Genomic DNA, 54,565 nt, shown 5'->3' on the forward strand with positions numbered 1-54,565 from the left:
AAGTTCAATCGGGCAATATGCTTTCAGGAGATGCATCCGAAACGGATGCATCTCCTGTGATGGCGCGAAGGTCGCCTAAAAGGCGATCCAGGTAAAGACGCGCACGGTGTTGTTGTCCGAAGCATTGCTGCCGGCGCCGTCATAATCGTGCCGCGCACCCTCGAAGCGCGTATAGGCGGTATATTGGACGCCGACGCGCATGTTGAAGCGCGGGCCGAGCGGCGAGCCGCGATCCCCCCCGAACGGCGTGCCGTCGAGTTGCAGCAAGATGCCGGTCGTCCCGGGCCGCGCGGTTCGGCTGTCGGGGTAGATCGACGCATTGGCCTTTCCGCCAAGATCGAACGCCCCGATCGTCGCCCCGATCTTGTCGTGCCAATAGTAAGAGGCATCGGCGCGCCATTCGTGCAGCGAGGCGTCGGCGCACTCCCCGGCGGGCACCGGCGCGATCGATCCGTCGGCAATGCCCAGCGCGCAGGTCGCGCGCAGCGCGCGATGCTCATGCGTATAGCGCGCGTTGATCGACACCGTGTCCTTGCCGATCGTGCGCAGCCATGACGCATCGGCCCCGACATCGGCATAATCGTCGGTCAATCCGCTCGAGCGGTCGCGCCCGGGCCAGATCCTGGCCTTGAGCAGGAAGGCGCCGATCTGGAACGTCCCGCCGCCAAGCTGATCCTCGAACGCCACCCGCGCATAGGGCGCAAGGCCGCTGATGTCGCCGGGCGCCAGCGGGTCGGCGCCGAGCCAGCGCAAGGTGCCGGCGCGCGGCGTGCTGTAACCGCCGGCCTCGACATAGAATTTCGAATCGACCCAGGCATAGGCGGTGACGCCGATCACATTCTGCGCCAGCCCGCCGGCGATCAGCGGCGCGTTCGATGGGCCGGGCGCGAGGCCCGAGCTGGTATAGGGATAGCCCCAGGCGGGCAGCGTGTTCCACACATCCTGCACCGACGGGCTGTTGTTGAGGCTCAGGCCGTAGGTGACGTCCTTGCCGCCGATCTTGCCGGTATTGACCGCGCGCAGATCGAGATTGTCCCAGCTCCACGTCCGCCCGACGCCGTCATAGGTGCCCTGGACGAAGCCGCCGAAGTGCGATCCGATGCCCCCGGCGAGAAAAAGGCTGCCCTGGTCGAAGGCGACATTGTTGTTGGCGGCGAAGCCGTCTGCCGGCGGCGTCGCCGGGCGCTTCTTCGTGCTGGTATAGGAAGCGACGGCCATCGCCGAGATCGGCACGCTGGCGCTGCTGCGCAGCGTATAGCCGCCGAGCTTGAAAGCGCGCCCGAACGGGGTGAGCTGCGGCCCGAAGCCGCCGACATGGCACGAATGGCAGGGTTGGCCGGTTTGTTGCGCGAAGCTCGGCACGGCGCGCGCCGGAGCGCCGATCAGCGTGGCGCTGCCGAGTGCGAGCAACGCCGCACCGCTGAGCAACGCGATGGTCCGCCGGGTGGCGGGGCGGGTGGTGGTGATCATCGTCCGGCCCCCGTCACTTAGGCGCATAGATCGAACACCAGCCGCTCGGGCTGATGACGCCGTCGACCAGCTTGCACGCCGCCGGGGCCTGCCACTGGCGACAATTGTCGCACTGTGCCTTGCCCTTGGGGGTGGGCTGGTACTTGACTGCCTTCTGGGCGATCTTGCTGCCCGCGACGGCGGCTGCCGGCACGGTCGCGGCAACCAACACACCGCCCCCGGCGACGGCGAGGTGAAGTACAGCGCGGCGCGAAAGATCGGCGCTCATGAAAGTGCGGTCGGTGGTCATGGCATTGCTCCGGTCAGGCCCGCGCCGACGCCTCAGCATCGACGGGGCGGTCAAGAAAAGTTCGGCTGCGCTCGGTAAAATGAGGCGCGACTCCCGGGCCGCCGACGGTATCTGCCGGGTCACCGAGAGGCGCGATATCGGTAACTACCCGTAATCGTTTCGGGCCGCCGGCCGTTGCGCGACGCAGCGATGTCGGCCATGGTAAAATGGAACCATAATGAATTGAAAAATTATGGCATGACTCGTGTCGATGTGCACAACTCGCTGCGCCGATTCGCTGCGAAGCACATCACGGCCAACGCCTTTGTTGCGTGCGGACGACACCTAGCGGGAAGATACGGGGGCATATTGAAATCCGGCGGTAATCATGACGCGCTAAACCGGTGCCTGCCGGGGAATGCGACCCTGGCGACATGAACAATGCACCCCATTGCCCGCTTGCGCGGTCGGCTCGCCGACTTCGCGGCAAGAAACTCGATCGAGATCGGTATAGACGTGCCCGCTGACGAATTGCTTGTCCTGGTTGTCCGCGATGCGGCGTTGCGCGTGATGCTGGTCGGGCAGTTGTCGCTTGGTGGCGAGTCGATCGTCAGCTTCGACGGACCGATCGCGGATGCGGCGTTCGAACGCATCGCCCGGCCGCCCGCGATCCTGATCACCGACGATGAAGCGTTGGGCGCGTCGTTTGCGGCCATTGCGGAGGGTGAGCGCTGGCGCGGCCTCATCCACCTCGCCGATGACCGCGATGATCCCGTTCGCGGGGACAAGGTTGCGCGGGTCGATCGGCGCGAAGCCTTCGCGCAGGTCAGTGCGACAATCGCGTCGTGGCGAAGGGCACGGCACACCCGACGCGCCTTGGCCGATCTTACAACGTCGGAATGAGCCCCGCAGCAAAGGCGATCCGCAGTGCCTCGGGCAGGCTGCGCACGTCGAGCTTGGTCATCAGTTTCGCGCGATAGACCTCGACGGTGCGCGGGCTGATGTCGAGCTCATAGGCGATAACCTTGTTGGCCCGCCCCTCGATCAGCCCCATCAGGACATCGCGTTCGCGCGGCGACAGCGCGCCGATCCGCGCGCGGGCCTCGGCGGCATGTTCGTGCGTGACGCTTTCCTGCTCCTGGCGGGCAAAGGCACTGTCGAGCACCGCGAGCAACGTGTCGGTGTCATAGGGCTTTTCGATGAAATCGAGCGCGCCGGCCTTCATCGCCGCGACGGCGAGCGCGACATTGCCTTCGCCGGTGAGCATGATCGTGGCGAATTTACCGCCATCGGCCTTGCTCAGCGCGTTGAGCACGTCGAGGCCATTGGCGCCGGGCATATGGAAATCGAGCAGCACCACGCCGGGATCGAGCGTCGGTGCGTCGGCGAGGAACTGGTCGCCGCTGCGGAAGCTGCGCACGATCACGTCGCCGCGCAATGACAGCAAGGCGTGGAGCGATGCCCGGACGGCGTCGTCGTCATCGACCAGATGGATACTACGTGTCATTCGTCGACCTCCTCGAACAGGGGCAGCGTGAAGCGGAACGTCGCGCCGCCGCGCGCGCGGTTTTCGGCGACGAGCGTGCCGCCATGCGCTTCGATGATGCGCCGTGAGATCGACAGGCCGATGCCCATCGCCGTGCCCGATTTGCTCGTCGCGAAGCGGGCATGTATCTGCTCGCCAAAGGCCTCGGGCAAGCCCTGGCCGGTATCGCTCACCGCTATTTCGACCAGGCCCTCGTCGGCGGCGCGCGAGGTGATGACGATCTCGCGGGTCTTGAGCGGTTGTTGACGCAGCGCGTCCATCGCGTTGCGCACGAGATTGACGACGACCTGCTGGATCTGGATGCGGTCGGCAAGCACGCGATCGACCGCCGGGTCGAGCGCGTAGATCAACTCGATTTCATGTTGCGCGGAACCGAACAGGACGAGGCCGACGGACTCGCGCACGATTTCGTTGACCGATTCGACGCGCATCTCGGACTCGCGCTTCTGCAGGAAATCGCGCAGCCGGCGGATGATCGCGCCCGAGCGCAAGGTCTGCTCTTCGCCCAGGCGCAACAGGTCGCCGATCCGTGCGAGCTCGCCGCCTTGCGCGATCAGGATCCGCGCGGTGGCGAGAAAATTGACCGTCGCGCTGAGCGGCTGGTTAAGTTCGTGCGCCAGGTCGGCGGCAAGTTCGCTCATCGCGCTTTGCCGCGAGACATGCGCCAGTTCGGCGCCGAGTTCGGCGAACCGGCGTTCGGTGGCGATCTGCTCGGCGATGTCGCGACAGAACACAGTGACCAGTGTGCCCGCCGGCGTGTGGGCGTAACCATATTCCAGCTCGACGGCGAAGACACGACCGTCGCGCGCCACCGCCGAACCCGTCGACGGTGCGGGGCGCGGCGCGCCGCCTTCGACAGGCCCGGGATCGCGACTGATGACCTCGAGCCAGCGCTCATGGTCTTGCGGCGCGACCAGCGGCAATCCCGACCGACCGATCACATCGGCCGCGGCATAGCCCCAAATCCGCTCGGCTGCGGGGTTGAATTCGACGATCGTGCCGACACTGTCGACGACGACGATCGCTTCCGGCGCGGCATCGAGCACCGAGCGGAGCTGTGCCTCGCGCGCGGCCAGCGCTGCGTTGCGCTCGACACGGTCGGTGACATCGACGACCGCCCCTACGACGCTTTCAAGCTTGCCCTCGGTATCGTATAATGGGCTTGCCGCGCCCTCGATCCAGCGCGTGTCGCCCTTCGCGCCGCGCATGCGATAGCGGACCTCGAGCCGCTCTGCCTGCCGTGCGGCGGCGTCGGCGATGATTTCCATTGTCGCGCGGAGATCGTCAGGATCGATCAACGCCGCCCACGCCGCGAAGTCCGGGATGCTACCCTTGGGATATCCCAGCAGGCCTTCGGAATCGCCCGACCATTCGAGCCCGTCGCCGAGATCCCAGTGCGCCACCGCGATGCCGCGCGCCGCCATCGCGGTCGCCAGCCGCGCCTCGCTTTCGCGCAGGGCATTTTCCGCGCGGACGCGATCGGAAATGTCGATCATCACCAGGGCAACGTGCTGCTTGCCGTCGATCGGTGCCAGCAGCGAGCGGCGTTCGATCACGTCGATCGTCGTACCGTCCTTGCGTCGCTCGGTCAGTTCCCGCTCGAGCTCGTCGGGATCGAAGATCGGGCTCGCCGCGACGTCACGCAACCGGGAGCCCAGCAGGTCATATTTGTCGCGACCGATGACCTCGTCGGCACCCCAGCCGTAGAGCGCCTCGCAGCCGCGCGACCAGTGCGTGATCACGCCATCGCGCAGCGTCAGCGCAATGGACGTCGCGTCGAAGGCGGCATGCAATTCTTCGGGCGCGACGCGTGCCGGCGATGCGCGGCGACCGACCACCCAGCCGCCCACCGCGATCGCCATGGCGGCCGCTGCGGGCGCGATTAGCAGGCTGCTGCCGCGGCTGGCGGCATCGAAGCCGAGCGCGGCGAGGCCGACCGCTGCGGAAGACGCGACAAACGCCGGCCCGGACTGGCCGATCCTGATCGTCGTCGCTCCCCTAATCATGCCATCATTCGATACGTCACATACACGACAACGGTGTCATCGGCAGTCCTGTGCCCGCCCGCTCCCAGTGTCAACCGCACACAAAGTACCCTTCATCCTTTTGAAGTACGCAACTGAAGCTCAAGCTTTTCTTTTCGGAGCCGATCGCTCCCTCGACTCGCCACACCTGCGCGGCCGCCGGCGATCTAATCGAAGTTAACTTATAGATTCGCGGACGGTTATGCGTGATCGCAACGATCATCCGGCGAAAACGGTCGCGGATCAGTAGCGGGGCGATCAGACACGAAACATAGGCGCAGTCGCGAAGCCCCGAGATCCTGGATCGAAAGCGGCGCTGCCGTGCCGGCGCGACGATGCGGAACATCTCGTCCGGATCGACATCGTTCCAGGCGACGCGAAGTGTCCGCGGCACCGCGATCCAGCTACTGGAGGCGGGCTGGCTCGATTGCACCATGTCGTGGCGGCAGCGGCGACAGCGGCTGAACCGGAAGCCGCGGTTGGCCACTGTGTGTCCCACCGCGCGGTGACCGAGCAGGTGGCACGCAAACTTCATGGTCGGCTCCATCATCGAGAATCGGGTTGAGGTGAAGATTGGCGAGCTTGACGAGATCGTCGCTGCCCCATTCTAGCAGATAGGCGACGTCCCAGATCTCGAACAACGCGCCGGTCGCGACGAGCAGCACGCGATCCCTGATCCTGAGGCGCGCCCGCGCCACCGCCGGCAAGGTCAGTTGACCGTTGGGCTGCAGCTCGACCGGCGCGGCAAAGGCGAGCAGGCGGCGGCGCGCCGCATCGCGCACCAGCGGGCCCTGCGCCGCCTGTTCGGCGGCCTGTTCGGCGCGGCAATAAATCTGGTTGATATAGGCGCGATCGAACAGCCGCAGGCAGCCCGCTTGCTCGTCCATGTCGACGAACAGGCGAATGTCGGGCGTGGCCGAGCGGACCCGCGCCGTCTTGCGGAACGACGTCGGCAGCATCAGGTCGCCGCGGCGCGAAACCTTGCAGATCGCGCTGCCGATGAAAAGCTCGTCCATGCTGTCGACCCTTCCAATTTCCGTTCCGCAAACCGGTTAGCGTCGCCATGGTGAATCATTACATTTCGTGAATCTACGATACCGTACGACTACCTATGCCTTCCGGTCGCGTCGTCGCCCGGCTATGTAAGCGGAACGGTGTCGGCGCCGAAACGAGTTCTTGGCATCTGCCGGCATGGCAAGAGCATATATTTGATTATACTATGATATTGGCACCGATACTGTGAAAATACGGCATGGTACATATTGTTAATCATAATAGATTTGCGCACCCGCTCGAGTCCGGCGGGATGAGCAAGGGCAATGTGGCATGGTGCATGCGAAGGACGAGGACAGCGGGGTCACGATCATCGGGGTCGGCGGCGCGGGCGGCAACGCCGTCGCCGCGCTTTTCTGGCAGCGCCGCCACGGGCTCCGCTTGCTGTGCGCCAATACCGATCGGCAGGCGCTCGACGCGATCGATGCGCGGCACCGCCTGCAACTGGGCCGTCGGCTGACCGGTGGGCTCGGCGCCGGCGCGGACCCCGAGATCGGCCGCCGCGCCGCCGAGGAGGCGATGCCCGAGATCGTCGCGGCGCTGGCCGGCACGCGCCTTTGCATCATCGCCGCCGGGCTGGGCGGCGGCACCGGGACAGGGGCCGCGCCGGTCGTCGCGCGGGCCGCACATGCGATCGGCGCGGTGACGGTCGGCATCGCGATCAAGCCTTTTGCGTTCGAAGGCCGGCGCCGTGCGCGCGTCGCCGATGCCGGCGCAGCTGCGCTGGCGCATGCGTGCGATGCGGTGGTCACGGTGTGCAACGAGCATCTGTTCCGGATCGCGTCGTACGGCACGACGATGCGCGACGCGCTCGCGGCGTCGAACGCGGTCGTCTCCGAAAGCGCCGTCGGCTTTGCGCGGCTCGCCGCGGGCGATGCGCTCAAACGGGTCGGTGCGGCCGATCTCTGCGCGCTGCTCGCCGAGGGCGGCAGGACCGTGATCGGCCATGGCGAAGGCCGTCGCGGGGCCGATCGGGCGGTGCAGGCCGCCCGCGCGGCGCTGCGCAATCCCTTGCTCGAGTCGGTGCTGGGCAGCGCACAACGCCTGCTCGTCAGCGTCAGCGGCGGCAACGACCTCGGCCTGTTCGAGGTCGAGGAGGCGATCGCCTGGCTGCGTGACCAGGCAGAGCCCACGGCCGAGATCATGTGGAGCGCGACGACCGACGCCGCGCTCGACGGCTGCGTGCGGATCGGCATCGTCGCCACGCGGCTCGTCGCGTCGACCCGTGCCGCCACCGCGCCACCCGGCGCCTTGCGCGATCCCGTGCCCGCCTTGCCTCTGCCGGATGTCGTTGCGCCGTCGGCGGTGCCACCGGTGCCACCGGTGCCTTCGGTGCCACCGTGGCGCGCCGCGCCGCCGCGATCCGCCGGCGCGCCACGGACCATCGTCCACGACATCGCCCGGATCATACCGGCGCAGCGCCACGACGCGAGCGTCGCCGACATACTGGACCTCGACGCGACCCTGCGCCTGCCTGACCGCGCGCTCGTCGGAGCCGGGCATTTCCGGCCGTTCGACTGGGTTCGCCAGGCGATCCGGGAGGTGTCGCGCGGGACGCGCCGCAGCGGCGACGCGCAGGCCGCATAACCCGGCAGAGCGGCGCCGAAGCAGCCCCTTCTTCACGCCGTCGGCGGCGCAAAAAAGCAACCTTTCATTAGCAAATTTGCCGCAGGATGAGGTCGTGAAGGCCCTGCTCATCTCGATCGCCGTGCTGCTCAGCATCGATGCCGCGTTCAACCATGGCGACGTGACGAAGCAGACCGTGCGCGCCATCGGTCGCTCCTTCTCGGCGACCGACAAGAGCTTTACCGAGTCAATCTTCTCGAAGTAGCGCGGCCGCGGCGCCACGCCTGGTCGGGTGCCGGTTGTCCTTGGATGCGCCATGCCGGCCATGATCACGCGCCGGGTTACTTCAGCGGCGAAGAATTATCTCGCTGCATATTTTGGGCGCTTGAGTTCTGCTTGGCTTTGTTGGTTTGGTACTTGCCGTCGCGGCATGTGGCACGTAATGAATCCGCAAGATTTGGTGGGGGCCACAGACAGTTATGTCACTTTTTTCCGGCGCTGCATGTGGTGCTGCCGCACGCGCATCGCATCTGCCGGCCAAGGGCATATCTGCCGATATCATTGGCACCGGGACGTGGCGCACATCGTCGCATCGCTCGCTCCAGGCCATTGCGGGCCTGATCGCGGCGGCATTGTGGCTGCTGGCCGCCGTCGTACCTGCGGCGAGCGCCGCGGCGACGCTCTCGCCGGCCTGCACTGCGATCAACAATGGCGAAGCAATCGGGGCAGCAAATGCTCATCCGCCAGGCTTGACTGGTATCTATGCGATTGGCGCTCCCACTACGCCTGGCGAAAAACTGGCCAGTGCCAACTACAATAATTCCAATCTCAACTTTAATCCCGGCGAGATTATTTCTTATTCCTTCGAACAGGGCACGGGCAGCTCTTACCGGATGGCAATCCTGCAGAGCCGCAGTACGCATTTGACGCGGCCGGGCTCGCTGGAGAACGGGACTGGCTTGTTATCCGGCACCATTACCGTTGTTGCGCCGGACGATTTTCTGACCGTCGGCATCAGCAATTATACGACCAATACCAATGCCGGTACGACCGGCGCCGCCCACCCGGACCGCGCCAGTTCCTCGACCATGCTCAGGATGAGCTGTGCCGGCCCATCGTCATCGCCCGACGTCACGATGACCCACAGCGGCACGGCAACACAGGGCGGGACCTTGTCCTATACGATCAGCGTCAGCGGCGCCACGACGAACGACCCGCCGCTGACGGCCACGTTCTACCTGCCGGATCAGATGACCTATGTCGCCGCAAGCGGGACGAACTGGACGTGCAGCGTTGTTTCCAACCTGGGTCGTTGCACCACGACAGCGCCCTTTACTGCGGGCAACTGCCCGCCGATCACGCTCGCGGTAGCGATCGGCAACTATGCCGACAGCCCGCTCTTGCCGGTCGTCCAGCTTACCTACCCGGGTTCGTCGAACGGGCCCCATGCGACCGACCCGACCTTGCTTCCCTTGCCGACCGTTTCCGAGATTCACCTGTCCTCCGGCCCCGCGACGGGCGGGAAGATCGTCTGGATCATCGGCACCAATCTTGGTCGTACGACCGCAGTGATGTTTGGCGCGACGCGGTCGGGCGGATCGCAGGTCCACACTTCCACGGAGATCGTCGCGTCGTCGCCTCCGGGTGTCGGGACGGTCGATGTTCAGGTCGTCACCGGGGCGGGCACGAGCGTGACATCGGCAGCCGACCGATACACCTACGTCACCGCGCCGACCGTGACGTCGGTCAGCCCGGCTTCGGGTCCGGCAGCGGGCGGCAACAACGTGATAATCAGCGGCACCGGCTTCACCGGCGCCACCACCGTCTTTTTCGGCTCGGATACGTCCCGCTTTTTCTCGGTCACCAGCCCGACCTCGATCATCGCGCCTGCGCCTGCGTCTTGGCGTGCCGGCACGGTCGACGTGCAGGTGGTGGCGCCGGGCGGCACCAGCGCAATCTCGACGAATGACCAATATCGCTACATCGCGGTGCCGACCGTAACCGCGATCAGCCCGGCGACCGGCCCGGTGGCGGGCGGCACCAGCGTGACGATCACCGGCACCGGCTTCATCGGCGCCACCGCCGTAACCTTCGGCGCGACCCCTGCGACCGGTTTCACCGTCAACAGCCCGACACAGATCACCGCGACCGCGCCTGCGGGCACGGGCACGGTCGATGTTCGCGTGACGGCCGTCGACGGGACGAGCGCGACAAGCGCCGTCGACCGGTTCAGCTACGTCAGCACACCGATCGTGACCACGCTTTCGCCGGCCTCGGGACCCACGACGGGCGGTACCAGCGTGACGATCACCGGCACCGGCTTCACCGGCGCGACGGCTGTGAAATTCGGCGCGACCGCCGCTACCCGCTTCACCGTCGTCAGCGCGACACAGATCGTCGCGACCGCCCCGGCGGGTAGCGGCACGGTCGATGTGCAGGTAACCACGCCGGACGGCACCGGCACGACCAACGTTGCCGACCAGTACACGTACGCCGCGGCACCGAAGGTAACCTCATTGTCGCCGGCCACGGGTCCCGCAAGGGGCAGCACGAGCGTGACGATCACCGGCACCGGCTTCAGCGGTAGCACCGCCGTAACCTTCGGCACGACCGCCGCGAGGGGCTTTACCGTCGTCAGCGCGACCCAGATCATGGCGACCGCGCCTGCCGGCACGGGGGCGGTCGATGTCACGGTGGCCGCGCCGGGCGGCACCAGCGCCACCGCAGCGAGCGACCAGTTCACCTACATCGCCGCGCCGACCATTGCCTCGATCAGCCCGAATTCGGGGTCGGCAGCGGGTGGCACCAGCGTGACGATCAGCGGCATCGGCTTCACCGGCGCTACCGCCGTCAAGTTCGGGGCGACCTCGGGCACGGGCATCACCGTCGTCAGCGCGACGCAGATCACCGTGACCGCCCCGGCGGGGCGTGTCGGCACGGTCGATGTCACGGTGGCCGCGCCGGGCGGCACCAGCGCTACCTCGGCGAGTGACCGGTTCAGCTATGTCGCGGTGCCGGTGCTCCGCACCTGGGTGTCCGGCACGGGCAACGATGCCAATGCCTGCACGCGCAGCGCGCCGTGCCTGACCTTTGCCGGGGCCTTCGCCAACACGCTGGCCGGCGGTGAGATTAGCTGCGTCGACGGCGCCGATTATGGCGGGCTGACGATTACCCGTGCGGTCGCCATCGTCTGCGACGCGGCCGGCGCGCATGTACTGGTCGGCAATGGCGACGGGATCGTCGTCAATGCCGGGGCGAGCGACGCGGTGACACTGAGCGGCCTCGACATCTCCACCAACCCGGGAAACCCGTTCGTTACGCCGCTCAGCGGCATCAAGCTGCTCTCGGCGGGTTCGCTGACCATCGCCAACACGCAACTGCGCGGCTTTGCCGGTAGCTACGCCGTGGAGATCGTGCCGACCGCGCCGTTGGTGTCGGTGCTGCTCGATCGCGTGTCGGTCGCCCGCAGCCCGGGCAGCACCGGGGCCTCGATGCTGGTCAGCCCCGCTTCGGGCGGCACCGCCAGGGTCGCGATCCTGCATTCGCGCTTCGACGCCAGCCGCGCGCAGGGTGTGCACTTTGACAGCGTCGGCAAGACCGGGGTGACGATCTCCGCGCTGATCCAGGACTCACTGTTCGTGTCGAACGATGCCGGCCTGGTCGCCACCGCGCGGGTCGGCATGGGTACGATCTCGCTGACGGTGCTGGGCACGACCTTCTCGCGCAACACCAATGCGGCGATCATCATCGGCGCGGTGACGGCGCTGTTCGGCAATAGCACGATCTCGACCAACGGCACGGGGCTGGTCGTGCAGGACGGCGCGGTGGTGCGCAGTGCTGGCGACAACCGGCTCGGCGGCAACACCGTCGACGGGGCGTTCACGTCGCAGGCGCCGCGGCGCTGAAGGCAGGGGCTCGGCACGGCGCGGGGCGGTGGCAATTCCTTAACGTCGTCGCGCTAGCGTGGACGTCATGTTTCAGTGGACGCCCGATACGTTCCGCGCCGCGAAGGAGCAGGAAGCGCGCCGCCTTGCCGATATTTTCGAGCAGGACGGGCGCCGGGCCGCGGAGGCGGTCGAGCAGGAAGCCCGGCGTGCGGCGCGCAAGTCGGTGGCGATTCGCGCACAGCTGCGCCCGCCGGGCAGCGACCGGCTTGCGGTCGAGGTCAAGGATCTGTCGGAAACCGGCTTCCAGATCGAGACCGTCTATCGCCTGACCGTGGGGTCGACCGTCTGGCTTGCCATTCCCAGCCTGGCGCCGCTCGAGGCGGTCGTCGCCTGGCATCGCGACCGCCATTATGGCTGCCGCTTCCATCGCGCGCTCTATCCGGCGGTGTTCGATCATATCGTGAGCCTCGCCGGACGATAATTTTCCGCACCGTTACGGACCCGAAATCCTGCCGCGCGCGTTAGCCCTCCCATCGACAGGAAGAGGAGAGCGAGCATGAAATTCACCACCATCGCGATGGCACTGGCCTTCGTCGCCGGCACGGCCGGGCTGAGCGGCGCGGCCACGGCGCAGGATCGCGGCCCGCCCCCGTCCGAGCAGGGCATGCGGCATGACGGCGCGATGGCGCCAGGCCAGGTGCACAACGATCGGATGCGGCATGACGAGGTGCGTCGTGACGTCCGTGTCCATCGCGACGTGCGCCATGTCGAGCGTCGCGATCGCCGCAGCTGGGGCCATCAGCGCCGTTGCCGCACCGTCTGGCGCCATCATCGCCGCATCCGCCAGTGCTGGTAGGATAAACGCGTGGCGGCCGGTCGCGAGACCGGCCGCCGCCTCGTACGCGATTTTCAGTTGTTGAGGTCGAAATAGAGTTTTGCCGCGATCCACAGCATCGTGGCGACCGCCGCGAGGCTGATCAGCAATCCCCAGAAAAAGCCGGCGCCGCGCGGGTCGCCCATTCGGTTTTCCAGCGACATCTCACCCATTCCCCCAAGCGCAGCCGACGTATCGGCTGACGCCGTCGGCTTGGTAACCCGTTGCTCTCTTGCAGGAAAGCGGTGATCGACGCGCCGCCACCGGCCGACGCGCCAATCCCATTTTCCTTAGCGGCAGATCCGCACCATCACGCGCTCGCCGGCGTCGCGATCCCAGCGGGTCTCGACATGGCACCGGCCGTCGCGACGGTATTCGCCACGGCCATAGGCATCGCCATAGCCGTCGCCGCGATAGCCGCCGTCGCGGCGATATTGCCCGTCGCGATCGCCGCGTTGGTCGCGATAATAGCCGTCCCGCTCGCCATCGACGTCGTCATAATAGCCGTCGCTGCCATTATAGCGCGCCGCGTCGCGATCGTCGCGGCGATGGCTGGTGCTCGCGATGATGGCGGCGCCGATCGCCAGCCCGGCAATGCCCGCGATGATCGCGGTGCCGCCGCCGTCATGGCCGCGGTGCCCGCCGTAACGCTGCGCCTCGGCAGGCGCGGCAACCGTGAGCGCGGAGGCGCCGAGCGCGAGTGTCAGGGCCGTTTTGGTGAAGATGCTCGTCATGCGCTGCTCCCGTTTGCTTCACGGCCGGCGCCGGGTCGGCGCGCTCGTTTCGGCATGGAAAGAGCTATGGCGCGCGCCGGCTGTATGGGCCCGGAACGGACCTTGCAGCATCCGTTCATGCCGTGCTTTCGATGGGGATGGCCGCCGGCGCGCCGTACGGCAAAAAACCAGACCGACAGGATGCTGTCCGGCGCCGGCCTGGTTTCTACGCCGTCCAAAGGCGTGAAGCCCGGAGCCGGTTGGCGGGGATGAGACGCACGGTGGCGATTTTGGTTCCGGCCGGCGGCCGGTGTCTCAGCCTTTCGGCTAGCGTATTATTCCGGAAGCGCATCGTTGTCCGGCGTCACCTACTTGTTGGGGGCCGGCAGATCCGACTCGGTTCGCATCCGCCGCCACAGCACTCGGGGGCCCCCCTCCCGAGCGAGCCGACCGGGCGGCCAACGCCTCCGACCGCCCGGTCGTGCTCACGCATCCCCTTGCACATGTTCGACGACGTGCCTGTTCAGCCCGGGGCGGTCGTGCCATGTTCGCGCGATGCTCTTCGCGCTCCTCCTCGCCACTGCGGCCCAGGCCGCTGCCCCTGCCGAACCCGCCGCACTCGTGCCGACCGGCAAATGGCGCGTCGAATATGCCGACACCATGTGCATCCTGTCGCACGAGTACGACACGGGCGCAGGCAAGGTGACGCTGGCGCTGCGCCCCTTGCCGATGAGCACCGAGACCCAGGTTGCGCTGTTCACGCCGGGCACGGGCGCCACCATATTCGAGGGCAAGGCCGAGATCGCGCTGTCGCCCGGGGGGCCGCCGACGAGCGGGACGTACCAGCGCTTCACGCCGCCGAACCAGCCCGTGCGTGTCGCGACGATGTATTTCGACGGTACCGCGCTCGACGGCCTCGAAAAGGCAACGGCGATCAGCCTGCGCCTCGGCAAGGATGCCTATCGGCTTGCCGTTCCCGGCATAAGCGGCGGGATGGAGGTGCTCGCGAGCTGCCAGGCCGATCTGCTCAAGGGCTGGGCATCGAGATGCACGAACGCTCGACCTTGTCCAAGCCGGCCAGCGGCAATCCCGGCCGCTTCTTCGACTCCCATGCCTATCCCGCGGCGGCGGTAAGTGCGCACGAGCAGGGCAGGGTCGTCGCGGTCGCGTCGATCGCGGTCACCGGCAGGGTGGAAAAATGCACGATCGTCGCCACCAGCAAAAGCCCGTCGCTCGACGCCGCGACCTGCGCCATCCTGCGGACGCAGGGGCGCTTCTCGCCCGCGCTCGATCTGGCCGGCCACCCCGTCGCATCGCATCTGATCGTTCCGGTGCGCTGGGTCCTGCCGGAGTCGTGACGCGCCCGCGCGATCTGGTCGCGGCGTGACCTTCGGTCTGCGCCTGATCGCCCAGGCGCTGCTTCTGCTCACCAGCCTCGCAATGTACGCCGCGCTCGGCGCGCTGCGGATGCCCGGCGGCGTGCTGGCGAGCATCATCGTCGCCGCGTTGCTGACCTTCGTTGCGATCCTCGGCCACGAACTGGCGCATGCCGTCGTGGCGCATCTCGTCGGTGCGCGGATCCGCGCGATCGTCGCGCTGCCCTTTCGCCTCCGCCTGCACCCGCTGCGGCTCGACCTGAGCGGGCGCGGCGGGCGGGGCGATCTCGGCGGTTATGTCAGCTACACGCTCGACCGTGTCGACGCGCGACGCAAGCACGCGATCATCGCCGCGGCCGGGCCGCTCGCCAACCTCGTGCTGGCGTTGCTTGCGGGGATGATGGCGGCCGGTCTCGACCATCGGGCGACGACGCCGGCTGAACGCGATACGGCGACGGTCGCCGCGATCCACGCCGGCCGCCTGCCCAGCGACGAGGAGGTTCGCCAGTGGCTCGCCACGCGGCCCGTCCGCGACAGTGGCCCGTTCGTCTGGTCGACCCTGCTGGCCGCCTTCGCCATTTTGTCAGGGGGCCTCGGTCTCGCCAATCTGATCCCCTATGGCGGTAGCGATGGCGATCGCATCCTCGATTTGTGGCGCTGGCACAAACGGTTGCGCTAGTGCCGGCGCTGAAGTGCGGCGCGATCGTTACGCAACCGATACCTTGCCAAAACGCGCCATATCGTCGATCCTTCGCGGCGGGGAAACGGGGGAAAGCTGATGGGTCAGGATCTGAAATACCGTCTCGGCGGCGTGCTGGCGATCGCGGTGGCGGCCGGCTTTGGCTGGCTGTTCATCATCAAGCCGCTGCAGGCCGCCTATGCCCATGCGTCCGAGGTCAAATATGATGTGCGGATCTTCGTGCTCGTGCCGATGGCGCTGGTGTTCGGGATCTTCTTCGTCATCGGCGGCGCGAAATGGCCCTATCGCAACGCGGAGACCAAGTCCTTCACCCGCGCGGGCTGGATATTGATGGCGATCGTCGCCGTCGCCGGGGCGGCGGGCTATTACTGGTTCGACCAGCAATTCACCGCGCTGGGGTATCGCGTCGGGTAGCCGGACCTATAATCCGCTTCGGTCTCAGCCATGGGTGATAGGGGCGGCGGAGGCCGACCCAAAAATCGCTATCGGCGTGATGGAGCAATGCGCGAAAGTGGTCCCGAAATGGTGGTTCACTGAGCATAGCAAGATGGTAGTTGGCTGTATGACTATGCTCAGGAAAATCTCATTCGAACGTCGCGGAGACCTATCCTTTCCCGATTGCCAAATCAGCAATTTTCGGTTTGACGGAAGCGTTCTAAATTTTGTCAGCGACGGCATCTTCATCGAAGGCTCGGGCCTTACTCGAACAGCGATTGTCGTGGAATGCCTTGCCTCAGGGGAGGTCCGATCACGCCAATATGTCAATCGCGCGTGGATCGATGTGGACCCCGAGCGAGAGACCGGACTTCGTGAGATTTGTGAATGGTCGAGCGATCATGAAAATATAAGGTTGGCAGGATTCAATAGTGGCTCAGGGTTCTGGCAGGAATATGTTGTTCCCGTTAGTTGTGTCAGCATATCCGCAGAAATTGACATCTGAGAACCATTGGCTGGTCGGCCACGTGGCCGCCTCTGCAGGCTTCCAACGCGGTGCCCGCCGCTACCCGCTCACCGCCGTCGTCCACCCCAGCGCCGGCAGCGTGATCGAGCGCCGGCCCGACAGGTCGGTGCGCGTGACGAGGATGTCGCGCGCTTCCATATAACCCACCACGCGGCGCGCACGGCCGAGCGAGCTGGTGCCATAGGTGCGCGCGATCGCCGCGTCGTCGGGGCAGGGCAGCCCTTCGCGCGCGGCGCGGGCGATCAGCAGGAACACGCCGAGCAGGTCGTCGGGCAGCCCCTGCGCCGCGGCGAGCGCCGGGGCCCATTCCTCGTCGAGCCCGTCATAGATTCCGGCGCGTGCCGCCGCCAGCCGCCGGGCAAAGCCCGAGGTGTCGAGCGGCGGGCGCTTCACCCCGGCCATGCGGCAGCGCACCTGGAAATCCTGGAACAGCACCGCCGCGGCACGCGTCGCGCTGTCGCTGTCGGCGACGATGTCGCGCAGCACGTCGGCGATCTTGGCGTCGAGTTCGGCCGGGTCGACCTCCACTTCCTCGATCTCGGCGACCGGCGTCGCGGCGAGGTCGCGCAGCAATTGCGCGGCCGGCGGTGGGCGGTGGACCGGGGTGGGCGGCGGGGGCGGCAACGGCTCCTCCAGCCCGGCGAGCAGGAACTGCCGCATATCGCCGGCCGGCGCATCGGGCAGCGGAACGAGCGTCGGGCTCGAACTGCGCGCCGAGGTCTCGACGGGGCCGATCCGCACCGTCACCGGGCGCCGCGCGATCGCCGGGCCGAGCCCGAGAAAGGTGCCGCGCTGCAGGTCGCGGATCTGCTCGGCCTGGCGCCGTTCCATGCCGAGCAGGTCGGCGGCGCGCGCCATGTCGATGTCGAGAAAGGTGCGGCCCATCAGGAAGTTGCTCGCCTCGGCCGCGACATTCTTGCTCAGCTTGGCGAGCCGCTGCGTCGCGATGATCCCGGCGAGGCCGCGCTTGCGCCCGCGCGACATCAAATTGGTCATCGCTCCCAATGAGGCGCGGCGCACTTCCTCGCTGATTTCGGCGCCGGCGGCCGGCGCGAAGATCTGCGCCTCGTCGACCACCACCAGCGCGGGAAACCAATGCTCGCGCGGCGCGTCGAACAGGCCGGAGAGGAAGGAGGCTGCGCAGCGCATTTGCCCCTCCATTTCGAGCCCCTCGAGGCTCAGCACCACCGAGGTGCGATGCTCGCGGCAGCGCGCGGCGAAGCGCGCAATCTCGCCCGCGGCATAATCGACCGCCTCGATCGCGACATGGCCGTGCGGCCCGGCGAGCGTGACGAAGTCGCCCTCGGGATCGATGATGATCTGCTGCACCTGCGCGGCGCTGCGCTCGAGCAGCCGACGCAGCAGATGCGACTTGCCCGACCCCGAATTGCCCTGGACGAGCAACCGCGTGGCGAGCAGCTCCTCCAGATCGACGCACACCGCCTTGCCGGCGCCGTCGACACCCATATCCACCTGAAACGTCATATCGGATGCGCATGCGCGATGCGGGTAGGGTGGGGCAAGGGGGGAGTGGCGCTCGTTGACAAAGTGTCGCTGCCGGAACAACCTGCCGTCTGGCGCGTCCTTCACCCTGCGGCGCGCCCTGGGGCCATTTGAGGCACGCGTCCGCCGGAGGAGAATATCATGATCTGGACCATCGTCGTCGTGCTGCTGGTGCTGTGGGCACTCGGTTTCGCTGTTCATATCGGCGGCGGGCTCATCCACCTGCTGCTGGTGATCGCGCTGATCGTCGTCGTCGTGCGCCTGATTCAGGGTCGCCGCGTCGTCTAGCGCGGCGGTCGGCGGCGGGTTCGCCGCCGCCGCTATTTTGTCGGCGCACCCGCGATCGGTGTGAGGTCGTAGATGTCGAGCGAGTCGGGCGCGGTGCCTTTGATGACGAGGCGCCAGCGGAACGTCCCGATTCGCTCGATCACCCCGGCGAGATTGCGCGTCCGGTCGGTGCCATAGGCCAGTCCACCGCTCGCGCGGTGCTGTCGCGCGCCGAGAAAGACATAACGCGTCGTCACATCGTCGGGGTAGAGCCAGCCGCTCGGCATGTCGCTGCCCGGCTTGCTGAAACTGAGCTGATTGCCGGCATCGCCGCCAACGAAACATGTCGTGCCCGGAAAGCTGCGCATTCCCGCATGGCCCGCCGCCGATCCGATCCGCACCAGCCGGCAACGATAGGGGCCGGGGGTCGGTGCGGGATGGTCGAGCGCCGGCCCGGCGAGCAATGCGCCCTCGGCAGCAATGGCGCGTGCCGCGCGCGTCCCGGCGCTGGCGCGGGCCGCCGTCCAGCGCGCCGCCATCGCGTCGATCGCCACGGCATCGCCGACATCGACGGTCGTCCGCCAGGTGGCGGCCGATGGTTCGATGATGCCGGTCGGGCGCGGTCGATGCTGCGTTGCGGCACAGCCGGACAGCGCGCCGCCCAGGACGAGGGCGAGGGCGAGGCGGTACATGGCGTTCGTTCCGATTCCAGAGATTACCGAAAGGTTAACGCCCCAATCGTTAACAAAGGGTAAAGATCCGTCTTTCGCCCGCCAGGCGCCAGCTAGGGACTTTCCCTGATGGCGCGCGTGCGGCGCGCGGCGCAGATCGACCCTGTCCGGCGATTTTGCCGGGGTTGGGGAGTCCGTCGTCATGGTCAATGAGAGCCGTCTTGACCGCAGCCTGCGTATCGTCGTCGGTCTGGTGTTGCTGGCGCTGGTGTTTGTCGGCCCGCACACCCCTTGGGGCCTGATCGGCATCGTGCCGCTCGCCACCGGCCTGTCGGGCTATTGCCCGGCCTATCACTTGTTCGGCTTCCGCACCGGCGCATAGCATCGCGCGGCGCCCGGACATGCCTTGCGGTTGCGGCAAGGCGGAAAGGGCTTATCTTCGCGTCGTCGACGACGGGGGACGTGCCGGTGACGATTCTGATGCTGGTGGTGACGTTCACGCTGTTGTTCGCCCCCAACACGCCGACCGGCCGCTTTCTCCACCGTCATCTCGTCGTCGCGGTGGCGCGGCGCCTCGATCGCGTCACTGCGGGCCATGTCCTGCTGATGCTGACCTTGTGCGCTGTCGCCACGCTCGTCATCGCCCTGATGCGCGGCGATGGCCTTGCGCTGCTCGGCATGATGGCGCCCGAGGCAAGCAGCTGGCTCATCACCTTCGAGGTCAGCAGCTATCTCGACATCGCTGCCGCCGTCGCCCTTGCTGGCGCGACGGTGCGGATGCGCGGGCTGCGCGGTGCGTGGCGCGGCGCGCGACGGCGCCCGCTGCGTCGCGGCGCCGGGATGCGCCGCGCGCGCCGCTCGCCGCGGCCGGCACGACCCGTTGCGCGCAACGACGACGAAGGCGAGCGACGCGTAGCGGCCTGACCGTCGTTCCCGTTGCGGGTTACCTGTCGCGCCGGACCTGCTACAACGGTCGTGCGCCGGGGGGCGCGCAGCTTGGGGAAGCACGCCATGACACCACTGACCGCGCCGCTCCTGTCGGCGATCGTGACGATCCTGGCGGTGATGTTCTATCTCTACGCCGCCATGCGCGTCGGCAGCTATCGGACCCGCTTCCAGGTCGCCGCGCCGGCGACGGTCGGCCACCCGACCTTCGAGCGCGCGTTCCGCGTCCAGATGAACACGCTCGAACAGATGGCGGCATTCCTGCCGCTGCTATGGCTGACGGCGCTGTTCCCGATGCCCGGCATCTGGATCGCGCCGATGGTCGGGCTCGCCTGGGTTGCGGGCCGCATCCTCTATCTGCGCAGTTACATGCGCGATCCGAAGAGCCGGGCGATCGGCGCGATGATCAGCGGCCTTGCCATCGTCGCGCTGCTCGCGCTGGCGATCGGCGGGGTGATCCGCGCCGCGCTCGGCTGGGCCTGAGACGGCGACCTCCAGCGCTCAGCGCTTGCGTCGCTTCGGGGTCGGTTCGGTCGGGTCGATGGACAAGCGCAGCATCAGCGCGGTGAGATGATCGTCGAGCGGCTCCTCGGGGTCGGGAAAGCACGCTTGCAGTACCTCGCCGACGGCAGCCACCCGTTCGCGATCGGGCGGTGTTTCGGACGATGGCGTCGGTTCCGCTCCCGCCGGGACCGCACGCCGGCCCCGCGCTGTCGCGGCGAGCCACGCGGTGACCGAGCGTAGCCTCACGCGCAAGCCGCGCGCGCCGGCCCGCGGCGTGCAGCGCGTGCGAACATCCCTTTTCCTTCCCGGTTGTTACCTCATCAACGCGCGAGCATGCGCGCGGTTGCGAAGGCCGATCATTGGCAATTGTCGGGCGGGCTGCGCCATGTCAGTCTCGCCGCACATGACGCGACAAGGGGCAGGATGATGCGGGGCAGGACGATGCGGCGCTGGGCGATGACAAAATGGGGGGCAATGTTCGGCGCGCTGGCGCTGGCCGGCTGCTCGGCCGGCGAGGATGTGCCGCTGGCGAACAAGGCGATCGACCGCTTTCACGCCGCGCTCAACGCCGGACAGTTCGATCCGATCTATGCCGGCTCGGCGAAGGATATGAAGGAAACGACGCCGCAACCGCGCCTCGTCGCCTTGCTGGCGGCGGTTCACCGCAAGCTTGGTACACTTCCGCTCGGGCGCGTCGGTCGGCTGGAACGACAATATCAATCCCGCCGGCCATTTCATCACGATCAACTACCAGGCGAGCTATGAGCATGGCCCGGCGGCAGAAAATTTCGTCTACCGCATCGACGACGGACATGCCGTGCTGGCCGGCTATCATGTCAATGCCGACGCGTTGATTCTCGGCTGAGCGGTTCCCTCGCGCCGGTGGTCGCGTCCGAGACGGCGTTTGGGTCGCGCGCGCCGGCGTGCTAGCAGGTTGATCGTGTCGTGGTTCCGATGATCGACCGCGACGCAGTACAGCCGGATATGGCTTTCCCTATGGCGAGTCTCCTGCTGGGAAGGCTCCTGCCATGGCATCATCCACGATATCGTCGTCCACCGCCCCACCCGATCTCGGCACGGCGCTGATCCAGGCCGCGCGAACACCCTTGCTCGTCCTCGACGAGCAGACCCGCGTCGTGGCGGCCAGCCTGTCCTTCTGTCGCGCTTACGGGTTCGTGCCGGGCGAGATCATCGGCGAGAATCTGTACGCGATCGGCGGCGGCATATGGGATCTCGCGCCGTTGCGCGATCTGCTCGCCGCCGAACTCGCCGGCGATGACGGCGACGACGTCGCGCTCGACCTCATCCGCCCCGGTCACGACCCATGCCGCCTGATGGCGCATGCCCAGCGGCTCGACGTGACGCTGCCGGTGCGACTGATGCTGCAACTCACCGATGTCACCGCGATCAGCGAGGAGCGGCGCCGGCTCGAGGCTCTGGTGTGCGAGAAGGAAGTGCTTCACCAGGAGTTGCAGCACCGCGTCGCCAACAGCCTGCAGATCATCGCCAGCATCCTGATGCAAATCGCGCGACGTGTCGCGAGCGAAGACAGCCGCACGCCGTTGATCGATGCACATCACCGTGTCATCGCGATCGCCGGCTTGCAGCGTCAGCTCGCGGCAAGCGCGGGGTCGCAGGTCGCCGTTCTGCCCTATCTGCGCGAGCTCGGCACGAGCATCACCGCGGCGATCATCCACGACAGCAAGCGGGTTTCGATCCATGTCGATGGTGACGACAGCGTGATCGACGCCGCTCGCTCGATCAGTCTCGGTTTGATCGTGACCGAATTGACGATCAACGCGATCAAGCATGCCTTTCCCGGCGATAACCCCTCAGGCCGGATCGAGATCGACTATCGCGCCAGCGGGGACGACTGGGTGCTGACGGTCGCCGATAACGGGATCGGCATGCCGCCCGCGTCGATGATCCGGCACGGGCTCGGCACGAGCATCGTCAGCGCGCTGGCCGACAAGCTGCGCGCGCATGTCGTGGTGCGATCGGCCAATCCGGGCACACGCGTGACGGTGACGCACCCCTGAAACGGCGAAAAGGTCCGGGCATGGTGCCTGTCTCGCGACAGCCACCGTACCCGGACCTTCCCATCCCCGACAGACCGGCCCGAGCGGGGGGGGTGCTCGGCCGATCCGTCGGTTAGTTCGTGCGGCGCGACGCGCGCGCGTCGAGCCTCGCCGACAGCCGGTTGACCCCGGCGCGGATCGTTGCGTCGTCGCGCGGCGAGAGGTTGCCGCGATAATGCCGCATGCCGCGCTCCTGGCGATCGAGCATCTGCACGTCGCCGAGCAGGCGACGCCCGTCGCGTCGGTTCAGCGCGCCGCTATCGAGCGCGTGACGGACGTTGCGATCGAGCCAGCCGATCTGGCCGCGCAGATCGGCGGGGCGGTCGCCGCGGCCCATATGGTCGCGGCCATCGCCGTAACCGTCGCGGCCGCGCGTGTCGGCGTTGAACGTCACGCTGCCGTCGGTCGCCACCCAGCGGCCGTTGCCGTCGTAGAAGCCGCTGGTCGCGCCGGCATGCCAGCCGCCGCGCGCGTCGTAATAGCCGGGCGCGCTGGCATTGCTCCAGCTGCCGTCGGGCTGCTGGCGGCTCGGTGCGCTGCCGCCGATCCAGGTGCCGTTGCGATCATAGTGGCCCGACACGCGGCCGGAAACCCAGGTGCCGCCACGCTCGTAATGGCCGGGCGCCATGGCCGGCATCCACTGGTCGCCGCTGCCATAATAGCCGCTGGCGCCGGCCGGCACCCAACGGTCCGACGCGTCGTAATATCCGCGTTCGCCCGAGGCGCCGCCATTGGCCTGCCAGCGACCGTCGCTGCCATAATAGCCATTGGGCGCGCCATCGACCCACTGGCCGTCGCGGTCGATATAGCCGGTCACGCTGCCGCGCGGGTTGGCGCTGGCGTGCCAGCGCGCGTCGCGATCGTAAAAGCCATAAGCGCGCCGGCACTCGTCGCTCGGTCGCGCGATCTGGTTGCCGAGTACCGCGCCGCCGATGCCGCCGATGATCGCGCCGAGCGTGCGATCACCGCGCCCCGCGACGCTGCTGCCGACCAGCGCGCCGACACCGGCGCCGCCGACGGTGGCGACGACCCGCGTGCTGCGCTGCTGTTCGCACGATGTCTGCGCGAGCGCCGCAGCCGGGACGAGCGCGGTCGCGGCGAGGCTCAGCGCGAAAAATGTCTTCTTCATGAAAATGTCGCTCCCCGGCCGAAAGCATGTCAGCCGTTGGCGCGATAACCGGCCGGCGGTCGGGAATGTTCCGGTGATGACAATTTATATCAACCCATGTTGCCCTGCAGGCGCCCGGAGAAAGGCCGACGTTGCGCTGACCGATATTCCCTGGTGACGGACAAATCACCGGGTGCGCGCTCGGCATTGCGGCAGGTGCGACGCCTGTCAGTCGTTTCGGTGTTGCAACGAAACTATTGAAAAAGCGTATCAAAATGACGTTTTTGTGGCAATTTATTATTTGTCATCAACACAGTTCGCGCTCACCTCTTGCCGCATGACCGAAAGCGATTCGGCTGGTTGGGGGGACAAGACATATGCACAGCGCGACGCCGTCCGCAGGGGGGAGGCGCCGGTCGCGCGTACCGGGCTTCGATCGGCCGCGCGCGCGATGATCGAGAGCGGATCGGACGCACCCGGCATTTCGGCTGCCGACTTCGGCCTGCCGCCGCATACCGCCTTGCGCTATGAGCGGCCTGTAGCGGCGTTGCGTCGGCACCTGACAAGCTATGCCGTGTTCGATTCCGCGCCGGGCCAATGGCCGGGGACGGTCGAGTGGATGCTGCCGGCCTGGGCGCAGATCTGGATCGTGATGGCCGATGGTCCGGTCAGGGTTAAGCTCGGCGCGAAGGACTTCGCCCCGCTACCGGCGACCGTGCTCTATGGGGTGACCAGCCGGGCGATGCCGGTGACGGCGCAGGGCGGGGTGACCATCGGCATCGATGTCAGCCCGCTCGGCTGGGCGCGCTTGTTCAGGGTGCCGGCGGAACGCCTGCGCGACCAGGTGACATCGCTCGGCGCGGTGATGAAGCCGGCCGTGGCGGCCAGGTTGGCATCCGCGCTGGCGGCGTCGGACCGCGCACGCGAGGTGAAAGAGGTGCTCGATGGTTTTTTCACGCGGCAGATGGCGCAACCGCATCGCGACGAGGCGATGATCGCCGAGATCATGGCGCTGATCGCCGACCACGATATCAGCGACCTGACCGCGGCGGCCGAGGCGCGCGGCATCGACCAGCGCAGCGTCCGCCGCTTGTCGAAGCGCTATTTCGGTTTTCCGCCCAAGACGCTGATGATGCGCACGCGCTTCCTGCGCGCGCTCGTCCCGCTGCTCGAGCACGGCAATGCAGCGGACCATGCGCTGATCCCGCCCGGCTATTACGACCGCTCGCACTTCCTGCGCGACGCGCGGCGCTATCTCGGCATGACCCCGCGCCAGTTCATCGCGCGCCCCTCGCCCTATCGCGACGCGGCGATGCGCGCGCGAAAGCTGGTGATCGGGGCGCCGATCGCCGCGCTCGACGATGTGGCAGACGAATAGCGCAGGCCCCGCGTCGTGGCATGCGCCTCAGCTCAGGGTCAGTTCGAGAAACAGCATTCCGCGCGGCGCGCCGGCATAATAGGGCGCGATCGGGCGGAAGCCGGCGGCGGCATAAAGCGCCTGCGCCGCAGCCATGTCGGGCAGGGTGTCGAGCCGCACCGCGCGATAGCCGATCCGCCGCGCCGCGCCGACGATAGCGCCGATCATCGCAACGCCGAGCCCCATGCCGCGCGCTTCGCGCGTGACATAGAGGCGCTTCATCTCGCCGACGTCGCCGAGCGGGCGCAGTGCCGCGCAACCGAGCGGCGTACCGGCGAAATCGCGCGCCAGCAGCAGCGCGCCATGCGGCGTGGCGAGTTCATCGGCGAAATCCTGATAGCCGAGATCGATGCCCAGGCCATCGGCATAGGCCTGGAACAGCAGGCGCACGACCGCGACATCGTCGGCCGTCGCGACCTCGGCGATGGTATAGCCCGCCTGCGTGTGCCGGGACGCGAGATCCCGCGCCATCATCGCGCCCGTGCGGGCCGGCGGATCGCCTCGAGCGCGGCGATCAGCGCATCGGGTCGGCGCACGCGCAGTTCGATTTCCTGTCGCTCGGGCTGGTCCCAGGCGACGACCACGACGCGACGAAACATGCTGGTGCTCGACCGCACGTCGCGGATCGCGTCGCCGGGGATGCTCGCCTCGAGCCCATATATTTCGGGCAGGAACATGAGCGTGAAGGGAAAGAACGGCGTCACGACGAGCCGGTCGCCGGTCACCGCCACCATCAGGCAGTTGCCGGCACCGCCGAACCGCGTGATGATGCTGCGCAGCGATCGTCCCGAAGCGATGCGTTCGGCGAAGCGGGCGCCGGTCGGGAGGCGCGGGATGATCGGTTTGTCGTTGATCCGGCGGAAGGCGACCGAAATGCCGACTGCCAGGACGACCCATAGCAACGGGATGAGGAAGGACCATTGCGGCACGTCATGCGATCCGATCGATATGGTGGCGCGACCCGCCTAGCGGCACGCGCGACGATCTTCAAATGGCGACGCGGGCCACGCCGACACGCCGCCGCCACAACCCGCATCGGGTAACAGCGCCCGGACAAATTATCACCGAAATGAGTGACATTCTCGCCCGAATGGGTGAGACAGGGCCGAGGCAATCTGCCGCCTGCGACGATCGGGCAGGCAGCGTCACGAGGGAGGGCGATATCGTGGTCGATAGAATCCTGATAGCCGATGATCACCCGATCTGCAGCGAGGCGGTCGCGCTGGCCGCCCGCGTCGCGCTGCCGACGATCCATGCCGATCAGGTGGCGACGCTGGAGCTCGCCGAACAGGCCGCGCGCGGTTGTTCGGCCTATCGCTGCGTCGTGCTGGATCTGATGTTGCCGGATGCGTCGGGCTTTTCCGGCCTGCTGCGCCTGCAACGGATTCTCCCGGGCGTGCCGATCGCGATCATATCGAGCATCGAGGACGCCTCCGCCGCGGCGCGGGCGCTGCACCTTGGCGCGGCGGCCTTTCTGCCCAAGGCATTGCCCTTTGCCGAACTGTCGGCGGCGATCGGCCGTCTGGTCGCGGGCGAGCGCCAGCCACTGCCGACCGCCGACCCCGCGACGGGTGCGCTGCGCACGCTGCGCAACAAGATCGACACGCTGACCGCGGGCCAGCTGCGCGTCGTCATGGCGCTGCGGGCGGGCCAGCTCAACAAGCAGATCGCGCATGATCTCGGGCTCGGCGAGGCGACGGTGAAGACTCATCTCGCCGCGGCGTTCCGCAAGCTCGGCGTGTCCAACCGCACCCAGGCCGTCTTGCTCTTCCGCCAGCTCGACGTGGATGCCGATACGACGCCGTCCCGCCATGTCGGTGCCGTGCCGGCATGAACCTCGCGGCGCCGCGCGGGCACGCCGGATTGGAGCCGGCGCTGCGCGAAGCGGAGCGCGGTTTCGCGCTGGTCGCCGACGCGATCGACGACCATGCCATCTTCATGATCGCGCGCGACGGCACGATCCTGAGCTGGAACAGCGGGGCGCAGCGCATGAAGGGTTATGCGCCCGCCGACATCATCGGCACGCCCTATGCCCGGCTGTTCCCCGACGCCGACGGTGCCGATGCCGCCGACATTCTCGCGATCGCGTCGGCCGAGGGCAGCTATCGCATGGAGGCCGGCCTGCTGCGCCAGGACGGTACGCGCCTGCTGGCCGATGTCGCCGTCCATGCCGTGCGCGACGATGACGGCGCGGTCATCGGCTTCGCCACGATCGCGCGCGACGTCGGCGAGCGGCGGGCCGCCGAGCGGAGGCTTGCCGAGAGCGAGCGCGCCTATCGTCTGCTTGCCGACCATGCCAGCGACATCATCGCGCGCATCGATCTCGATGGGGTACGGCGGTACGTTTCGCCGGCATGTCGCACGATTTTCGGCTTCGAGCCCGAGGAACTGATCGGCTCGACGCCGCTCGGCCAGGTCCACCCCGACGATCGCGCCCCGGTCGAGCAGGGGCTCCGCGCGCTGTTGTCGTCCGATGAAGGCACGGTGCTGCGCTATCGCCAACGTCACCGCGACGGCAATTATGTGTGGATGGAAACCTCCTACACATTGGTGCGTGACCCGGTCAGCCGCGCGCCGCTGGAGTTGATTGCGGTGGCGCGCGACATTTCCCGCTACCATGCGGCCGAACTCGACGCAGCGGCAACCGAAGCGCGACTGCAGGAGCATGTCCGCCTGCTGCAGCTCGCCGAACGCGCCGCGCAACTCGGCCATTGGCGCTACGATGCGCGCGAGGCCAAGATCTTCTGGTCCGATCAGGTCTTTCGCATCCATGGCCTCGAACCGGGGCAGTTACCGGATCTCGGCGCGGCGCTGGCCGCCTATCATCCCGAGGACCAGGCGATGGTCAGCAACGCCTTTGGTGTCGCGCTGAACGACGGAACGCCCTTTTCCTATCGCGCGCGGCTGTCGCGGCCCGATGGCGAGGTCGTGCACGTTTCGTCGCAGGGGCAGACGATCCGCGCGCCGGACGGCACCGTGCTCGGGGTGTTCGGCACCTTTCAGGATATCAGCGAGCATGTCGCGACCGAGGCGCGGCTGTCCGCCGCGCTCGACGAGGCCAAGGTCGCCGAGCGCGCCAAGGCCGATTTTCTCGCCACGATGAGCCATGAGATCCGTACCCCGATGACCGGGGTGATGGGCATGATCGAGCTGCTGCGCGTCGAGAGCTCGGCGGAGACGCGCGACGCGCTGTTCGCGAGCCTCGACCGCTCGACCCGCACGCTGATGCGCATTCTCGACGATGTGCTCGACTATTCGAAGATTCAGGCGAAAGAGCTGGCGATCCGCTCGGAACCGTTCGACATGCGCGGCACGGTCGAGGCGAGCATCGACCTGTTTCGGCATGCGGCGCGCGCCAAGGGTCTCGATCTCCTGCTCGATTTCGCGGATGGGCCGACCCGGCTGACGGGCGATGGCGAGCGGCTGCAACAGATCCTGTTCAACCTGTTGGGCAACGCGATCAAGTTCACCGCGAGCGGCACCGTGACATTGCGGGTGACGCCGCCGGTCGATGGGGATGAATGGGTGTTTGCGGTGCGCGATACCGGCCTGGGGCTGCCGCCGGATGCCGACGTCCTGTTGTTCCGCCCGTTCGTGCAGGGCGATCCGTCGATCGCACGCCGCTTTGGCGGTACCGGGCTCGGTCTCGCGATCAGCCGTACCCTCGCCGAGGCGATGGGCGGCACGTTGAAGGTCGCACAGACAGCCGGGCCGGGGTCGTGCCTCGAACTGGTGCTGCCGTTGCCCGCCGCCGCGGCGGCGGTCGCCCCCGAACCAGACCCCGCCACCGCGACGGTCGCCCGCGACATCCTCGTCGCCGAGGACCACCCCGCCAACCGGCTGTTGCTCGAGACCTGGCTGACCCGGCACGGTCACCGCGTGCACTGCGTTGATGACGGGCCCGGCGTGGTGGCGGCGGCGGCGTCAGGCGCGTTCGACGTTATCCTGATGGACCGGCAGATGCCGGGCATGGACGGCTTTGCCGCAAGCGCCGCGATCCGCGACCTGCGCGGCGCGGCGGCGCTGACGCCGATCATCCTGCTGTCGGCGGACGTGCTGAGCGACATGGCGGCGGACATGCGTGCGGTGGGGGCGGTCGAACGGCTGGCCAAGCCGGTCGATTTCGCGCGCCTCGCGCAATGCCTTGCCCTGTTGCCGGGCCGCGCCGCGATACCGTGCGAGGTGATCGATCCGGCGGTGCTCGCGACGCTGTTCGACCAGCTCGGGACAAGCGCTGCCGGGCGCTTTCTCGCGATGGTCGAGGACGAACTATCGATGGCGCCCGACCGGATCATCGGCGTGCTGCGCGATGGCGACTTCCCTGCCGCCCATGATCTCGCACATCGCAGCATCGGCGCGCTCGCCAATATCGGCGCGGCGGCGCTCGTTGCGGCGTTGCGGCAGGTGCGACGCGAGATGTCGGCGGGCGATGCCGCCGCGGTCATCGTGGCGATCGCGAGTGCGGCGGCGGCGACGCGTCGGCGGTTCGACGCGATCGCGCGCCGCTATGGCGCTTCCGCCTGACCGGCACGCCGCCGTAGGTAGCGCAGCGCGAGGCCGCAGGCGGTGCCGATGGCGATCGCCACGGTCAGGTCGGCGAGCACCGTCAGCGCCATCGTCAGAAACAGCAAGGCGAGGTCGGCGCGCGGCGCGCGCAATCGCTCGGGCCAGCGATGCGGTTCGCTCATCGTCCAGGCGGTGACGACCAGCAGCCCGGCCAGCGCCGGCATGGCGAGATAACCGGCCAGCGGCGCCGCCACCATCATCACCGCGAGGATGACGAGCGCATGGACCATGCCGGCAACCGGCGTGCGCCCGCCGGCGCGCACATTGGTCGCGGTGCGCGCGATCGCGCCGGTCGCCGGCAGCCCGCCGAACAGCGGCGCGGCGATATTGGCAGCGCCCTGCGCGAGCAGTTCGGCATTGGAGCGGTGCGCGCCGCCGATCATCCGGTCAGCCACCACCGCCGATAGCAGCGACTCGACCCCGGCGAGAAAGGCGATGACCGCGGCCGAGGGCAGCAGCGCGACGATCGCCGCCAGCGATATCGTTGGCAGATGCGGCCAGGGCAGCCCGGCGGGCAGCGCGCCGTAGCGCGAGCCGACGCTGTCGACATGCAGCATGAGCAGCGCGACCACCGCGCTGGCCAGCGTCACCGCGACCACCAGCCCGGGCACTTTCGGCGCCCAGCGGCGCAGTGCGAAGATCGCCGCGATCGTCGCCAGCCCGATCGCCAGCGCCGCCGGGTTGAGCGTCGCCCGCGCGTCCCACAGCATCTCGATCTTGGGCAGGAAATCGGCCGGCAAGGGGCCGCTCGACAGGCCGAACAGATCCTTGAGCTGGCTCGTCGCGATGACGATCGCGATGCCCAGCGTGAACCCCTCGATCACCGCTTCGGGGATATGCGCGATCAGCCGCCCGGCGCGGAACAGCCCGGCAACGAGCAGGATCACCCCGGCCATCAGCGTCGCCAGCAGCAATCCGTCGAATCCGTGCCGTGCGATCACGCCATAGACCACGACGATGAACGCCCCGGTCGGCCCGCCGATCTGCACCCGGCTGCCACCCAGCGCCGAAATCAGGAAACCGCCGATCACTGCGGTGATCAGCCCCGCCGCCGGCGCCGCGCCCGAGGCGATGGCGATGGCGATGCTCAGCGGCAGCGCGACCATCGCGACGGTCACCCCCGCGACCGCGTCGCCGGCGAACTGGCGCCTTGTATAGCCGGGCAAGGTGGAGAGGATCTTGGGTTTCATGGCAAATCGATCCGTACCAGCTTGTCTCGCGCCGTCGCGCCGCGCAGCAGCGTCAAGGCCGAGCGCGGCCGCCCCAGCGCGGCGGCGAGCTGGGCAAGAATGGCGTCATTGGCGCGACCGTCTTCGGGCGTCGTGGTGGTGCGAATGGCGAGCACGGGTGCCGCGCCCTCGGCCGGCAGCGCGATGCCGTCGGCGCGGGCATTGGGTGTCGCGCGGATCGCCAGCCGGCCCTCGGCATCGGCCAGCGCGAGAATCGCGGCAGGCGGCGGCGTGGCGGGTCGCGGACGCGCCATTATCCGCACCGTGCCGGGCAAGGGCGCGCTGCGTGATAGAGTCTCTGCATGCATGGCCCCATCGCAACGTCATAGCGCGCGCGAGGCCCATCTTGTCCAGTGCGGGATGACCCGTATTGGCTGGAGCGAGCTGCATTTCGATGGAAACGCAGATCGCTCCAGATTCTGTGTGGTCGCGTGCTTGATAGCGAATAGCCGGATTTCCACCTATTCGCAGCACGCTCTGGTGGGTGGGCGCGTATCGCCGGGCGCGATGCTGGCCGCCGGCCGATTGCCGGCCCATTCTTGCGCCGATGGTGCGGTAGGTCGGAGAGCCGCAGCACAAGGGGGGAGGTGCAGCCCTCCGACCATGCGACATCAAACGCCGTTAGAGCGGGGAGGGTTGCGCGAGGCACGGAAAAAACCGCACAACATGCATCAATAGATAGCGCATCGCGTCCTTTCGTTCGGGAACGAAATGACTTGTTCGCGAGATTAGCCATCCATCACTTCCGCCCAACTGGACGAGGTCATGACATGGACGAAATGTTTACCCGCATCGCCTCGCGCGCGGCATCCTATCTCGGCGCCCCGGCGGCTTTCATCATCTCGACGCTGCTGATCATCGTCTGGGCGGCGAGCGGCCCGGCGCTGCATTATTCGGATACGTGGCAACTCATCGTCAATACCGCGACGACGGTGCTGACCTTCCTCGCGGTGTTCCTGATCCAGAACAGCCAGAACCGCGACGGCGCCGCGATCCAGGCCAAGCTCGACGAGATATTGCGCGCGCTCGACAATGCGCGCGGCGAGTTCGTCGGCATCGAGCATCTCACCGACAAGCAGATCCGCGCGATCCGCACCGCGCTCGAAAAGCAGATCGACGAGAATGACGATACCACCGGCGAGACGGTCGAGCAGTTGCTCAAGCGTTCGTGATTGTCGGGTAAGGCGTGCGCCTGCACCGCCCGGTCATGCGTTTGGCGTAAGACGATGCGGCACACGGTGCGTGCCCGCTACAAAGGAGAGCAGGAAATGGACCGTCCCCGCGACGACGCGATCGAAAACAACCCCGATCACGAAACCCCCGGCGGCCGCACGCCCGAGCCGGTCGAGAACCGCCCCAATGTCGGCACGACCACGCCCGAGGATTATCCGGCCGCCGACCGCGAACAGAGCCGCCCCGACGGCGCGCCCTGACGCCATCTGTCCGATACCTCATCGCACGGGCTTTGCACCTTTAGCCCCTCCCTTTCAGGGGAGGGGTTGGGGTGGGGCCTCTCCCCGAACGCCGCGCTTGCGGCCCGGCCCCACCCCCAACCCCTCGCCTGAAGGGGAGCGGCTTGAAAGAGTCAGACTCCCTGGGATCTGTATGAATCACCGCGCCCGTTCATGGTGAAGTTATGTCGCTCCAAGTGCCGATAGTGGCCGCGCGGCGCGGAGTAACGGCGCGCGCTCGGCGAGGTCGTTGCGGATCGTCGTCGCCGCGACGCCGCCTTCGCCGACCGCATGGCTGATCTGGTCGAGGCCCTTGACCACGTCGCCTGCGGCATAGAGCCCGGCGACGCTCGTGCGCTGGTGCGTATCGACCAGCAGGCAGCCATCGTCGGTCATCTCGGCTGCAAGGCCGCGTGCCAGGTCGGAGCGGATCACCGAACCCAACGCAGGATAGACGCTGGCGAAATCCAGCCGTCCGGCGGCGGTGTCGAGCGCGATGCGCTCGCCTTCCAGCGTCAGCCGACCGCTCGGCCCGTCGGCTAGCGCCACGCCGGCGCGGTCGAGCGTCGCGCGGTCGTCGGACGAAAGCTCATGCGGTCCGTCGGGCGCGATCAGCGTCACGTCGGCGGTGAAGCCGCGCAGGAACAGTGCCTCGCGCATGCCGTGCGCGCCGGTGCCGATCACGCCGACGCGGCGGTCGGTCACCTCATAGCCGTCGCAGATCGGGCAATAACGCAGCAGGCCGCGGCGCAGCGCATCGGCATGGTCGCGTTCGGTGATGTCGGGGCGGCGATTGTGGACGCCCGTCGCCAGCAGCACGCTGCGCGCGGTGAGCGTGCCGCTGCTCGTCGTTACGCGGAAGGCGTCGCCGTCGCGTGCCAGCACGGTTGCCGTCGCCTGGACGATCTGCGCGCCATATCTGGTCGCGTGGCGCGCCATGCGCCGCAGCAGCGCCGGCCCGGCGATGCCGCCGGGATAACCCGGCACATTGCGGCTGCACGGGATCAGCGCGGCGCGGCTGTCGCCGCCGTCGATCACCGTCACGGCAAGGTGGAAGCGCGCGAGATACAAGGCGGCGGTCAGCCCAGCCGGGCCGCCGCCGATTATCACGCAGTCGATCGTATCGTCGCTCATATGCCGGTTGGATATCCCGCAAGATAACGCCGCGCCGGGACGGTCCCGGCGCGGCGCGCCTTCGATCAGTTGGGACCGGTCGTGACGGTCGTCTTGGTCCGCGTCACGGTCGCCGGATGCGTGGCGCGGTGGCGCACCGTGTGGCGCACGACGCGGCGCTTGACCGGGGCCTTGGCGACCGGCCGCGTCGTGGCAACGGCGGTCTGCGTCGTTTCGGTCGTTACCGTCGTCGGCGCGGGGGCCGGCGCGGCGATCACGATCGGCGCGGGCGGCGGTGCCGAGCGTGCGGCGGCGGCATCGGCCTGCGCCGCGGCGGCGCTTGCCTGGGCGTCGGCGGCGCGGGCATTGGCGGCGGCGGCCTGGCGCTGCGCCGTCTCGGTCGCTGCCTGCTGGTCGTTCAGCCGCGCGCGCGATGAGGCGGAGAGCGCCATGTCGGCGAGTTCGGAGGCATGGGTCGCATCGCGGATCGCGCCGTCCTTGTCGTGATGCGCCAGTTCGTCACGCGCCAGCCGCAGCGCGGCCACCGCTTGCGCCTGGAAACGCGGCGCGTCGCCGGCCGCGCCGACGGTGTTGCCGGCCTCGATCTTGGCCTGCGCCGCGGCGATCGCCTTGCGGGCCTGGTCGGTCTTGCCTTCGGCAAAGGCCGATACCGGCATCGCGACGAGTGCGGTCATGGCGACGCCACGCGCGAAAAATCCCAGATGCTTCATCTTGTATCTCCTGCAATGTCACTTCAGTGCGCGCTCAACGACTGCGTCGCGCGCCTGTTCCGGTGATTCGTGGAAGCTGTTGGAAGACAAGGGAAAGGCAAAGCGGCCGGTCAGTGCGATCGTTGGGCGGCTGATCTCGCTTCGGCAGGGAGCCTTGGCGGCCCGGGAGTGGCACGCCGCAATTCGCGCGACCCCTGCGATCAGGACTTCACCCGTTCATCGGTCGGTACCCGTGCCGCTGACGCGGTCTGTCGGACGGGTTCGCCGCCGTCATCCCGATGCGATGGAGGCGTGCGGTCCGCCTATCGTCATGTACCTTCGACGCTAAGCGGCCGCATCTTCCGCAGAGAATTTCAGCTTGAACATCGGCGTCCGGTGGCGGTCCGCAACGGTCATCTCCCACTGTTCCGCATGCCAGAACGACTCGGGCATCTCCTTCAATATTTCCCCCGACAGCCGGATAGCCTCAACGCGCACGGCGTGTAGATCGGGCCATTCGGAACCCTCGCCATCGATATGCTCTTCACCGTCTTTTATGTCGAAAAAGTATCGTTCCATGCTGGCCTCGCGCGTTCAGGCGGGAGCACTCGCTCTCAGTCGCGCGTGCCTCGGAAGATGCCGCTATAAGTTTAACATAGGTTTTTAAACTGGTGCATGCACGTGAAAAAGCCAACGGGTCAGTGGATGCTCTGAACCCGGCCCGTTTCGACAATGAGACCATTTGAAAATGCAAGGCGTCCCGGCGCATCGGTGAAAGCCCGATATTTTTCGGCGTTAAAGACAAAAATGTTTCAACCCGAACATCGAGCGTTGTTCCGGTTGGTATTTGACCATCGATTGCGCACTGCTTCCACGTTACGGTCAGTCGAACATGATCGCTATCAAAGTGGATGCAATTTTGGTCGCCCGTCATCTAGACAATCAACAGGTACGTGGACATAAATTGTAGGGAAATCATTACCAGGAAGAGCAGCGATGTTTGCAATCATCAATCGGTCTATTCTGCTCTGTGGCGTGTTGGCCGCCGCAACGGTGCTCGTCGCGCCCGGCGCGGCGATCGCGCAGGCGGAGCGCGACGTGGGCAATCCGCGCCTGCTGCCCGACACCGCGGGTGCGCCGTCGAAGATGCTGCTCTCGGCCGTTCAGGGCCCGGGTTCCGCTGCGCGCGAGCGCGTGCTCGAGCTCGACGTGGTGTTCACCGACAGCCAGATCTTCAACCCCGCGACCGGGCGCTTCGACAAGGTCCGGCTGCGCAGCTACAACGGCACCGACGTCGATCCGACGACGCCCTATGTCTCGCCGACGATCGAGATCCGCCCCGGCGAGACGATCCGCGTCAATCTCGACAACAAGCTGCCGCCCGATCCCGGCTGCAAGCCCGGCGACCACATGCCCGACAAGCCGCACTGCTTCAACGGCACCAACCTCCATACCCATGGGCTGTGGGTCAATCCGGCGGGCAATGGCGACAACGTCCTGCTGTCGATCAACCCGGGGGTGCAGTTCCAGTATGAATATAATGTCCCCGGTGACCATCCCGCGGGCACCTTCTGGTATCACACCCACCGCCACGGCTCGACCGCGCTGCAGGTGTCGAGCGGGATGGCGGGCGCGCTGATCATCCGCGGCGACCGCAAGCCGAGCCGCGACCGGCATGGCGATATCGACACGCTGCTCCAGGGCACGCCCGAGCGCGTGCTGGTCATGCAGCAGATCCAATATGCCTGCATGGAAACCGTGACGCAGCCCGACGGCGCGAAGGTGCGGCAGCCCAAGACCAACAAGGACGGCACCTATCGCTGCGACCCCGGCGATGTCGGCACGATCGACAATTACGATCTGTTCGGCCCGGGCGCCTGGGGCAAGTCGGGCCGTTTCACCTCACTCAACGGCGTGGTGCTGCCGACCTTCCACGCGCGCCAGGGCCAGGTCGAGCGCTGGCGCATGATCCATGCCGGCGTGCGCGACACCATCGCGCTGCAATTCGCCCGGCTCCGGCCCAATGCGAAGCTGCTCGCCTCGCTCGCGCCGAAAGCGGCCGATCGCTTCCTGCGCCAGTCGTGCAGCGCGGACTATCTCAGCTATAATCTGATGGCGGCGGACGGGCTCACGTTCGCCGCCGCGCAGCAGAAGAAGGTCGCCGTGTTCCAGCCCGGCTATCGCTTCGACGCGCTCGTCGTCTTCCCCGAGCCCGGCATCTACTGCGTGATCGATGCCGCTTCGCCCAATGCCGGCTCGATCGGCGGGGAAGGGACCGATGTCGGCCCGCGGCTGATGGGCTTCGTCACCGTCGCGCCGGGCACCGCGGTCGGGCCCGACGTCACCGCCTATCTCACCAACGCGCTGGTCGCCAATGCCGACGCGACCATGCCGCCCGACGTCAAGCCCGGCGTGATCGCCGATCTCCGCGACGGCCTCAAATTCACCCAGTTCACCCCGCACCCGACGATCACCGCCGACGAGGTGACGGGCACGCAGGAGCTGACCTTCTATATCGACGTGACCAACCCCAACGGCACGCAGTTCGAGGTCGGCATCACGCTCAACACCGCCGATGCGCGCTCCTATGACCCCAACCGCATCGACCGCAAGCTCAAGCTCGGCGGGGTCGACGAATGGACCTTGCAGTCGCACTTCGTCAGCCACCCGTTCCACATCCACGTCAATCCGTTCCAGGTCGTCGAGATACTCGATCCCAATGGCAAGGATGTCAGCGCCCCCGGCGCGATCGACGATGCCGGCGGCACCGTCGATCCCGAATATGCCGGGCTCAAGGGCGTGTGGAAGGACACCTTGTGGATCAAGAGCCTCGTCAACACGCCCGGACCGCCGCCGCCGCACTCGATCTACACGATCAAGGTGCGCACCCGCTATGAGCGCTATATCGGCGAATATGTTCTGCACTGCCACATTCTCGACCATGAGGATCAGGGCATGATGCAGAATGTCGCGGTGGTCCTGCCCGACGGCGATGTCGGCGACGCGCAGAACCAGCTCCAGGGGCATATGCAGGAGCACGACCACAGCCATTGAGTATCGCAACGCGGCCCCGGCGACGTCTGGGGCCGTGATCACCGGCCGGCAGCCGGCGCTCGCCGCCGGGCACCAGCTTCGCTCAGAGAAATCTCCCGCGCGCCGATCGCCCGCCGCCCTGCGCGCGCGGCACCGCGCTTTGTCCGTCCGGCTTTCATATTCCCGTCGCATGGCGCTGCTACCGCGCCGGCAGTTCGCAGCGTCACCGGTCGACCTGCGGCACTGCCGAAGGGAAAGTGACATGTTCCGCAAGGCGCCCCGCACCGTGTTCACCGCCCTGTGCCTGCTGCTGCTGAGCCTGACCGCCGCCGCCGCGCAGCAGCTCGGCGGCGAGGCGATCGAGCATGCCCGGCTGCTCGGCGCGCTCAACCTTGGCGGCGAGGTGTTTCACGTCCAGGGCGTCGATCTCGACCGCCGCCATATCTGGGTCACCTCGGTCGATCGTGCCAATCGCCGCGGCTATCTCCACATATTCGACCGCGCCACCGGGCGGCTGCTGCGCCGGATCGAACTGACCGACGGCGCACGCTATCATCCCGGCGGCATCTCGCTGCACGGCGGTTCGCTGTGGGTGCCGGTGGCCGAAATGAAGCCCGACAGCTCGGCCGTGCTTGTGGAGATCGATAGCGAGACGCTGCAGGTCCGCCGCAAGATCCATGTCGCCGATCATCTCGGCTGCGTGGCGGTGTCGGGCACCAGCCTCATCGCCGGCAACTGGGACAGCCGCCTGCTCTACATCGTCGATCTGCGCCGCGGCGGCGGCGTCCGCGTCGTGCCCAATCCGTCGCTCACCCCGTTCCAGGACATCAAGGTCGTCGGCGGCCAGCTGGTCGGCGCCGGGCCGCTGACGCTGTGGAGCGGCACGATCGACTGGATCGACCTCGCGACGATGCGGCATGTCCGCACGCTGCGCGCCGGCGCGACCGACCGCGCCGCGCCCTATACCGGCGAAGGCATGGCGCTGCAGGGCCGCGATCTCTACCTCATCTCGGAAGACGGGCCGAGCCGGCTGTTCCACTTCCGGCTCGACGCGTAGCCGGCGGGGCAGGGCGGGCCATGATCCGACCGGCGAGCCCGGCGATCGGCACGAGATAGGACAGATAGATCAGGTGATACCAGGCCGGATAATCCGCCCAGAGGACGTAAAGGTGAAGCGGCAGCGAGAGCGCCAGAAAGAACCCGCCGAGCCACCATGCTGCCTTGCCCGCGTCGCCGGCCACTCTCGTCGCGACCCCCGCTGCAACCCCCGTGCCGAGCGCGCCGATCGCGAGCCGCGCGACGAACATGACGACGCTATAGGTCTTGTGGGGTTCCGCCGCCGCATAGGCCGGCCACAGGCCCCGCGCCGCCAGCGTTGCCGCCAGCGCGATCGCGAGTGCGGTCGCGCCGCCCGCCGCCAGCGCCGCCCCTTGTCGGACCGTGAACGTCATCATCGTTTCATTTCGGGGGAGGCAATGGGTTCAGGTCCTTCCAGGCTGGCAAGCGCCGCCTCGAGCTGGTCGAGCCGGTCTTGCAGGGTCTGGACGGCGAGATCGTCCCCACCATGGCCGCCGCCGCGTGAAAAGCGCACGGCGTTCTGGAGGTCGATCTGACGGCGGACGTCCGCGCACGCCGCGACCAGCTCGGCGCGCAGCCCCATGTCTGAATCGCTCGCCGCGCGCTGCGGCTGCTTGCGTCTGCGCCACCACATCGCCCGCATGATAGCGCGGCGCGCCGTTGGATGCCATGGGCGGAACGCGTCGCTACCGTACCCCGAGCATTTCGACCGCCGCGCCATAAAGATGCTCGCGCGCGGGAAAGGAGCCGTCGGTCACCGCGCTGGCATAAGCGGCGATGCTCGCGTCGATCTGCGCGCCGAGCTCGCCGAAGCGGCGCACGAAGCGCGGGCTGCGCTCGGTCATGCCGAGCATGTCCTCGAGCACCAGCACCTGCCCGTCACAGGCCGGGCTGGCGCCGATGCCCAAAGTCGGGATCGGCGTGTTGCCCGTGATGTGCCGCGCCAGCGGTTCGACGATCGCCTCCATCACCATCGCAAAGGCACCCGCCGCGCTCACCGCCGCCGCGTCCGCCTCGATCGGCCCCGGCTGGTTGGCGGCGGAGGAAAGCCGCGCCGCCTCGTCCTTGCCCTGCGCGCGGAACGAGCCGATCGTGTGGATCGACTGCGGCGTCAGCCCGATATGGCCCATCACCGGAATGCCGCGCGCCACCAGAAAGGCGATCGTCTCGGCAAAGGCCACGCCGCCCTCGATCTTCACCGCGCCGCAGCCGGTTTCGCGCATGATGCGCGATGCCGAGGCAAAGGCCTGTTCCTTCGATTCCTCATAGGACTGGAACGGCATGTCGACCACGACCAGCGCATAGCGCGACGCCGCCACCACCGCCCGGCCATGCATGATCATCATGTCGAGCGTGACCTGCAACGTCGTCTCGAAGCCGTAGAGCACATTGCCCAGCGAATCGCCCACCAGCAGGATGTCGCAATGCGGATCGGCCAGCCGCGCGCTGAGCGCATGATAGGCGGTCAGCATGACCAGCCGTCCACCGCCCTTGCGCGCCCTGATGTCCGGTGCCGTCGCCCGCTTGATGACGCTGTGAACCGACATGATACCTCTCCCTGAAAAGCTACGCGCGGATCAGAGCCGTGCGGCCTCGATCTGGTCCAGATAGATGAAAGACGGCGCACGCACACCGGCCACGCGCCTGATCTCGACCAGCGCGGGCGATTCGAAGAAGCGCCGCGCCGCGTCGAGCGATGTCCAGCGCGAGAAATGGACGATGCGCCGCGCCTCGTCCTGATAGGCCAGCAGCTGATAGTCGATCTCGCCCGCTGCCTTGCGCATCGCGGCGGCGCCGTCGAACACCGCCTTCCATGCCGCATAATCGGCGACCTCATGGCTGATCAGCACGAAGCTGTCGCTCGGCGGCGCGCTCATATCGTCCCGCCCGGATGGACGACGAGATCGATGGCGAAGCCGATCCACATCGCCGACAGAATGATGCACGCGGCGAGATACAGGCGGAAGCGGGTGCGCACGGTGTTCGGCCCGATATGCACCACGCTGTGCAGCGCCCGGAACTGGACGAAGCCCCAGGCCAGCGCGGTCTGGATGTCATTGGCCTGGTGCGTCGCGATCAGCAGCGGCACCAGCGCGAAATACAGCACCGGCATCTCGAACAGATTGGCCAGGTTCTGCGCCGGCCGCTCGACCGGCTGGAAATAGCGCGCGACCGCCTCGCCGCTGGCGAAATCGTGCCGCGACGGCGGATGGTCGGCGATGTGATGGAGCCGACCGCGCATCAGCGCGAACCACACGCCGAACATCACCGCGACCATGGCAAGCGTCGGCCACAGGATTGGCCAATGGGATGGTGTCATGCTGCAACCCTTCTAGGTATCAATTCCGCACCTAGCCATAGAGGCTGGATTTGTTTTTGCAACCCAGCTAAAGCACGGGCATGGGAATCACGCCGTTCCGCCACCAGTCGCCGATCCATCTGAGCCATTGCACGCTCGCGGCGAGCTTCGACTTTCTCGGCGATCGCTGGTCGCTGCTGATCGTGCGCAGCGCGCTGTTCGGCCTTCGCCGCTTCGAGGATTTCCACACCGAACTCGCCATCCCGCGCACCGTGCTCGCGGCCCGGCTGAAACGCCTCGTCGCGGCGGGCATCATGACCCGGCAGGAATATCGCGCCGCTGGCAGCCGGCCGCGCGCGGAATATATCCTGACCGAGATGGGCGAGGCGCTGCGCCTGCCCTTTCTCGCGATGCGCCAATGGTCCGATCACTGGGTCGGCAAGGGCCGCACACCACCGATGAACCTCGTCAGGCGCTCGACCGGCGCCGGCGTTCGCATCGCCTGTGTCGACGATGCCGGCGCGCCGGTCGAAGGCGAGGATCTGGCGGCGGATTTCGCGCCCTGGGCACCCGAACCGCGGCCCGACGGGGGCGCGTGACCCGATAAACCCAGAGAGGCGACCAATGCGCGATGAAACCTGCGGCTTCCTCGGCCTCGGCCGCATGGGCGAGCCCATGGCGACCAACCTCCTCACTGCGGGCGTGAAGCTGCGTGTGTGGAACCGCTCGCCCGCCGCGCCGGCGCGCATGGCGGCGCTGGGGGCAATCCCCATGCCCGATGCACGCGACGTCCTGCGATCGTCCGGCACGGTGATCCTGATGCTCGCCAATGAGGAAGCCGCCGACACGGCGCTCGAGCGCGGCGAGCCCGCCTTTGCCGACAATGTGAACGGTCTGCTGCTGATCCAGATGGGCACCACCTCGCCTGAATATTCGCGCGGGCTGGCGGCCGATGTCGCGGCGTGCGGCGGCCGCTATGTCGAGGCGCCGGTGTCGGGGTCGCGGCTGCCGGCGGAGCAGGGCGCGCTGGTCTGCATGCTGGCCGGCGGGGCGGACGACGTGGCACGCGCGCGGGCGCTGGTCGCGCCGATGTGCCGCCAGACCTTCGCCTGCGGCGCGGTGCCGGGCGCGCTGCTCACCAAGCTGGCGGTCAATCTGTACCTCATCACCATGGTCACCGGGCTGGTCGAAGCGGTGCACTTCGCGCAGGTCTCAGGCGTCGATCTCGCGCTGCTCCGCGCGGTGCTCGATGCCGGGCCGATGGCCAGCGCGGTCTCGACGATGAAGCTCGACAAGCTGCTCGCCGGCGATCTCAGCCCGCAGGCCTCGCTCGACGACGTCCTGATGAACAGCCGCCTCGTCGCGGGGGCGGCCCGCGCTGCCGGCATCGCCACGCCGCTGCTCGATGCCAGCCATTTACTTTATGCCGAGGCGAGCGCCGCCGGTTTCGGCGCGGCCGACATGGTCGGGGTGGGTGCGGCGATCACGGGGCGGACGATGGAGCGGGGGCGGGAGTAGTCGGGAATATCGTGGCACGCGGAATCGCCACGCGTTCAAGTCTTTCCGCAATCTGCCCCGCCCGGTGCGGGCACTACGGCTTGGCCGGCAGCGGTATCAAGAAGCCATCGCCCGGCTCTTTGAGGTGATAGGCCTCCAGCGCCGCCTGGTAACCGGGCTCGGTCGGTCCGATCCGCGCCGGCGGCGGCAGCGCGATGTCGGGCACGGCCGAATAATAGCTGATGCTGATATGATGGTCGTCCTCAAGGATCACCTGGCCCGCTGCCTGGCGGATCGGCTTGACCTCGCCCGGCGCGATCCCGCCCAGTGCGCTGCGATAGAAGCGATAACCGGTCGATGTCGGCGGGAAACGTTCGGCACCGATATAGGGCGCGAACGCCCTGTTGGGGACGATCGCCATATTGCCTTTGTCATCCAGCACCGCGAACGAGACGATCATCCTGTCCGCGCTGCGAAAGCGCGCGTCGCTGAAGGCGATCTGCATCGCGGCGGGTTTGTCGCCGCTCGTCGCGCAACCCTGGCAGGCGCAGATCGCCAGCAGCGCGGTCGCCGCGCGCTTATACTCCCGGCTGAAGTGCCGCTGGTCGACTCCGTTCGCCATACCGTCCTCCCTACAGGAGAACTGTCACCCTTTTCCCGGTCTCATTTCAGGGGTGCACTTCACCCGTAATCCGTAATTAAAATTACACGATGCGCCGTAATTTATGTAAATAATACTATATAATATAACATGCTATTGAGTTTTCTCATTTCTATTATAGGCACGCATATTTTCTACATACAATATTCCGGCGCCGCAGATTGCTCCGTACCAGTCCCTTCCATTAATTTTATTAATTGTAACCATTGCGTCAACCTCATTTATTTCAATTAGCTGCGCACTAATTCTGTAATTCGTTATTTTGCTTTTTCTAATAAAATTTCTCAATTTATGATCTAAAAGTAGATCGTAGCATATTGTGCTATCTTTAGTAATAGAATCTTCAAAAGAATAAGCAATGTATCGCCCATTAAGATAATCTATTCTTACATTCATATATTGAAAATTGTTCGCACTAGGCGCGGCGGCAACTTTCGCGCATAAAGGCGAACAAAATAACAATAAGGTTAATAAAATTGAAATAATCTTATTAATTTCATGGGAATTTTCGTCCATAATATTTCCCCATCGTAGCACTTCCTGCATTTGGATTACGGTGCCACGTGCAACAATCCCTTATCTCTCGGCCCGTGTTCGGTAGGCAAATGCAGCAACGCCCGCGCCGCCCAACCGCAAACGGCGTTAACCGTTCGCGCACGTCACCGTCATCGGCGCGGATTCGGCGACACGTGCCATAACCGCTTTTCTCAAGAGATTAGGCCATCGCGCTCACGCCTCGCGACGCCCCCTCACTTCCCCACCGGTGCAAAATCCACCCGCGCCCGCTCGCCGATCAGCCCGCCCGCCACGCGCCCCTCGACCAACTCGTAACCCATCAGCGCGAACACCCGGTCGCCCAGGAAGATCGGCCGCGCATTGCCATACCAGTCGACGCACGAGGCCTTGCACGCATCGTCATGCGCGCCCGCTGCGTTCGCCACCAGCTCCCCTGCCGGCGAAAAGCGCCGCGCATCGCGCCGCAGGAACGCCACCGCCGATCCCGATCCCAGGAACCGGTCCGCCGTCGGCTCGCCCAGGTCGCGCGTCACCGGCAGGCCCAGCATCCCCGATGCGCCGTCCGCGCTGCCGTCATCCGGGCGGTAGAAGAATGCCTGGCTGCGCTGCTCGCCCTCATGCGCCGCCGGCAGGAAATAGCTGTCGCCGAGTCTTGGCTTGCCGCTCAGCTCGATCGCGCTGAACCCCAGCCGCTCCTTGGGGTCGTTGCCGATCGCGATCGCGTCGCTGCCGATGATGTCGATCCGGTCGACGCCGTGCGGCACCGCGATCCGTGCGATTGGCGCACCGTTCAGCGGCACGGCATAGACCGTCATCGCCCCGCGATGCTCGTTGAATTCGCCCGCGGCGTAGATCAGGTCGCGCCCGACGAAGCGATTGTGAAAGCTCCACGCCTTCTCCTCCAGCGGCAACGGCCGATAGGCCGAACGCGGCATCAGGCGAGAGCCGTCGCCGAACGCGGCCAGCGGCACGGTCAGCAACGCCGCGTCGCCCTCGCTGTGCACCGGGCGCCACATCGCATCCCCGCCGCCCCCGCCGGCGCGCACCACGACGTTCAGCCGCTCCGCCGCCCGGTCTTCGGCGAAGGAGAACTGGTCGATCGGCTCGCCCCACGCCTGCGCCGCGCTCGGTGCGGATCCGTCGAGCGGCAGGCGATAGACATAGGCGCCGGCGCGCTGGCTGTCGTCGTCCTCATTGGCGGTCCACACATAGACCGCCTTGCCCGAGACGTAGAAGGTCCGCGAATACGATCCCAGCACCGCCGTCGATCGACACGCCAGGCGCGGTGCGGCAAGGTCGCACAGCGTCACGCTGTGCAGCGTCGAGAGATCGCCCTCAGGCCGACGGCGCAGCGGCTCGGGCACATAGAGCCTGGTGATCGGCAGCGTGCGGGTGAAGGCCGCGTCGGCCTTCCCGGTCCAGCGCTGCAGCCCGGGCAGCGCGTCGAGCGGCGCGTCGCTGTCGAAATCCAGCGGCGTATAGAAGATCAGCGTCGAGCCGATCAGCCGCGAGGCATAATTGCTCGACGAATAATAATCCTTCGACCGCAAATGATGGCTGTCCTCGAACCGCAGCCGCCCGTCCGGCGCCATGCGGAAGCGGTTTATCTCGGTGCCGCCGCGCTCATAGCTATACCCGACCACCACGATCCGGTCGCCGCTGACCAGCATCTCGTCATACCAGGCATCGCCCGACGTGCCCGGGGGAAAGGCGTCGATATGGTCGATGCTGCGCATGCTTTTGCCCGCCAGCGACACGGTGAACAGCCGCCCGCGCCGCAGGATGACGAGGTGCGTGCCGATCACCTTGACGATCCCGCCCTCGTCGACATCCGCCTCCTGCGTGTTGGTGATGCGCGGGTTGCTCACCTTGGCGCCGGTGAGAATGACGTCCTGTGTCGTGATGCTCGACACCGCCCCGGGCGCCGCCGGGGCGGGTTCGGCTACCGACGGCGGCGGTGGAGGGGAAGGCGGCGGTGGCGGGGTATAAGCCTCGCGCTCCCGCGCGGCGGCACGCTTCAGAAAGGCGATAAAGGCCTTGTCGCTGGCAAAGGCGCGCATCGTGCCATCGGTCTCACCGGTTTCACCGGGCGACGACAGCGCCGGCGACGCGCTCGCACCGGCCAGCAGAAGGATCGCCAACGCCCGTGCACATCTACGCATCCGCCTCTCCCCGTTACGTTATCCTATCGCGAATGCGCGCGGGATCAAGGCGTTGATCGCCCTCGCCACAAGCGGGGTTCCGGTGACGGGTTCCGGACGGGGGTTCCGGTGACAGTGCATTTAATTGACCCGGGTTCCGGTGACAGTGCATTTAATTGACCCGCCCCGACCCAAATAGTATGAAGAGCGCATGGCTCGCCTGGCCCGCGCGATATTCCCCGGTCACCCGCATCACGTGACCCAGCGCGGCAATGGTCGCGCGCAGACCTTTTTCGATGACGACGACTATGCGCTGTATCGCGAGCTGCTTGGCGGACACTGCGCCGCCGCCGGCGTCGAGATCTGGTCATGGGTGCTGATGCCCAATCACGTCCACCTGATCCTGGTACCTAGCGACGCGGACGGGCTGCGGCGTGCGCTGTCGGTCGTGCATCGGCGCTATGCGGGGCATGTCCATGCGCGGCTGAAACGCACCGGCCATTTTTGGCAGGGGCGCTTTGGCTGCGTGGCGATGGACGAGGCGCATCTTCTGGCAGCGCTACGCTATGTCGCGCTCAATCCGGTGCGCGCCGGTCTGACGGGGCGCGCGATCGACTGGCCATGGTCGAGCACGCGGGCGCTGGCGGGTGGTGTTTCGGACGGTATTACCACGGCGGCGCCAGCGCTGGCGCGCTATCCGGATTTTAGCGCGCTGCTGGCGGCGGGTGAGGACGAGGAAATGTCGATGCGCCTGCGCAAGGCCGAACAGGTCGGCAGGCCGGTTGGCGATGAGGGTTTCCTCGAGCAGCTGGAGAAAGTCAGCGGGCGAACGTTGCAACGCGGTCGACCGGGGCCGAGGGCGAGATAAATGCACTGTCACCGGAATCCCCACCGGAATCCCTGTCACCGGAATCCCCTGCCTGACCTTTGCCGGTGCCTTTGCCAGCACGCTGGCCGGTGGTGAGATCAACTGCGTCGATGGCGCCGATTATGGCGGCGTGACGATCACCCGGGCGGTCGCCATCGTCTGTGGCACCGCAAGCGCGCACCTCCGCGTGGGCAGCAGCGACGGCATTGTCGTCAATGCCGGGGCGGGCGACGCGGTGACGCTGCGCGGGCTGGATATCGCCGCCGACCCGACCAACACCACGTTCAGCGGCATCAGGCTGCTCTCGGCAGGCTCGCTGACCATCGCCAACACCCAGCTGCGCGGTTTCACCGGCACCAGCTATGCCGTGACGATCGTGCCGACCGTTGCCACCGTGACGGTGCTGGTCGATCGCGTGTCGATCGCCAGCAGCGCGGCCACGACCGCCGGTGCGCTGCTGGTCAGCCCGAATGCGGGCGGCACGGTGCGCGTCACCATCGCGCATTCGCGCTTCGACGGCAGCGCCGGCACCGGGGTGCGCTTCGACAGCGTCGGCAAGACAGGGGTGACGATCGCCGCGCTGGTCGACGACACGCTGTTCACCGCGAACAATGTCGCGCTGCTCGCCAAGGCGCCGGCCGGCACCGGCACGATCACGCTGACGGTGCTGGACACGACCTTTTCGCGCAACAGCTATGCGGCGAGCATCAACGGCGCGGTGACGGCGATGTTCGGCAACAGCACGATCTCGACCAACGGCACCGGCCTGATCGTGCAGAACGGCGCGGTGGTGCGCAGTTCCGGCGACAACCGGCTCGGCGGCAACACCACCGACGGCGCGTTCACGGCCCAGGTCGCGCCGCGCTGAGGGCAGGGGGCCAGGGCGTAAGGCGGGCCTCGGGTGGGGCTCAGTACCCGCCCCGTAACTGTGTCCCGGAACTTGGTATAATGCGGACAATCGCATCCTCTGGTGGGGACGGTTCCAAGTTCGATGCTCGGATATGGCTGCAATCTTTGTCAACACGGTCCAATTTATCACGGGGAGATGTGAGTACACCAGACGATCACGTTGTTTCCGGCGGTCACCTGCAAGGATGCAAGTTTAGCGAGGGTGGTGAAGCTGCTGTTGTTTGGAATTGCCTGCACAATTTCCGAGCCAGTGCCTGGTGTTGAAACCAGCTGAACGAAGTTTGTACCTGATGGCTGATTGCTCCATACATTTACCGTAATCTTTCGAACATCGACTGCCGCAGGTGAGTACAACGAAAAGGTCTGAAACCCGGTCATTTCCGGATTTGGAAACCGGAACCCGACTTGCCCACCCGAAGCAACACAGGCCTCCATTAGCGGAATAAACGAGACAGGAAGTCCTTGCGCATGTGCAGAATTTGCAGACATGAGTAGCAGAACCCAAATCATCATCGAAAACTTGCGAATCATGACCTTCCCACCCTTCAAGAAACTGAGTATTTTTGTTATACTTCCGCTTGTTTTCGGAATTGCGGTGAAACGTACAACAACCTCCAAATAATGCCCAAATCAGCGCAAACAGCGACCGTTTTCCCACGCCCCACCGCTATCAAGGCAACGGTCCTGAGCCACGAACGGCGCCAGCCACGCGGCAGCAACAAGCGCAAGAGCGGCCGCCACTGCTGTCGCCAGCATCATGCGCTTCCATGATCGTCCCATTCGTGAACCATAGCATCGCGATTCAACGCCGCCAGCCGCTTTGATGTCACGAGGCGATGGGTGGGTGATGAACCCACCGCTCCCGCGCACTTTTTGTCGCCCACACGCCTTGATTCACAACCCCGCCCATCTGGGATTACGGTGCCAGTTTACTAAACACACGAAACTCCCCTCGCTGCCACCCGCTCAATGCGCCAGCGCCGCCACCCACCCAAGCTCGGTCAGATCCACCTGATCCCCCACAAACGTCTCATCGAACCCCGCCTCCCACGGAAACAGCTCGTTCCGATCCGGCCACACGATCTGCCGGCATTCAAAATCGTCGTCGCCATAAAACCGCTGGCTCCAGCCGAGATGCGCGGCATAATGCCGCCTTGCGACCAGAAAGACATAGGCCGGCAGGTTGGCGAATACCGCGTCGGTGCGAACCCCGCACGGCAAGCGCCGCCCTGCCTGGGCGTCCCGGAACAGGTCCCACATCACATCGTGCGCAATCTCATGCTTCAGGCCGAAGATGATCAGCTCGGGCAATCCCGTGTTGCGCCAGAAGCCCGTCGTGTACGAGAATCCCGGCAAGTCCTCCTCCGCGAGGACCGAGGTCCGAAACCAGCCATGCTCGCGGATGCTCGCCACGAACGATCGCTCTTGCTCGTCCAGGGCGTCGGTCGGGGTGTCGAGGGCGGTGTGCATGGTGACGGGATGGCGCAGCTTGCCCGCCGCGCAACCGTGCGCCCTGGTCATTCGTGCCAGAAGCTTTCCGATGCTGACAATGGCGAAACCCCGCCGCCTATTGCAACTGCGCCGCCAGCCGCGTCATCAAATCCATCCGCTCGTGAAAGATCGCCACAATGAGCGCACGGGCATCGTCCCGGGGGGAGGCAGAAGGCATGGTGGCGCTCGCAATGCGCCATGCGCAGCCCCGGATAGAGCGCGGTCATATCCTTGAAGAAACCCTGCCCCAGCGCGACCCGCTCGATCCCGACCTGCAGCCTGGCGATGTAGCTGCGCACTTGCGCGTCGCCCCATCGTTGGCGCGTATGCCGGATAATGTCCCGCAGATCGGCCTCCGCCGCCGCCGACAGGATTTAGGCATTGCTCAACCGCGGCGCGCCTTGCCCAATTCCTCATCAACGATCGCGTCGATGCTGTTGTCGGCAACGCCGCCCGGCAGCCCCTCGGCGATGCGCTCGCCCAGCAGCGCCTTCAGTTCCGCCCAGGCATCGTCGCCAGCCGCCGGCGCGGGGAACAGCCGCTCCAGCGCATATTGCCTGATCGACTTGCCCTGCAACGCGGCCATCGCCTTAAGGCGCTGATGCTGAAGGTCGGAAATGTCGATGGTCAGCCGGCTCATCATCTGCTTCTCTTGGCGGGTGGCGCACATTACCACAAATGTGGGTCCGTCTCCGAGCGCGCCGCGATAAGCACGGCGCCCAGGATTACGGCGCCACGTGCAAAGCCCTTATCCCCCGGCCGCCCCGGCGATCAGCCGCCGTCCGCCACCACTGCAAGAACATCGAATCGCGCCACCCGGGTCGAACCCATTGCCGCCTGCAACGCAGCGTCCTGATAGCCCGGCAGGCCACTCATCCACGCGACGAAGTCCTTTGCGCCACGTGCCTCGAGCGGAAACAGGCCGACGGGCTCGGCGCCGTCGGCATAGAGCAGGAACACGACATCCGCGCCCCACGGCCCGCTATCGTCGGTCGCCACCACCACCCGGCGCAGCGCGGCAATAGCCATGGCACGCCGCGCGCCCCCACCGTCTCGCGTCACGATCTCGCCTTGCGCGACGCTGACGCTCCATTGCTCCAGGGGCGATGCGCGCAATATCATCCTGCGAAGCCGGCCAAACATCGCAGCGGGATACACCGTTGGCGGGCTGGCCGCTATTGGATCGGCTGCAATTGTGTTTCCGAGGAGCGAGGCGATCGCGCCGATGCGCCTGCCGGCGACAATGCCCTCCGGTCCCCAGACAAGTGCCCCGCCCGAGCCCCCGATTCAACCCACCCCCAAAACCGTCCACCCTCCGCCCACGCCGCGCGCGCCATCCCGGCCGTGCGCGTGTTGGAATCCAGCCACCCCGGCCACCCCGGGGCACAAGTGAAGGGTAAGACGAATGCCACGCTCCCCCATAAAGGGTCAGGAAAAGGTCCAGTCTTCGCGGGCCCTCGCCGCGCCCTCTGCGCCCGTAGCGTCCAAGCATCGCCTGTTGGAAACCGGCCGCAATTCACCGCGCCATCTTGCGCCCGCAACTATAGCGCCCCGGTCAAGCGCACCCCCCGTCGGTCGTCAAAAGGGGTCGAATATTTGCGCCGCGCCGCGCGCGCTATTTGACAAATACTTGCCCGTTATCCTAGCCCGCTCGCTTACGATTCTCGCGCGCTCCTTGCCGCGTCGCCCCCGCGCTCGCCCCGCTCTTTGCCCGGCCGCCCCGTCCCACCGCCCGGCCGCATCGCCCGCCACCATATCGGGGCGCCCCCGGTCTTTAATCTGTCGCAACGCCCGGCTAGGCTCGTCTCCCCGGGACGGAGAAAAATGATGCGCATGCCCCTGATGGTCCTGGCCCTCGCCACCACCACCGCCGCCGGCCCCGCCGCGCTCGCCCAGACGCCGCCCGCCGTGACGCCCCAACATCTGCCGACCGGCCAGACGCTCACCCCGCTCGCCGCGCCCGGCGCGCGCTTCGAGCCGCTCACGGCGCGGGTCGGGCCGGTGCCCGATTACCAGGCCGATGGTGCCGCCGCGATCGCGGTCAGGCCCGACGGGCGCGAGATGCTCGTGCTGACCAGCGGCTTCAACCGCTATGTCGGCCCCAACGGCAAGGTCATGCTGCTGCAGGCCGGGCAATATGTCTTCCGCTACGCAATCGACGCGGCGGGCAGTCACTGGGTGCAGACGCTGATCGTCCCCAACAGCTATTCGGGCATCGCCTGGCTGCCCGACGGCAAGGGCTTCGTCGTCGGCGGCGGGGTCGATGACGTGGTGCATGTCTATCGCCTCGGCGCCAAGGGCTATGCTGCCGCCGGCGCACCGATCCTGCTTGGCCATGCCGCCGGCATCGGTGCCGGCGTCAAGCCGCAGGCCGCCGGCGTCGCGGTCAGCCCCGACGGCACCCGTGCGCTCGTCGCCAATTATTATAATGACTCGGTCAGCCTGGTCGATCTCAAGGCCGGCCGCGTCATCGCCGAGCAGGATCTGCGCCCCGGCAAGATCGACCCGGCGCAGTCGGGCGTGCCCGGCGGCGAGAACCCCTTCGCCATCCTGTGGCGCGACGCGACCCATGCCTGGGTCTCGGCGCCGCGCGACCGCCAGATCGTCGCGCTCGATGTCGGCGCGAGCACGATCCGCGTCACCGCGCGAATCGCCACCGCCGGCGCGCCGACCGCGCTGCTCGAGGATCGCCGCCTCGGCCGGCTCTACGCCACCGAGGACAATGCCGATCGCCTCGCCATCATCGCCACCGCGACCAACAGGCTGATCGCCGAGCCGCGCCTCGGCCTGCCCGCCTCGCTGGGGGATGTGCCGGCGGGCAAGGGCACCAACCCCAACGGCCTCGCTTTGCTCCCCGATCACCGCCTGCTGGTGACGCTCGGCGGGATCAACGCCGTCGCGCTGGTCACGCCCGATCGCACCGGCGCGGCGGTTGCCGGCCTCGTGCCGACCGGCTGGTATCCCAGCGCCGTCGCCACCAGCCGCGACGGCCGCCGCGTCTTCGTCGTCAACCGCAAGAGCCCGCCCGGCCCCAACCCGATCGGCTGCGTGCCCGCGCTCGCCGAGGTCAAAAGCCAGCATGACGCCTGTGGCCCCGCCAACCAATATATCTACCAGCTCGAAAAGGCCGGGCTGCTCAGTTTTCCGCTGCCCGCGCCGCGCGCGCTCGTCGCGACGACGTTGCAGGTCGCCGACAATGTCGGGCTCACCGCCGCCCCGGCGCGCGCCGCCGCCGATGCGCGGATGGCGGCGATCCGCGCGCGCATCAAACATGTCGTTTTCATCGTGAAGGAAAACCGCACCTATGATCAGGTGCTCGGCGACCTGCCGGTCGGCAATGGCGACCCCCGGCTGGCGATCCTCGGCGCGCGGCTCAGCCCCAATCATCACGCGCTCGCCAGCCAGTTCGTCACGCTCGACAATTTCTACGACAGCGGCGAACAGTCGAGCACCGGCTGGAGCTGGAGCACCGCGGCGCGCGCGACCGACCTGCTGGAGAAGACCGCCCCGGTAAATTACGCGCGGCGCGGCCTGGCCTATGAATCCGAAGAGGCCGATCGCTACATCTACACCCAGCAGACCCAGGCCGAGCGCGTCGCGACCAACCCCAAGACCCCCAATGATCCCGACGTCCTGCCCGGCCCGGCCTTGCTCACCGCGCCCGATGCCGATGGCGATGATGACGAGGCCAAGGGGCATGGCTTTCTGTGGGACGCCGCGATCCGCGCCGGCCTCACGGTGCGCAACTACGGCTTCTCCGACGCCTCGGTCTATGACGCGGGCGAGCCCGGCGCGGTGCCGCTGGTGCGCGAGCCGGCGAAGAGCAACACGCGCATCTATACCCCCGGCGACCGGCTGCTCGCGTCGCGCAGCGACCCCTATTTCCGCGGCTTCGACCAGAAGATGCCCGACTTCTGGCTGCAACGCGAATGGCGCCGCGAGTTCGACCAGCAGATGGCCAGCGACACCATGCCCGCGCTCACGCTGCTGCGGCTCAGCCATGATCATTTCGGCGACTTCAAGGACGCGATCGACGGCGTCAACAGCGTCGAGACGCAGATGGCCGACAATGACTATGCCGTCGGCAACGTCATCGAGGCGATCGCGCACAGCAAGGTGGCGGATTCGACGCTCGTCTTCATCATCGAGGACGATGCGCAGAACGGCGCCGACCATGTCGACGCGCGCCGCAGCATCGCCTTCGTCGTCGGCCCTTATGTGAAGCAGCACGCCGTCGTCTCGACGCGCTACACCACCGTCAGCGTGCTGCGCACGATCGAGGCGGTGCTCGGGCTCAAGCCGCTCGGCCTCAACGACGCGCTCGCCGCGCCGATGGCCGATCTGTTCGATCCCGCCCAGGCGAACTGGACCTATGACGCGCGCGCCGCCCCGGTACTGCGCGCCACCGCGCTGCCGATCCCGGCCGAACGCTTCGTCCCCGCCACCGCCATCGCCAGCGCCGCCTGCCCGACGCGCGACGCCGGCTGGTGGGCCGAGGCGATGAAGGGCCAGGACTTCCGCGCCGAAGACCATCTCGACACCGCCGCCTTCAACGCGGCTTTGTGGCGCGGCCTCGGCAAGGGGCCGGAGCCGGTGGTGCGCACCGGCGCCGATCTCCGCGAGGGCCGCGACGCGCTGCTGGTGCAAGCAGGGGCGGGGGTGTGCGGCTAGCCCACGCTCCCACCACCGTTCGCCCTGAGCCTGTCGAAGGGCCGTTCTTCTCGATGCCGGGGACCAGAAGAACGGTGCTTCGACAAGCTCAGCACGAACGGCGGAAGTTGCGTCAGGCACTGCTTCCCGGGCGCATCGCGCGTTGTTTGATGCGGCTTTGGGCTGTTGGGTTCGGCGCTGTCTTCGGCGTTACCGCGCCGGCGTTCGCCGATCCGCTGCGCGGGTTGCCCGATGGCTGGACGATGCCCGATGACGCCACTTATGCGCCAGCGGCCAAGCGCTGGGCGTATCAGGCGCCCGCCGCGCGACGCGGCACCTATGCTCATGGCGCGAGCGGCGATCTGGAAACGGCACCCGGCGTCGATGGTCCGGCGGCGGCGGAAGAATGCCACCGCCGCACCGGTCGCTTTCCCGTCACCGAGGTGAAGGGGCAGGAATACTGGTATTTCGAGGCGGGTGGCGAGGGGCTGCTCCTTCTGAAAACCAACCTGCTCAATGGTTACGATGCCACCTGCCACGCATTGATCGGTGCGACCTTTACCGTCGAGCGCGTGATGATCGGCGGGGCGGGTTTTACCCGCTTTGTGGAGAGCGAGACCGGTTGGCGCGGCGAGACACGTCAGTTCGCCGAAAATCGTCACGCGGGACGGGGCGACATCGGCATTGGCAATGCCTGGCCGGCGATGCAGCGCTTCGTGATACGCAAGCGCCGGCTCGGCGACAGCGACCGTGGCACCCGGATCGGCAAGGTCGAGACGCATTGCATCAGCTATTCGAGTCCGCCCGATGCCGGCGGCGGCCAATGCTGGGTTGCGGGATCGGGGCCGGGAAAGGGTATCGTGACGCTGGACTATGAGTGGCTGGCCGGCGCGCAATATGTCTATCATGCCGTGTTCGAACTCGCGGACGGCGTGCCGCTCGACGGGCGATTGTTCGAATGGGACCGACCGATCCGTGGCGCGCCGTCGGATATGCAAGTCCCTCACGGGTCGTCGGGCGTCTCGTCGGGGGTGCGGCGCCACAGGTCCCAGCGGTGATAGCCGATCACCTCGTCGGGCACCGGGCGGCCGTAGCGGTCGCGTGTCGGGCGGTAGCGGAAGCGCTCCATGATCAGCCGGCAGGTGGTGTTGTCGAGCTCGGCGCTGCCGCTGGTCTTGGTCACGGTGCACGAGGTCACGCGGCCCGTCACCCCGACGATGAAGCGCAGATAGACCGTCCCGCTGACGCCGTCGCGCAGCAGGTCTTTGGGATAGTCCGAGTCCTTGATGCGGCCCTTGATCAGCACCAGCGGCGTGCCGCCATCACCATCGCCGTCACCCCCGGCGCCATTGCCATTGCCCTCGCCGCCGGCGCCCGTGCCGGGGCCCGGTACCGGGGCGGCACCGGCCGAGGGCGCCGTGCC

The 54,565-nt window shown here is 67.1% G+C and carries 62 protein-coding genes (1 of these 62 only partly in view); 29 read left to right on the forward strand and 33 right to left on the reverse strand.

What is annotated here, in order from left to right; translation table 11 throughout:
• Positions 1–75: 75 nt before the first annotated feature.
• Entirely contained in the window at positions 76–1,470 is a 1,395-nt protein-coding gene (locus tag U1839_RS01955) for a hypothetical protein (protein ID WP_332801988.1), read from the reverse strand.
• Positions 1,471–1,483: 13 nt separating this feature from the next.
• Positions 1,484–1,759 carry a high-potential iron-sulfur protein gene (locus U1839_RS01960; protein ID WP_332801989.1) on the reverse strand — a complete coding sequence of 92 codons (276 nt, stop codon included), beginning with the start codon at positions 1,757–1,759 and terminating at the stop codon, positions 1,484–1,486.
• A 420-nt stretch (positions 1,760–2,179) separates the two neighbouring features.
• On the opposite strand from U1839_RS01960, the gene U1839_RS01965 reads away from it, so the two are divergent.
• Positions 2,180–2,641: a hypothetical protein gene (locus tag U1839_RS01965; RefSeq protein WP_332801990.1), complete on the forward strand. Its 462-nt coding sequence runs from the start codon at positions 2,180–2,182 to the stop codon at positions 2,639–2,641.
• Here U1839_RS01965 and U1839_RS01970 read toward each other — a convergent pair.
• The 4 genes from U1839_RS01970 to U1839_RS01985 form a co-directional block, all read right to left on the reverse strand.
• A complete protein-coding gene (locus U1839_RS01970) occupies positions 2,625–3,245 on the reverse strand; it encodes a response regulator transcription factor (RefSeq protein ID WP_332801991.1) in 621 nt (206 codons plus the stop codon). The two genes, U1839_RS01965 and U1839_RS01970, sit on opposite strands and share 17 nt — an antisense overlap.
• Positions 3,242–5,290, reverse strand: coding sequence for a PAS domain S-box protein (locus tag U1839_RS01975; RefSeq protein WP_332801992.1), 2,049 nt, complete (start codon positions 5,288–5,290; stop codon positions 3,242–3,244). Before U1839_RS01975 ends, U1839_RS01970 begins: the two co-directional genes overlap by 4 nt.
• 70 nt (positions 5,291–5,360) lie before the next feature.
• Entirely contained in the window at positions 5,361–5,744 is a 384-nt protein-coding gene (locus tag U1839_RS01980; protein ID WP_332801993.1) for a hypothetical protein, read from the reverse strand.
• Positions 5,713–6,324, reverse strand: coding sequence for a division/cell wall cluster transcriptional repressor MraZ (locus U1839_RS01985; protein ID WP_332801994.1), 612 nt, complete (start codon positions 6,322–6,324; stop codon positions 5,713–5,715). The genes U1839_RS01980 and U1839_RS01985 overlap by 32 nt, the downstream gene beginning before the upstream one ends.
• Positions 6,325–6,634: 310 nt before the next feature.
• Here U1839_RS01985 and U1839_RS01990 point away from each other — a divergent pair, with 310 nt between their 5' ends.
• The 5 genes from U1839_RS01990 (at position 6,635) to U1839_RS02010 (ending at position 12,670) form a co-directional block, all read left to right on the forward strand.
• On the forward strand, positions 6,635–7,948 hold the full coding sequence (locus U1839_RS01990) for a cell division protein FtsZ (protein WP_332801995.1): 1,314 nt from the start codon (positions 6,635–6,637) through the stop codon (positions 7,946–7,948).
• Positions 7,949–8,042: 94 nt separating this feature from the next.
• Positions 8,043–8,192, forward strand: coding sequence for a hypothetical protein (locus tag U1839_RS01995; protein WP_332801996.1), 150 nt, complete (start codon positions 8,043–8,045; stop codon positions 8,190–8,192).
• A gap of 628 nt (positions 8,193–8,820) precedes the next feature.
• On the forward strand, positions 8,821–11,832 hold the full coding sequence (locus U1839_RS02000; RefSeq protein ID WP_332801997.1) for a beta strand repeat-containing protein: 3,012 nt from the start codon (positions 8,821–8,823) through the stop codon (positions 11,830–11,832).
• A 67-nt stretch (positions 11,833–11,899) separates the two neighbouring features.
• Complete coding sequence (locus U1839_RS02005; protein WP_332801998.1) at positions 11,900–12,295, forward strand: PilZ domain-containing protein; 396 nt, start codon at positions 11,900–11,902, stop codon at positions 12,293–12,295.
• A 75-nt stretch (positions 12,296–12,370) separates the two neighbouring features.
• The gene (locus U1839_RS02010; protein WP_332801999.1) at positions 12,371–12,670 is read left to right on the forward strand and encodes a hypothetical protein; all 300 of its coding nucleotides are present in this window, start codon (positions 12,371–12,373) and stop codon (positions 12,668–12,670) included.
• 53 nt (positions 12,671–12,723) lie between these two features.
• On the opposite strand, the gene U1839_RS02015 is transcribed toward U1839_RS02010, so the two are convergent.
• Together U1839_RS02015 and U1839_RS02020 are read right to left on the reverse strand one after the other, a co-directional pair.
• Positions 12,724–12,852, reverse strand: a complete 129-nt coding sequence (locus U1839_RS02015) for a hypothetical protein (protein WP_332802000.1) — start codon at positions 12,850–12,852, stop codon at positions 12,724–12,726.
• A gap of 126 nt (positions 12,853–12,978) precedes the next feature.
• The gene (locus tag U1839_RS02020; protein WP_332802001.1) at positions 12,979–13,422 is read right to left on the reverse strand and encodes a hypothetical protein; all 444 of its coding nucleotides are present in this window, start codon (positions 13,420–13,422) and stop codon (positions 12,979–12,981) included.
• Between the two features lie 534 nt (positions 13,423–13,956).
• Between U1839_RS02020 and U1839_RS02025 the strand changes: the two genes are divergently transcribed.
• The 4 genes from U1839_RS02025 to U1839_RS02040 all read left to right on the forward strand — a co-directional run bounded on the left by U1839_RS02025 (position 13,957) and on the right by U1839_RS02040 (position 15,891).
• Positions 13,957–14,535 (forward strand): hypothetical protein, encoded by a 579-nt coding sequence (locus U1839_RS02025; protein WP_332802002.1) that lies wholly within the window; start codon positions 13,957–13,959, stop codon positions 14,533–14,535.
• A complete protein-coding gene (locus tag U1839_RS02030) occupies positions 14,466–14,759 on the forward strand; it encodes an energy transducer TonB (RefSeq protein ID WP_332802003.1) in 294 nt (97 codons plus the stop codon). The genes U1839_RS02025 and U1839_RS02030 overlap by 70 nt, the downstream gene beginning before the upstream one ends.
• Positions 14,760–14,784: 25 nt before the next feature.
• Entirely contained in the window at positions 14,785–15,456 is a 672-nt protein-coding gene (locus U1839_RS02035; RefSeq protein WP_332802004.1) for a site-2 protease family protein, read from the forward strand.
• Positions 15,457–15,555: 99 nt separating this feature from the next.
• Positions 15,556–15,891 (forward strand): hypothetical protein, encoded by a 336-nt coding sequence (locus tag U1839_RS02040; RefSeq protein WP_332802005.1) that lies wholly within the window; start codon positions 15,556–15,558, stop codon positions 15,889–15,891.
• 586 nt (positions 15,892–16,477) lie between these two features.
• Here the strand turns inward: U1839_RS02040 and U1839_RS02045 are convergent.
• A complete protein-coding gene (locus U1839_RS02045) occupies positions 16,478–17,923 on the reverse strand; it encodes an ATP-binding protein (RefSeq protein ID WP_332802006.1) in 1,446 nt (481 codons plus the stop codon).
• Between the two features lie 159 nt (positions 17,924–18,082).
• On the opposite strand from U1839_RS02045, the gene U1839_RS02050 reads away from it, so the two are divergent.
• Positions 18,083–18,229 (forward strand): lmo0937 family membrane protein, encoded by a 147-nt coding sequence (locus U1839_RS02050; RefSeq protein ID WP_332802007.1) that lies wholly within the window; start codon positions 18,083–18,085, stop codon positions 18,227–18,229.
• Positions 18,230–18,261: 32 nt separating this feature from the next.
• On the opposite strand, the gene U1839_RS02055 is transcribed toward U1839_RS02050, so the two are convergent.
• Positions 18,262–18,900: a DUF4893 domain-containing protein gene (locus U1839_RS02055; RefSeq protein ID WP_332802008.1), complete on the reverse strand. Its 639-nt coding sequence runs from the start codon at positions 18,898–18,900 to the stop codon at positions 18,262–18,264.
• 181 nt (positions 18,901–19,081) lie between these two features.
• On the opposite strand from U1839_RS02055, the gene U1839_RS02060 reads away from it, so the two are divergent.
• From U1839_RS02060 to U1839_RS02070, 3 genes are all read left to right on the forward strand, one after another.
• The gene (locus U1839_RS02060; protein WP_332802009.1) at positions 19,082–19,261 is read left to right on the forward strand and encodes a YgaP family membrane protein; all 180 of its coding nucleotides are present in this window, start codon (positions 19,082–19,084) and stop codon (positions 19,259–19,261) included.
• Positions 19,262–19,347: 86 nt separating this feature from the next.
• On the forward strand, positions 19,348–19,803 hold the full coding sequence (locus U1839_RS02065) for a hypothetical protein (protein WP_332802010.1): 456 nt from the start codon (positions 19,348–19,350) through the stop codon (positions 19,801–19,803).
• Positions 19,804–19,890: 87 nt separating this feature from the next.
• Complete coding sequence (locus tag U1839_RS02070; RefSeq protein ID WP_332802011.1) at positions 19,891–20,307, forward strand: MAPEG family protein; 417 nt, start codon at positions 19,891–19,893, stop codon at positions 20,305–20,307.
• Positions 20,308–20,325: 18 nt separating this feature from the next.
• Here the strand turns inward: U1839_RS02070 and U1839_RS02075 are convergent, their stop codons facing one another.
• The gene (locus tag U1839_RS02075; protein WP_332802012.1) at positions 20,326–20,460 is read right to left on the reverse strand and encodes a hypothetical protein; all 135 of its coding nucleotides are present in this window, start codon (positions 20,458–20,460) and stop codon (positions 20,326–20,328) included.
• 201 nt (positions 20,461–20,661) lie between these two features.
• Between U1839_RS02075 and U1839_RS02080 the strand changes: the two genes are divergently transcribed.
• Together U1839_RS02080 and U1839_RS02085 are read left to right on the forward strand one after the other, a co-directional pair.
• Complete coding sequence (locus tag U1839_RS02080; RefSeq protein ID WP_332802013.1) at positions 20,662–21,093, forward strand: hypothetical protein; 432 nt, start codon at positions 20,662–20,664, stop codon at positions 21,091–21,093.
• Positions 21,094–21,356: 263 nt separating this feature from the next.
• On the forward strand, positions 21,357–22,367 hold the full coding sequence (locus U1839_RS02085) for a sensor histidine kinase (protein ID WP_332802014.1): 1,011 nt from the start codon (positions 21,357–21,359) through the stop codon (positions 22,365–22,367).
• Positions 22,368–22,479: 112 nt separating this feature from the next.
• Here U1839_RS02085 and U1839_RS02090 read toward each other — a convergent pair whose 3' ends face one another.
• A complete protein-coding gene (locus U1839_RS02090) occupies positions 22,480–23,535 on the reverse strand; it encodes a glycine zipper 2TM domain-containing protein (RefSeq protein ID WP_332802015.1) in 1,056 nt (351 codons plus the stop codon).
• Between the two features lie 316 nt (positions 23,536–23,851).
• On the opposite strand from U1839_RS02090, the gene U1839_RS02095 reads away from it, so the two are divergent.
• Complete coding sequence (locus U1839_RS02095; protein ID WP_332802016.1) at positions 23,852–24,892, forward strand: helix-turn-helix domain-containing protein; 1,041 nt, start codon at positions 23,852–23,854, stop codon at positions 24,890–24,892.
• 27 nt (positions 24,893–24,919) lie between these two features.
• Here U1839_RS02095 and U1839_RS02100 read toward each other — a convergent pair whose 3' ends face one another.
• Positions 24,920–25,402 carry a GNAT family N-acetyltransferase gene (locus U1839_RS02100; RefSeq protein WP_332802017.1) on the reverse strand — a complete coding sequence of 161 codons (483 nt, stop codon included), beginning with the start codon at positions 25,400–25,402 and terminating at the stop codon, positions 24,920–24,922.
• Entirely contained in the window at positions 25,402–25,860 is a 459-nt protein-coding gene (locus U1839_RS02105; RefSeq protein ID WP_332802018.1) for a hypothetical protein, read from the reverse strand. Before U1839_RS02105 ends, U1839_RS02100 begins: the two co-directional genes overlap by 1 nt.
• A gap of 236 nt (positions 25,861–26,096) precedes the next feature.
• On the opposite strand from U1839_RS02105, the gene U1839_RS02110 reads away from it, so the two are divergent.
• Positions 26,097–26,765: a response regulator transcription factor gene (locus U1839_RS02110; RefSeq protein WP_332802019.1), complete on the forward strand. Its 669-nt coding sequence runs from the start codon at positions 26,097–26,099 to the stop codon at positions 26,763–26,765.
• Positions 26,762–29,455 (forward strand): PAS domain S-box protein, encoded by a 2,694-nt coding sequence (locus tag U1839_RS02115; protein ID WP_332802020.1) that lies wholly within the window; start codon positions 26,762–26,764, stop codon positions 29,453–29,455. Before U1839_RS02110 ends, U1839_RS02115 begins: the two co-directional genes overlap by 4 nt.
• Here U1839_RS02115 and U1839_RS02120 read toward each other — a convergent pair.
• On the reverse strand, positions 29,437–30,687 hold the full coding sequence (locus U1839_RS02120) for a SulP family inorganic anion transporter (protein WP_332802021.1): 1,251 nt from the start codon (positions 30,685–30,687) through the stop codon (positions 29,437–29,439). The two genes, U1839_RS02115 and U1839_RS02120, sit on opposite strands and share 19 nt — an antisense overlap.
• Positions 30,684–30,980, reverse strand: a complete 297-nt coding sequence (locus U1839_RS02125) for a DUF167 domain-containing protein (RefSeq protein ID WP_281129966.1) — start codon at positions 30,978–30,980, stop codon at positions 30,684–30,686. Before U1839_RS02125 ends, U1839_RS02120 begins: the two co-directional genes overlap by 4 nt.
• Positions 30,981–31,496: 516 nt before the next feature.
• Here U1839_RS02125 and U1839_RS02130 point away from each other — a divergent pair.
• Positions 31,497–31,898: a low affinity iron permease family protein gene (locus U1839_RS02130; RefSeq protein WP_332802022.1), complete on the forward strand. Its 402-nt coding sequence runs from the start codon at positions 31,497–31,499 to the stop codon at positions 31,896–31,898.
• A gap of 96 nt (positions 31,899–31,994) precedes the next feature.
• A complete protein-coding gene (locus U1839_RS02135) occupies positions 31,995–32,159 on the forward strand; it encodes a hypothetical protein (RefSeq protein WP_332802023.1) in 165 nt (54 codons plus the stop codon).
• 201 nt (positions 32,160–32,360) lie between these two features.
• Here the strand turns inward: U1839_RS02135 and U1839_RS02140 are convergent, their stop codons facing one another.
• The 3 genes from U1839_RS02140 to U1839_RS02150 form a co-directional block, all read right to left on the reverse strand.
• A complete protein-coding gene (locus tag U1839_RS02140) occupies positions 32,361–33,311 on the reverse strand; it encodes an NAD(P)/FAD-dependent oxidoreductase (RefSeq protein WP_332802024.1) in 951 nt (316 codons plus the stop codon).
• Positions 33,312–33,376: 65 nt separating this feature from the next.
• Positions 33,377–34,021: a hypothetical protein gene (locus U1839_RS02145; RefSeq protein WP_332802025.1), complete on the reverse strand. Its 645-nt coding sequence runs from the start codon at positions 34,019–34,021 to the stop codon at positions 33,377–33,379.
• Between the two features lie 324 nt (positions 34,022–34,345).
• Positions 34,346–34,579 carry a DUF6894 family protein gene (locus tag U1839_RS02150; RefSeq protein WP_332802026.1) on the reverse strand — a complete coding sequence of 78 codons (234 nt, stop codon included), beginning with the start codon at positions 34,577–34,579 and terminating at the stop codon, positions 34,346–34,348.
• 456 nt (positions 34,580–35,035) lie between these two features.
• Between U1839_RS02150 and U1839_RS02155 the strand changes: the two genes are divergently transcribed.
• Entirely contained in the window at positions 35,036–37,054 is a 2,019-nt protein-coding gene (locus U1839_RS02155; protein WP_332802027.1) for a multicopper oxidase family protein, read from the forward strand.
• 241 nt (positions 37,055–37,295) lie between these two features.
• On the forward strand, positions 37,296–38,090 hold the full coding sequence (locus U1839_RS02160) for a DUF6454 family protein (protein WP_332802028.1): 795 nt from the start codon (positions 37,296–37,298) through the stop codon (positions 38,088–38,090).
• Here the strand turns inward: U1839_RS02160 and U1839_RS02165 are convergent.
• Genes U1839_RS02165 through U1839_RS02185 form a run of 5 tightly spaced genes read right to left on the reverse strand, consistent with a single transcriptional unit; the run spans position 38,038 to position 40,430 of the window.
• Positions 38,038–38,484 (reverse strand): hypothetical protein, encoded by a 447-nt coding sequence (locus tag U1839_RS02165; protein WP_332802029.1) that lies wholly within the window; start codon positions 38,482–38,484, stop codon positions 38,038–38,040. The two genes, U1839_RS02160 and U1839_RS02165, sit on opposite strands and share 53 nt — an antisense overlap.
• Complete coding sequence (locus tag U1839_RS02170) at positions 38,484–38,753, reverse strand: hypothetical protein (RefSeq protein ID WP_332802030.1); 270 nt, start codon at positions 38,751–38,753, stop codon at positions 38,484–38,486. Before U1839_RS02170 ends, U1839_RS02165 begins: the two co-directional genes overlap by 1 nt.
• 43 nt (positions 38,754–38,796) lie before the next feature.
• Positions 38,797–39,657: a 3-methyl-2-oxobutanoate hydroxymethyltransferase gene (gene panB / locus U1839_RS02175; RefSeq protein ID WP_332802031.1), complete on the reverse strand. Its 861-nt coding sequence runs from the start codon at positions 39,655–39,657 to the stop codon at positions 38,797–38,799.
• Positions 39,658–39,687: 30 nt separating this feature from the next.
• Positions 39,688–39,987, reverse strand: a complete 300-nt coding sequence (locus U1839_RS02180) for an antibiotic biosynthesis monooxygenase (protein WP_332802032.1) — start codon at positions 39,985–39,987, stop codon at positions 39,688–39,690.
• On the reverse strand, positions 39,984–40,430 hold the full coding sequence (locus U1839_RS02185; protein WP_332802033.1) for an MAPEG family protein: 447 nt from the start codon (positions 40,428–40,430) through the stop codon (positions 39,984–39,986). Before U1839_RS02185 ends, U1839_RS02180 begins: the two co-directional genes overlap by 4 nt.
• An 80-nt stretch (positions 40,431–40,510) precedes the next feature.
• Between U1839_RS02185 and U1839_RS02190 the strand changes: the two genes are divergently transcribed.
• Together U1839_RS02190 and U1839_RS02195 are read left to right on the forward strand one after the other, a co-directional pair.
• Positions 40,511–41,008, forward strand: coding sequence for a winged helix-turn-helix transcriptional regulator (locus tag U1839_RS02190; RefSeq protein WP_332802034.1), 498 nt, complete (start codon positions 40,511–40,513; stop codon positions 41,006–41,008).
• Positions 41,009–41,033: 25 nt separating this feature from the next.
• Positions 41,034–41,927, forward strand: coding sequence for an NAD(P)-dependent oxidoreductase (locus tag U1839_RS02195; RefSeq protein WP_332802035.1), 894 nt, complete (start codon positions 41,034–41,036; stop codon positions 41,925–41,927).
• A 73-nt stretch (positions 41,928–42,000) separates the two neighbouring features.
• Here U1839_RS02195 and U1839_RS02200 read toward each other — a convergent pair whose 3' ends face one another.
• The 3 genes from U1839_RS02200 to U1839_RS02210 all read right to left on the reverse strand — a co-directional run bounded on the left by U1839_RS02200 (position 42,001) and on the right by U1839_RS02210 (position 45,245).
• Positions 42,001–42,528 (reverse strand): hypothetical protein, encoded by a 528-nt coding sequence (locus tag U1839_RS02200; protein WP_332802036.1) that lies wholly within the window; start codon positions 42,526–42,528, stop codon positions 42,001–42,003.
• A gap of 132 nt (positions 42,529–42,660) precedes the next feature.
• Positions 42,661–43,083, reverse strand: a complete 423-nt coding sequence (locus U1839_RS02205; RefSeq protein ID WP_332802037.1) for a hypothetical protein — start codon at positions 43,081–43,083, stop codon at positions 42,661–42,663.
• A 233-nt stretch (positions 43,084–43,316) separates the two neighbouring features.
• A complete protein-coding gene (locus U1839_RS02210) occupies positions 43,317–45,245 on the reverse strand; it encodes a beta-propeller domain-containing protein (protein WP_332802038.1) in 1,929 nt (642 codons plus the stop codon).
• 190 nt (positions 45,246–45,435) lie between these two features.
• Between U1839_RS02210 and U1839_RS02215 the strand changes: the two genes are divergently transcribed.
• Both U1839_RS02215 and U1839_RS02220 read left to right on the forward strand, forming a co-directional pair.
• Positions 45,436–46,092, forward strand: a complete 657-nt coding sequence (locus tag U1839_RS02215; RefSeq protein WP_332802039.1) for a transposase — start codon at positions 45,436–45,438, stop codon at positions 46,090–46,092.
• A 130-nt stretch (positions 46,093–46,222) separates the two neighbouring features.
• The gene (locus tag U1839_RS02220) at positions 46,223–46,960 is read left to right on the forward strand and encodes a hypothetical protein (protein WP_332802040.1); all 738 of its coding nucleotides are present in this window, start codon (positions 46,223–46,225) and stop codon (positions 46,958–46,960) included.
• A gap of 167 nt (positions 46,961–47,127) precedes the next feature.
• Here the strand turns inward: U1839_RS02220 and U1839_RS02225 are convergent, their stop codons facing one another.
• The 5 genes from U1839_RS02225 to U1839_RS02245 all read right to left on the reverse strand — a co-directional run bounded on the left by U1839_RS02225 (position 47,128) and on the right by U1839_RS02245 (position 49,614).
• A complete protein-coding gene (locus U1839_RS02225; RefSeq protein WP_332802041.1) occupies positions 47,128–47,532 on the reverse strand; it encodes a hypothetical protein in 405 nt (134 codons plus the stop codon).
• A 435-nt stretch (positions 47,533–47,967) separates the two neighbouring features.
• Positions 47,968–48,522: a DUF4262 domain-containing protein gene (locus U1839_RS02230; RefSeq protein WP_332802042.1), complete on the reverse strand. Its 555-nt coding sequence runs from the start codon at positions 48,520–48,522 to the stop codon at positions 47,968–47,970.
• A complete protein-coding gene (locus U1839_RS02235; RefSeq protein WP_332802089.1) occupies positions 48,519–48,866 on the reverse strand; it encodes a type II toxin-antitoxin system RelE/ParE family toxin in 348 nt (115 codons plus the stop codon). Before U1839_RS02235 ends, U1839_RS02230 begins: the two co-directional genes overlap by 4 nt.
• A gap of 11 nt (positions 48,867–48,877) precedes the next feature.
• Positions 48,878–49,132, reverse strand: coding sequence for a type II TA system antitoxin, ParD family (locus U1839_RS02240; protein WP_332802043.1), 255 nt, complete (start codon positions 49,130–49,132; stop codon positions 48,878–48,880).
• Between the two features lie 131 nt (positions 49,133–49,263).
• Complete coding sequence (locus U1839_RS02245) at positions 49,264–49,614, reverse strand: hypothetical protein (RefSeq protein WP_443030558.1); 351 nt, start codon at positions 49,612–49,614, stop codon at positions 49,264–49,266.
• Between the two features lie 702 nt (positions 49,615–50,316).
• Here U1839_RS02245 and U1839_RS02250 point away from each other — a divergent pair.
• Positions 50,317–53,163: a bifunctional YncE family protein/alkaline phosphatase family protein gene (locus U1839_RS02250; protein WP_332802045.1), complete on the forward strand. Its 2,847-nt coding sequence runs from the start codon at positions 50,317–50,319 to the stop codon at positions 53,161–53,163.
• 149 nt (positions 53,164–53,312) lie between these two features.
• Positions 53,313–54,200 (forward strand): hypothetical protein, encoded by an 888-nt coding sequence (locus U1839_RS02255; RefSeq protein WP_332802046.1) that lies wholly within the window; start codon positions 53,313–53,315, stop codon positions 54,198–54,200.
• Here the strand turns inward: U1839_RS02255 and U1839_RS02260 are convergent.
• Positions 54,146–54,565, reverse strand: the 3' portion of a protein-coding gene (locus U1839_RS02260) for an energy transducer TonB (RefSeq protein ID WP_332802047.1). The gene runs 345 nt beyond the window's last position; the window shows 420 of its 765 coding nt (coding positions 346–765); the start codon falls outside the window, past its right edge — the gene reads right to left on this strand; it ends in the stop codon at positions 54,146–54,148. The two genes, U1839_RS02255 and U1839_RS02260, sit on opposite strands and share 55 nt — an antisense overlap.

It is taken from the genome of Parasphingomonas halimpatiens (assembly GCF_036663795.1).
Classification (GTDB): domain Bacteria; phylum Pseudomonadota; class Alphaproteobacteria; order Sphingomonadales; family Sphingomonadaceae; genus Sphingomonas.

Bases quoted from the DNA above. Each gene is read 5' to 3' on its own strand.
- U1839_RS02100 (WP_332802017.1), bottom strand. From the start codon at position 25,402: ATGGCGCGGGATCTCGCGTCCCGGCACACGCAGGCGGGCTATACCATC.
- U1839_RS01980 (WP_332801993.1), bottom strand. From the start codon at position 5,744: ATGGTGCAATCGAGCCAGCCCGCCTCCAGTAGCTGGATCGCGGTGCCG.
- U1839_RS02210 (WP_332802038.1), bottom strand. From the start codon at position 45,245: ATGCGTAGATGTGCACGGGCGTTGGCGATCCTTCTGCTGGCCGGTGCG.
- U1839_RS02240 (WP_332802043.1), bottom strand. From the start codon at position 49,132: ATGAGCCGGCTGACCATCGACATTTCCGACCTTCAGCATCAGCGCCTT.
- U1839_RS02010 (WP_332801999.1), top strand. From the start codon at position 12,371: ATGAAATTCACCACCATCGCGATGGCACTGGCCTTCGTCGCCGGCACG.
- U1839_RS02215 (WP_332802039.1), top strand. From the start codon at position 45,436: ATGGCTCGCCTGGCCCGCGCGATATTCCCCGGTCACCCGCATCACGTG.
- U1839_RS02130 (WP_332802022.1), top strand. From the start codon at position 31,497: ATGGACGAAATGTTTACCCGCATCGCCTCGCGCGCGGCATCCTATCTC.
- U1839_RS01970 (WP_332801991.1), bottom strand. From the start codon at position 3,245: ATGACACGTAGTATCCATCTGGTCGATGACGACGACGCCGTCCGGGCA.
- U1839_RS02250 (WP_332802045.1), top strand. From the start codon at position 50,317: ATGATGCGCATGCCCCTGATGGTCCTGGCCCTCGCCACCACCACCGCC.
- U1839_RS02095 (WP_332802016.1), top strand. From the start codon at position 23,852: ATGACCGAAAGCGATTCGGCTGGTTGGGGGGACAAGACATATGCACAG.
- U1839_RS02200 (WP_332802036.1), bottom strand. From the start codon at position 42,528: ATGGCGAACGGAGTCGACCAGCGGCACTTCAGCCGGGAGTATAAGCGC.
- U1839_RS01975 (WP_332801992.1), bottom strand. From the start codon at position 5,290: ATGATTAGGGGAGCGACGACGATCAGGATCGGCCAGTCCGGGCCGGCG.
- U1839_RS02015 (WP_332802000.1), bottom strand. From the start codon at position 12,852: ATGTCGCTGGAAAACCGAATGGGCGACCCGCGCGGCGCCGGCTTTTTC.
- U1839_RS02060 (WP_332802009.1), top strand. From the start codon at position 19,082: ATGGTCAATGAGAGCCGTCTTGACCGCAGCCTGCGTATCGTCGTCGGT.
- U1839_RS02085 (WP_332802014.1), top strand. From the start codon at position 21,357: ATGGCATCATCCACGATATCGTCGTCCACCGCCCCACCCGATCTCGGC.
- U1839_RS02145 (WP_332802025.1), bottom strand. From the start codon at position 34,021: ATGAAGCATCTGGGATTTTTCGCGCGTGGCGTCGCCATGACCGCACTC.
- U1839_RS02255 (WP_332802046.1), top strand. From the start codon at position 53,313: ATGCGGCTTTGGGCTGTTGGGTTCGGCGCTGTCTTCGGCGTTACCGCG.
- U1839_RS02005 (WP_332801998.1), top strand. From the start codon at position 11,900: ATGTTTCAGTGGACGCCCGATACGTTCCGCGCCGCGAAGGAGCAGGAA.
- U1839_RS01990 (WP_332801995.1), top strand. From the start codon at position 6,635: ATGGTGCATGCGAAGGACGAGGACAGCGGGGTCACGATCATCGGGGTC.
- U1839_RS02070 (WP_332802011.1), top strand. From the start codon at position 19,891: ATGACACCACTGACCGCGCCGCTCCTGTCGGCGATCGTGACGATCCTG.
- U1839_RS02165 (WP_332802029.1), bottom strand. From the start codon at position 38,484: ATGACGTTCACGGTCCGACAAGGGGCGGCGCTGGCGGCGGGCGGCGCG.
- U1839_RS02205 (WP_332802037.1), bottom strand. From the start codon at position 43,083: ATGGACGAAAATTCCCATGAAATTAATAAGATTATTTCAATTTTATTA.
- U1839_RS02150 (WP_332802026.1), bottom strand. From the start codon at position 34,579: ATGGAACGATACTTTTTCGACATAAAAGACGGTGAAGAGCATATCGAT.
- U1839_RS02245 (WP_443030558.1), bottom strand. From the start codon at position 49,614: ATGATATTGCGCGCATCGCCCCTGGAGCAATGGAGCGTCAGCGTCGCG.
- U1839_RS01960 (WP_332801989.1), bottom strand. From the start codon at position 1,759: ATGACCACCGACCGCACTTTCATGAGCGCCGATCTTTCGCGCCGCGCT.
- U1839_RS02055 (WP_332802008.1), bottom strand. From the start codon at position 18,900: ATGTACCGCCTCGCCCTCGCCCTCGTCCTGGGCGGCGCGCTGTCCGGC.
- U1839_RS02050 (WP_332802007.1), top strand. From the start codon at position 18,083: ATGATCTGGACCATCGTCGTCGTGCTGCTGGTGCTGTGGGCACTCGGT.
- U1839_RS02160 (WP_332802028.1), top strand. From the start codon at position 37,296: ATGTTCCGCAAGGCGCCCCGCACCGTGTTCACCGCCCTGTGCCTGCTG.
- U1839_RS01965 (WP_332801990.1), top strand. From the start codon at position 2,180: ATGCACCCCATTGCCCGCTTGCGCGGTCGGCTCGCCGACTTCGCGGCA.
- U1839_RS02190 (WP_332802034.1), top strand. From the start codon at position 40,511: ATGGGAATCACGCCGTTCCGCCACCAGTCGCCGATCCATCTGAGCCAT.
- U1839_RS02090 (WP_332802015.1), bottom strand. From the start codon at position 23,535: ATGAAGAAGACATTTTTCGCGCTGAGCCTCGCCGCGACCGCGCTCGTC.
- U1839_RS02045 (WP_332802006.1), bottom strand. From the start codon at position 17,923: ATGACGTTTCAGGTGGATATGGGTGTCGACGGCGCCGGCAAGGCGGTG.
- U1839_RS02120 (WP_332802021.1), bottom strand. From the start codon at position 30,687: ATGAAACCCAAGATCCTCTCCACCTTGCCCGGCTATACAAGGCGCCAG.
- U1839_RS02025 (WP_332802002.1), top strand. From the start codon at position 13,957: ATGCTCTTCGCGCTCCTCCTCGCCACTGCGGCCCAGGCCGCTGCCCCT.
- U1839_RS01955 (WP_332801988.1), bottom strand. From the start codon at position 1,470: ATGATCACCACCACCCGCCCCGCCACCCGGCGGACCATCGCGTTGCTC.
- panB (WP_332802031.1), bottom strand. From the start codon at position 39,657: ATGTCGGTTCACAGCGTCATCAAGCGGGCGACGGCACCGGACATCAGG.
- U1839_RS02225 (WP_332802041.1), bottom strand. From the start codon at position 47,532: ATGATTCGCAAGTTTTCGATGATGATTTGGGTTCTGCTACTCATGTCT.
- U1839_RS02180 (WP_332802032.1), bottom strand. From the start codon at position 39,987: ATGAGCGCGCCGCCGAGCGACAGCTTCGTGCTGATCAGCCATGAGGTC.
- U1839_RS02135 (WP_332802023.1), top strand. From the start codon at position 31,995: ATGGACCGTCCCCGCGACGACGCGATCGAAAACAACCCCGATCACGAA.
- U1839_RS02080 (WP_332802013.1), top strand. From the start codon at position 20,662: ATGCGCGCGGTTGCGAAGGCCGATCATTGGCAATTGTCGGGCGGGCTG.
- U1839_RS01985 (WP_332801994.1), bottom strand. From the start codon at position 6,324: ATGGACGAGCTTTTCATCGGCAGCGCGATCTGCAAGGTTTCGCGCCGC.
- U1839_RS02020 (WP_332802001.1), bottom strand. From the start codon at position 13,422: ATGACGAGCATCTTCACCAAAACGGCCCTGACACTCGCGCTCGGCGCC.
- U1839_RS02170 (WP_332802030.1), bottom strand. From the start codon at position 38,753: ATGCGGGCGATGTGGTGGCGCAGACGCAAGCAGCCGCAGCGCGCGGCG.
- U1839_RS02185 (WP_332802033.1), bottom strand. From the start codon at position 40,430: ATGACACCATCCCATTGGCCAATCCTGTGGCCGACGCTTGCCATGGTC.
- U1839_RS02140 (WP_332802024.1), bottom strand. From the start codon at position 33,311: ATGAGCGACGATACGATCGACTGCGTGATAATCGGCGGCGGCCCGGCT.
- U1839_RS02230 (WP_332802042.1), bottom strand. From the start codon at position 48,522: ATGACCAGGGCGCACGGTTGCGCGGCGGGCAAGCTGCGCCATCCCGTC.
- U1839_RS02040 (WP_332802005.1), top strand. From the start codon at position 15,556: ATGGGTCAGGATCTGAAATACCGTCTCGGCGGCGTGCTGGCGATCGCG.
- U1839_RS02195 (WP_332802035.1), top strand. From the start codon at position 41,034: ATGCGCGATGAAACCTGCGGCTTCCTCGGCCTCGGCCGCATGGGCGAG.
- U1839_RS02125 (WP_281129966.1), bottom strand. From the start codon at position 30,980: ATGGCGCGTCCGCGACCCGCCACGCCGCCGCCTGCCGCGATTCTCGCG.
- U1839_RS02115 (WP_332802020.1), top strand. From the start codon at position 26,762: ATGAACCTCGCGGCGCCGCGCGGGCACGCCGGATTGGAGCCGGCGCTG.
- U1839_RS02000 (WP_332801997.1), top strand. From the start codon at position 8,821: ATGGCAATCCTGCAGAGCCGCAGTACGCATTTGACGCGGCCGGGCTCG.